General features: G+C 60.6%; 50 protein-coding genes, 2 tRNA genes, 2 rRNA genes and 4 pseudogenes (2 of these 58 running past the window's edge). 25 read left to right on the plus strand and 33 right to left on the minus strand.

The window, feature by feature from the left end; all coding sequences use genetic code 11:
• The 4 genes from JQ575_RS13450 to JQ575_RS13465 all read right to left on the minus strand — a co-directional run.
• Positions 1-570, minus strand: a 23S ribosomal RNA gene (locus JQ575_RS13450); it reaches 2,275 nt to the left of the window's first position.
• Positions 571-998: 428 nt separating this feature from the next.
• A tRNA-Ala gene (locus JQ575_RS13455) sits at positions 999-1,074 on the minus strand.
• A 55-nt stretch (positions 1,075-1,129) separates the two neighbouring features.
• Positions 1,130-1,206 (minus strand) — tRNA-Ile (locus JQ575_RS13460).
• Positions 1,207-1,428: 222 nt separating this feature from the next.
• Positions 1,429-2,919, minus strand: a 16S ribosomal RNA gene (locus tag JQ575_RS13465).
• The 16S and 23S rRNA genes sit together here with 2 tRNA genes alongside, the layout of an rRNA operon.
• Before the next feature lie 873 nt (positions 2,920-3,792).
• On the opposite strand from JQ575_RS13465, the gene JQ575_RS13470 reads away from it, so the two are divergent.
• The 7 genes and pseudogenes from JQ575_RS13470 to JQ575_RS13500 all read left to right on the plus strand — a co-directional run bounded on the left by JQ575_RS13470 (position 3,793) and on the right by JQ575_RS13500 (position 13,417).
• A complete protein-coding gene (locus JQ575_RS13470; protein ID WP_212033673.1) occupies positions 3,793-5,865 on the plus strand; it encodes a M23 family metallopeptidase in 2,073 nt (690 codons plus the stop codon).
• 210 nt (positions 5,866-6,075) lie between these two features.
• Positions 6,076-7,032, plus strand: a complete 957-nt coding sequence (locus JQ575_RS13475; RefSeq protein WP_211994099.1) for an ABC transporter permease — start codon at positions 6,076-6,078, stop codon at positions 7,030-7,032.
• Positions 7,032-7,928, plus strand: a complete 897-nt coding sequence (locus JQ575_RS13480) for an ABC transporter permease (protein WP_212033674.1) — start codon at positions 7,032-7,034, stop codon at positions 7,926-7,928. Before JQ575_RS13475 ends, JQ575_RS13480 begins: the two co-directional genes overlap by 1 nt.
• A 30-nt stretch (positions 7,929-7,958) precedes the next feature.
• Positions 7,959-9,665 carry an ABC transporter substrate-binding protein gene (locus tag JQ575_RS13485; protein WP_212033675.1) on the plus strand — a complete coding sequence of 569 codons (1,707 nt, stop codon included), beginning with the start codon at positions 7,959-7,961 and terminating at the stop codon, positions 9,663-9,665.
• Positions 9,666-9,679: 14 nt separating this feature from the next.
• Positions 9,680-10,651 (plus strand): ABC transporter ATP-binding protein, encoded by a 972-nt coding sequence (locus JQ575_RS13490; RefSeq protein ID WP_212033676.1) that lies wholly within the window; start codon positions 9,680-9,682, stop codon positions 10,649-10,651.
• Complete coding sequence (locus tag JQ575_RS13495; RefSeq protein ID WP_210337426.1) at positions 10,644-11,651, plus strand: ABC transporter ATP-binding protein; 1,008 nt, start codon at positions 10,644-10,646, stop codon at positions 11,649-11,651. The genes JQ575_RS13490 and JQ575_RS13495 overlap by 8 nt, the downstream gene beginning before the upstream one ends.
• Positions 11,652-11,797: 146 nt before the next feature.
• Positions 11,798-13,417, plus strand: a pseudogene (locus JQ575_RS13500) (hypothetical protein).
• A 137-nt stretch (positions 13,418-13,554) separates the two neighbouring features.
• Here the strand turns inward: JQ575_RS13500 and clpB are convergent.
• Positions 13,555-16,194 carry an ATP-dependent chaperone ClpB gene (clpB, locus tag JQ575_RS13505; protein ID WP_212033677.1) on the minus strand — a complete coding sequence of 880 codons (2,640 nt, stop codon included), beginning with the start codon at positions 16,192-16,194 and terminating at the stop codon, positions 13,555-13,557.
• Positions 16,195-16,414: 220 nt separating this feature from the next.
• Between clpB and JQ575_RS13510 the strand changes: the two genes are divergently transcribed.
• On the plus strand, positions 16,415-17,200 hold the full coding sequence (locus tag JQ575_RS13510; protein WP_212033678.1) for an MOSC domain-containing protein: 786 nt from the start codon (positions 16,415-16,417) through the stop codon (positions 17,198-17,200).
• Between the two features lie 803 nt (positions 17,201-18,003).
• Here the strand turns inward: JQ575_RS13510 and JQ575_RS13515 are convergent.
• From JQ575_RS13515 to JQ575_RS13530, 4 genes are all read right to left on the minus strand, one after another.
• Positions 18,004-18,978 (minus strand): ABC transporter substrate-binding protein, encoded by a 975-nt coding sequence (locus JQ575_RS13515; protein ID WP_212033679.1) that lies wholly within the window; start codon positions 18,976-18,978, stop codon positions 18,004-18,006.
• 183 nt (positions 18,979-19,161) lie between these two features.
• On the minus strand, positions 19,162-19,524 hold the full coding sequence (locus tag JQ575_RS13520; RefSeq protein WP_212033680.1) for a hypothetical protein: 363 nt from the start codon (positions 19,522-19,524) through the stop codon (positions 19,162-19,164).
• Between the two features lie 350 nt (positions 19,525-19,874).
• On the minus strand, positions 19,875-20,855 hold the full coding sequence (locus tag JQ575_RS13525) for an ABC transporter substrate-binding protein (RefSeq protein ID WP_212033681.1): 981 nt from the start codon (positions 20,853-20,855) through the stop codon (positions 19,875-19,877).
• Between the two features lie 734 nt (positions 20,856-21,589).
• Entirely contained in the window at positions 21,590-21,937 is a 348-nt protein-coding gene (locus JQ575_RS13530; RefSeq protein WP_212033682.1) for an integration host factor subunit alpha, read from the minus strand.
• A 280-nt stretch (positions 21,938-22,217) separates the two neighbouring features.
• Between JQ575_RS13530 and JQ575_RS13535 the strand changes: the two genes are divergently transcribed.
• Positions 22,218-22,916, plus strand: a complete 699-nt coding sequence (locus JQ575_RS13535; RefSeq protein ID WP_212033683.1) for a hypothetical protein — start codon at positions 22,218-22,220, stop codon at positions 22,914-22,916.
• A gap of 208 nt (positions 22,917-23,124) precedes the next feature.
• On the opposite strand, the gene JQ575_RS44585 is transcribed toward JQ575_RS13535, so the two are convergent.
• From JQ575_RS44585 to JQ575_RS13555, 4 genes are all read right to left on the minus strand, one after another.
• Positions 23,125-23,460, minus strand: a complete 336-nt coding sequence (locus JQ575_RS44585) for a GGDEF domain-containing protein (RefSeq protein WP_249166638.1) — start codon at positions 23,458-23,460, stop codon at positions 23,125-23,127.
• Between the two features lie 179 nt (positions 23,461-23,639).
• Complete coding sequence (locus JQ575_RS13545) at positions 23,640-23,870, minus strand: hypothetical protein (protein WP_212033684.1); 231 nt, start codon at positions 23,868-23,870, stop codon at positions 23,640-23,642.
• A 78-nt stretch (positions 23,871-23,948) separates the two neighbouring features.
• The gene (locus JQ575_RS13550; RefSeq protein ID WP_212033685.1) at positions 23,949-24,101 is read right to left on the minus strand and encodes a hypothetical protein; all 153 of its coding nucleotides are present in this window, start codon (positions 24,099-24,101) and stop codon (positions 23,949-23,951) included.
• Positions 24,102-24,130: 29 nt separating this feature from the next.
• A complete protein-coding gene (locus JQ575_RS13555; RefSeq protein WP_212033686.1) occupies positions 24,131-24,445 on the minus strand; it encodes a bacteriocin class II family protein in 315 nt (104 codons plus the stop codon).
• A gap of 473 nt (positions 24,446-24,918) precedes the next feature.
• Between JQ575_RS13555 and JQ575_RS44590 the strand changes: the two are divergent.
• A pseudogene (locus tag JQ575_RS44590) lies at positions 24,919-25,054 on the plus strand (SOS response-associated peptidase); the annotation flags it as partial.
• Between the two features lie 14 nt (positions 25,055-25,068).
• Here JQ575_RS44590 and JQ575_RS13560 read toward each other — a convergent pair.
• Positions 25,069-25,236, minus strand: a complete 168-nt coding sequence (locus JQ575_RS13560; RefSeq protein WP_212033687.1) for a hypothetical protein — start codon at positions 25,234-25,236, stop codon at positions 25,069-25,071.
• Positions 25,237-25,736: 500 nt separating this feature from the next.
• Positions 25,737-25,949, minus strand: coding sequence for a hypothetical protein (locus tag JQ575_RS13565; RefSeq protein ID WP_212033688.1), 213 nt, complete (start codon positions 25,947-25,949; stop codon positions 25,737-25,739).
• 73 nt (positions 25,950-26,022) lie between these two features.
• Here JQ575_RS13565 and JQ575_RS13570 point away from each other — a divergent pair, with 73 nt between their 5' ends.
• The 3 genes from JQ575_RS13570 (at position 26,023) to nhaA (ending at position 28,041) form a co-directional block, all read left to right on the plus strand.
• On the plus strand, positions 26,023-26,199 hold the full coding sequence (locus JQ575_RS13570; RefSeq protein WP_212033689.1) for a hypothetical protein: 177 nt from the start codon (positions 26,023-26,025) through the stop codon (positions 26,197-26,199).
• Between the two features lie 85 nt (positions 26,200-26,284).
• Positions 26,285-26,455 (plus strand): hypothetical protein, encoded by a 171-nt coding sequence (locus JQ575_RS13575; RefSeq protein ID WP_212033690.1) that lies wholly within the window; start codon positions 26,285-26,287, stop codon positions 26,453-26,455.
• A 221-nt stretch (positions 26,456-26,676) separates the two neighbouring features.
• The gene (nhaA, locus tag JQ575_RS13580) at positions 26,677-28,041 is read left to right on the plus strand and encodes a Na+/H+ antiporter NhaA (protein WP_212033691.1); all 1,365 of its coding nucleotides are present in this window, start codon (positions 26,677-26,679) and stop codon (positions 28,039-28,041) included.
• Positions 28,042-28,250: 209 nt separating this feature from the next.
• On the opposite strand, the gene JQ575_RS13585 is transcribed toward nhaA, so the two are convergent.
• The 14 genes from JQ575_RS13585 to JQ575_RS13650 form a co-directional block, all read right to left on the minus strand.
• Complete coding sequence (locus JQ575_RS13585) at positions 28,251-28,781, minus strand: DUF1003 domain-containing protein (protein WP_212033692.1); 531 nt, start codon at positions 28,779-28,781, stop codon at positions 28,251-28,253.
• Between the two features lie 310 nt (positions 28,782-29,091).
• Positions 29,092-29,643: a hemerythrin domain-containing protein gene (locus tag JQ575_RS13590; protein WP_212033693.1), complete on the minus strand. Its 552-nt coding sequence runs from the start codon at positions 29,641-29,643 to the stop codon at positions 29,092-29,094.
• A gap of 348 nt (positions 29,644-29,991) precedes the next feature.
• Complete coding sequence (gene ccoS / locus JQ575_RS13595; RefSeq protein WP_212033694.1) at positions 29,992-30,156, minus strand: cbb3-type cytochrome oxidase assembly protein CcoS; 165 nt, start codon at positions 30,154-30,156, stop codon at positions 29,992-29,994.
• On the minus strand, positions 30,156-32,348 hold the full coding sequence (locus JQ575_RS13600) for a heavy metal translocating P-type ATPase (RefSeq protein WP_212033695.1): 2,193 nt from the start codon (positions 32,346-32,348) through the stop codon (positions 30,156-30,158). Before JQ575_RS13600 ends, ccoS begins: the two co-directional genes overlap by 1 nt.
• Before the next feature lie 12 nt (positions 32,349-32,360).
• Complete coding sequence (locus JQ575_RS13605) at positions 32,361-32,858, minus strand: FixH family protein (protein WP_212033696.1); 498 nt, start codon at positions 32,856-32,858, stop codon at positions 32,361-32,363.
• Positions 32,859-32,894: 36 nt separating this feature from the next.
• Positions 32,895-34,358 (minus strand): cytochrome c oxidase accessory protein CcoG, encoded by a 1,464-nt coding sequence (ccoG, locus tag JQ575_RS13610; RefSeq protein WP_212033761.1) that lies wholly within the window; start codon positions 34,356-34,358, stop codon positions 32,895-32,897.
• A 98-nt stretch (positions 34,359-34,456) separates the two neighbouring features.
• Complete coding sequence (gene ccoP / locus JQ575_RS13615) at positions 34,457-35,329, minus strand: cytochrome-c oxidase, cbb3-type subunit III (protein ID WP_212033697.1); 873 nt, start codon at positions 35,327-35,329, stop codon at positions 34,457-34,459.
• A gap of 7 nt (positions 35,330-35,336) precedes the next feature.
• On the minus strand, positions 35,337-35,501 hold the full coding sequence (locus JQ575_RS13620) for a cbb3-type cytochrome c oxidase subunit 3 (protein WP_212033698.1): 165 nt from the start codon (positions 35,499-35,501) through the stop codon (positions 35,337-35,339).
• 27 nt (positions 35,502-35,528) lie between these two features.
• A complete protein-coding gene (ccoO, locus tag JQ575_RS13625; protein ID WP_212033699.1) occupies positions 35,529-36,263 on the minus strand; it encodes a cytochrome-c oxidase, cbb3-type subunit II in 735 nt (244 codons plus the stop codon).
• An 11-nt stretch (positions 36,264-36,274) separates the two neighbouring features.
• A complete protein-coding gene (gene ccoN, locus JQ575_RS13630) occupies positions 36,275-37,897 on the minus strand; it encodes a cytochrome-c oxidase, cbb3-type subunit I (protein ID WP_409364787.1) in 1,623 nt (540 codons plus the stop codon).
• Between the two features lie 146 nt (positions 37,898-38,043).
• Positions 38,044-38,448, minus strand: a complete 405-nt coding sequence (locus JQ575_RS13635) for a hypothetical protein (protein ID WP_212033701.1) — start codon at positions 38,446-38,448, stop codon at positions 38,044-38,046.
• 14 nt (positions 38,449-38,462) lie between these two features.
• On the minus strand, positions 38,463-39,767 hold the full coding sequence (gene hemN / locus JQ575_RS13640) for an oxygen-independent coproporphyrinogen III oxidase (protein WP_212033762.1): 1,305 nt from the start codon (positions 39,765-39,767) through the stop codon (positions 38,463-38,465).
• 82 nt (positions 39,768-39,849) lie between these two features.
• The gene (locus tag JQ575_RS13645) at positions 39,850-39,990 is read right to left on the minus strand and encodes a hypothetical protein (RefSeq protein ID WP_212033702.1); all 141 of its coding nucleotides are present in this window, start codon (positions 39,988-39,990) and stop codon (positions 39,850-39,852) included.
• 94 nt (positions 39,991-40,084) lie between these two features.
• Complete coding sequence (locus JQ575_RS13650) at positions 40,085-40,804, minus strand: Crp/Fnr family transcriptional regulator (protein ID WP_212033703.1); 720 nt, start codon at positions 40,802-40,804, stop codon at positions 40,085-40,087.
• A gap of 198 nt (positions 40,805-41,002) precedes the next feature.
• Between JQ575_RS13650 and JQ575_RS13655 the strand changes: the two genes are divergently transcribed.
• Together JQ575_RS13655 and JQ575_RS13660 are read left to right on the plus strand one after the other, a co-directional pair.
• Positions 41,003-41,320: a cytochrome c gene (locus JQ575_RS13655; RefSeq protein WP_212033704.1), complete on the plus strand. Its 318-nt coding sequence runs from the start codon at positions 41,003-41,005 to the stop codon at positions 41,318-41,320.
• Positions 41,321-41,553: 233 nt separating this feature from the next.
• On the plus strand, positions 41,554-42,822 hold the full coding sequence (locus tag JQ575_RS13660; RefSeq protein WP_212033705.1) for a DUF4010 domain-containing protein: 1,269 nt from the start codon (positions 41,554-41,556) through the stop codon (positions 42,820-42,822).
• A gap of 285 nt (positions 42,823-43,107) precedes the next feature.
• Here the strand turns inward: JQ575_RS13660 and JQ575_RS13665 are convergent, their stop codons facing one another.
• Genes JQ575_RS13665 through JQ575_RS13675 form a run of 3 tightly spaced genes read right to left on the minus strand, consistent with a single transcriptional unit; the run spans position 43,108 to position 46,133 of the window.
• Positions 43,108-44,211, minus strand: coding sequence for an ABC-type transport auxiliary lipoprotein family protein (locus tag JQ575_RS13665; protein WP_212033706.1), 1,104 nt, complete (start codon positions 44,209-44,211; stop codon positions 43,108-43,110).
• 3 nt (positions 44,212-44,214) lie between these two features.
• On the minus strand, positions 44,215-44,994 hold the full coding sequence (locus tag JQ575_RS13670; protein WP_212033707.1) for an ABC transporter ATP-binding protein: 780 nt from the start codon (positions 44,992-44,994) through the stop codon (positions 44,215-44,217).
• Between the two features lie 2 nt (positions 44,995-44,996).
• Positions 44,997-46,133, minus strand: coding sequence for an MlaE family lipid ABC transporter permease subunit (locus JQ575_RS13675; protein WP_212033708.1), 1,137 nt, complete (start codon positions 46,131-46,133; stop codon positions 44,997-44,999).
• A 165-nt stretch (positions 46,134-46,298) separates the two neighbouring features.
• On the opposite strand from JQ575_RS13675, the gene JQ575_RS13680 reads away from it, so the two are divergent.
• The 10 genes and pseudogenes from JQ575_RS13680 to JQ575_RS13725 all read left to right on the plus strand — a co-directional run bounded on the left by JQ575_RS13680 (position 46,299) and on the right by JQ575_RS13725 (position 56,028).
• Positions 46,299-46,505: a DUF6894 family protein gene (locus JQ575_RS13680; protein WP_212033709.1), complete on the plus strand. Its 207-nt coding sequence runs from the start codon at positions 46,299-46,301 to the stop codon at positions 46,503-46,505.
• A 34-nt stretch (positions 46,506-46,539) separates the two neighbouring features.
• A complete protein-coding gene (locus JQ575_RS13685; protein WP_212033710.1) occupies positions 46,540-46,815 on the plus strand; it encodes a hypothetical protein in 276 nt (91 codons plus the stop codon).
• A gap of 1 nt (position 46,816) precedes the next feature.
• A complete protein-coding gene (locus JQ575_RS13690; RefSeq protein WP_212033711.1) occupies positions 46,817-47,299 on the plus strand; it encodes a phage holin family protein in 483 nt (160 codons plus the stop codon).
• Positions 47,300-47,346: 47 nt separating this feature from the next.
• A pseudogene (locus JQ575_RS13695) lies at positions 47,347-47,749 on the plus strand (hypothetical protein).
• 90 nt (positions 47,750-47,839) lie between these two features.
• Positions 47,840-48,451 (plus strand): hypothetical protein, encoded by a 612-nt coding sequence (locus tag JQ575_RS13700; protein WP_212033712.1) that lies wholly within the window; start codon positions 47,840-47,842, stop codon positions 48,449-48,451.
• Positions 48,451-51,008 (plus strand): annotated as a pseudogene (locus tag JQ575_RS13705) (cation-translocating P-type ATPase). The gene JQ575_RS13700 and the pseudogene JQ575_RS13705 overlap by 1 nt, the downstream one beginning before the upstream one ends.
• 94 nt (positions 51,009-51,102) lie before the next feature.
• On the plus strand, positions 51,103-51,942 hold the full coding sequence (locus JQ575_RS13710) for a universal stress protein (RefSeq protein ID WP_212033713.1): 840 nt from the start codon (positions 51,103-51,105) through the stop codon (positions 51,940-51,942).
• A gap of 28 nt (positions 51,943-51,970) precedes the next feature.
• Positions 51,971-53,524 carry a thymidine phosphorylase family protein gene (locus JQ575_RS13715; RefSeq protein ID WP_212033714.1) on the plus strand — a complete coding sequence of 518 codons (1,554 nt, stop codon included), beginning with the start codon at positions 51,971-51,973 and terminating at the stop codon, positions 53,522-53,524.
• The gene (locus tag JQ575_RS13720) at positions 53,521-54,402 is read left to right on the plus strand and encodes a ribose-phosphate diphosphokinase (RefSeq protein ID WP_212033715.1); all 882 of its coding nucleotides are present in this window, start codon (positions 53,521-53,523) and stop codon (positions 54,400-54,402) included. The genes JQ575_RS13715 and JQ575_RS13720 overlap by 4 nt, the downstream gene beginning before the upstream one ends.
• A gap of 33 nt (positions 54,403-54,435) precedes the next feature.
• Positions 54,436-56,028, plus strand: a complete 1,593-nt coding sequence (locus JQ575_RS13725) for an MBL fold metallo-hydrolase RNA specificity domain-containing protein (protein ID WP_212033716.1) — start codon at positions 54,436-54,438, stop codon at positions 56,026-56,028.
• Positions 56,029-56,171: 143 nt separating this feature from the next.
• Here the strand turns inward: JQ575_RS13725 and JQ575_RS13730 are convergent, their stop codons facing one another.
• Positions 56,172-57,671, minus strand: the 3' portion of a protein-coding gene (locus JQ575_RS13730; protein ID WP_312015935.1) for an AAA family ATPase. Its footprint extends 117 nt past the window's final position; the window shows 1,500 of its 1,617 coding nt (coding positions 118-1,617); its start codon lies beyond the right edge, outside the window; it ends in the stop codon at positions 56,172-56,174.

Raw genomic sequence — 57,671 nt, forward strand, 5'->3', positions numbered from 1 at the left:
CTCGTCGGGGTGCTTTTCACCTTTCCCTCACGGTACTGGTTCACTATCGGTCGCTGAGGAGTACTTAGGCTTGGAGGGTGGTCCCCCCGTGTTCAGACAGAATTTCACGTGTTCCGCCTTACTCAAGGATACATCATCGCATTACCCGTACGGGGCTATCACCCTCTAAGGCCCTGCTTTCCTGACAGGTTCCGGTTGTCTTTGATGTATCACTGGCCTGATCCGCGTTCGCTCGCCACTACTAACGGAGTCTCGTTTGATGTCCTTTCCTCCGGGTACTTAGATGTTTCAGTTCCCCGGGTTCGCTTAAAACCTCCTATGTATTCAGAGATTTCATACCTTCACTTGATAACTGGAAATCCAAAACCTCACGGCTTGGTCTCAAACATTGCTGTTCAAACCCCAAGATACGAGATCTTGGAGTTCCAGCTATCGAAGGTGGGTTTCCCCATTCGGAAATCCATGGATCAAAGCTTCTTCGCAGCTCCCCATGGCTTATCGCAGCGTAGCACGTCCTTCATCGCCTCTCAGCGCCAAGGCATCCACCGAACACCCTTAAGGCACTTGATTGCTCTCATTATCAATGTCCACACACTCGGCAGAATGTAGTCCGTACAATTGCCTTGAGGTCGAAACCCCAAAACGCGCACCCTCGATGAATGCTATGCACGGCCGGACAATGATTAGAAAGACCAGCTTGCTTCGTAAGATCAACCCGATAGCGAGGCGGTCAAGCTTCGCTAAAAAGATCATTTACAACTCACTCATCTCACTCATCTTGCGATGAATTACGATGCGCGAGCGCCGAAATGATCTGGAGATTATGAATTGGGCTCCGCAAATTGCTTTGCAGACCCAAAACTCGGATCAATCTCCTCTTTACGATGTCAGAAATCACGCACGCGTATCCCGTAGGACACGACATGCGAAGTGATGCTTCGCGGACGATTTGAATTGCGCTTTGTTAGCAGGCCACTTTGTCGATCTTCAATTCCATCTGGTGGAGCCAGACGGGATCGAACCGACGACCTCATGCTTGCAAAGCACGCGCTCTCCCAGCTGAGCTATGGCCCCGTACCAGAAGACGAATGCTTACGTCGGTCATGAGACGTGATGCGCTCGATCAAAGTGGTGGGCCTGGGAAGACTTGAACTTCCGACCTCACGCTTATCAAGCGCGCGCTCTAACCAACTGAGCTACAAGCCCCTAACACGAGAGGCCGCAGTGGCGCGCACCGGCTTGACGCCAGATGCATCGCACAAGCGCTAAGCCCCTGGCGCGTGTTCGTCCGCGAAGAAAGAGAAACGTAGACGGCGAAATCCCGCCAATGCAGCTCAACGATCCTGACGATCGTTGGCCACTGATGTTTCTAAAACGGTTCGATATCCGCAAGCTACAAGTAGCAAGCTTCTGAAGAACCATCCTTAGAAAGGAGGTGATCCAGCCGCAGGTTCCCCTACGGCTACCTTGTTACGACTTCACCCCAGTCGCTGACCCTACCGTGGCCGGCTGCCTCCCTTGCGGGTTAGCGCACCGTCTTCAGGTAAAACCAACTCCCATGGTGTGACGGGCGGTGTGTACAAGGCCCGGGAACGTATTCACCGTGGCGTGCTGATCCACGATTACTAGCGATTCCAACTTCATGGGCTCGAGTTGCAGAGCCCAATCCGAACTGAGACGGCTTTTTGAGATTTGCGAAGGGTTGCCCCTTAGCGTCCCATTGTCACCGCCATTGTAGCACGTGTGTAGCCCAGCCCGTAAGGGCCATGAGGACTTGACGTCATCCCCACCTTCCTCGCGGCTTATCACCGGCAGTCTCCTTAGAGTGCTCAACTAAATGGTAGCAACTAAGGACGGGGGTTGCGCTCGTTGCGGGACTTAACCCAACATCTCACGACACGAGCTGACGACAGCCATGCAGCACCTGTCTCCGGTCCAGCCGAACTGAAGAACTCCGTCTCTGGAGTCCGCGACCGGGATGTCAAGGGCTGGTAAGGTTCTGCGCGTTGCGTCGAATTAAACCACATGCTCCACCGCTTGTGCGGGCCCCCGTCAATTCCTTTGAGTTTTAATCTTGCGACCGTACTCCCCAGGCGGAATGCTTAAAGCGTTAGCTGCGCCACTAGTGAGTAAACCCACTAACGGCTGGCATTCATCGTTTACGGCGTGGACTACCAGGGTATCTAATCCTGTTTGCTCCCCACGCTTTCGTGCCTCAGCGTCAGTATCGGGCCAGTGAGCCGCCTTCGCCACTGGTGTTCTTGCGAATATCTACGAATTTCACCTCTACACTCGCAGTTCCACTCACCTCTCCCGAACTCAAGATCTTCAGTATCAAAGGCAGTTCTGGAGTTGAGCTCCAGGATTTCACCCCTGACTTAAAGACCCGCCTACGCACCCTTTACGCCCAGTGATTCCGAGCAACGCTAGCCCCCTTCGTATTACCGCGGCTGCTGGCACGAAGTTAGCCGGGGCTTATTCTTGCGGTACCGTCATTATCTTCCCGCACAAAAGAGCTTTACAACCCTAGGGCCTTCATCACTCACGCGGCATGGCTGGATCAGGCTTGCGCCCATTGTCCAATATTCCCCACTGCTGCCTCCCGTAGGAGTTTGGGCCGTGTCTCAGTCCCAATGTGGCTGATCATCCTCTCAGACCAGCTACTGATCGTCGCCTTGGTGAGCCGTTACCTCACCAACTAGCTAATCAGACGCGGGCCAATCTTTCGGCGATAAATCTTTCCCCGTAAGGGCTTATCCGGTATTAGCACAAGTTTCCCTGTGTTGTTCCGAACCAAAAGGTATGTTCCCACGCGTTACTCACCCGTCTGCCGCTGACGTATTGCTACGCCCGCTCGACTTGCATGTGTTAAGCCTGCCGCCAGCGTTCGCTCTGAGCCAGGATCAAACTCTCAAGTTGGACTTGAAACTTCAAACCGGCTGATCACAACGTTTGACGAGGTCCCACCATTTTTTGCCGGCCGAAGCCGACAAGCTGCCTACGATTCACATCATGGGCAACGATGGTGTAACCTATGTAAACGTGTACCGCCGAAGTCTTTCGTCCGGCCCCAACACTTCAATACTTGTGTATTCAAGTAATCGAGGCCCGCAAGGACTCCGCCGTCCACGTTTCTCTTTCTTCATCTTCACTTGTCAAACAGCCCGGGACCCGAAGGACCCATCTCCCAAGGTTGGGAGCTTCCCACTACTGGGAGTTCCGGAAGCAACTTCACCGGACGGCAAATAACAACCGATTGGTATCGGCTGTTGATTCACTCATCATAATGAGGAGCTTCACGGGCGCGACAACTTGCCTTGGCCTCAGGGCCAAAGCAGCGCCGCGCTCAGTGGTCGGGTTATAGGCCCACCCGATCGGACCTGTCAACGCCCTTCGTCAACAAAATGTCGCACGATGTGGAAGAAATTTTGGACCCCAAGAAGTCTATATATTTGGGGGCCTTGCGCCGTACTTGAGCCACAATCCTGCGACGTTCTGACTATAACGTATGCATTGAACCGCCGGATGCCAGTGGGGGCTGCCGGTGTTCATCTACCAGGGATCGGCGATTTCAATGAACCCGTCGCCTTTCCCCACGCGGCCGAGAAACATCGAGAGATCTGCACATCATTGACGTTCGAGATTCCGGCCGGTCTTCTGGCCTCTGATTCCCGAATATCGATTCGTGTGGCGCGCGGTGCACCGGGATCCTCCTTAATTGGAGGGCAAAACCGGATCTGGATCGAGCGAAGGTCTAGTCGAATGTTGATGGAATTTGGGGGGGACACCGGGTTGAATCAGAAGGCGTCACGCGGAAGCGGCTATGGACGCGAGACCGGGATCATTGATCTCGGTCACGAGCCGCCGCTTTCCGTCGATGGCACCGAGGCCGCGGTGATCGACCGCCGCCGTGTCTCCGTACAATGGTTTAGCGGCACTATCCTGACTGGTCTGTGCGGCGCAGCTCTCATCGGCGGCGCCGTTTTCGCGTCGCTCGACGGCGAAATGACCTTTGCCAAGGTGCCGGAGCGCGTCGAAGGCGCGTTGCGCGGCGCTTTCGGCGCCAACGATCGTACCGCCAGCCTGCACAAGAGCGACCGCCTGCCGCCGCCAGGCGAATCGACAGCCGCGCGTAACGTCTTGCGGGTCTCGACCGTCACCCGGGTCGGCAACCGCGACGTGATGCGGGTTCGGCCGTTCATCCGGATCTCCGGCAATTTGTCGATGACGACGAGCGACCTTTCCGCCAAAATCCCGCCATTCAACGCCCAGCGCATGCTGACCGATGTCGGCGCCCCCACCCCCGCCGCCGCCGACGATCCGAACAACCCCGATGCCGTCGAACCCGATGCCGAGGTCTCCTTCGTCACCAAGGACCTGGCATCGGTGCTGCCGAAGGCGAAACTCGCCGCCGTGGTCGCCCTCGACGAAGTCCTGATGCGGGTGCGGGACGCCGCCAACTGGCGCGGCAACACCGGCGGCGTACGCTATACGGCGCTGGCGAACGCCGCCGCCGATGCCAGCGGCGTCCAGTCCGACATGAAACTGGCCTACGCCACCGAGGGCACCGTCTCCGATCCCTATGCCGGCTTTGAAACCCGCGTGGTGCCGGAAAACGTCACGCTGCTGCCGAAGACCAAAGACCAAATCACCGGCGGCAACCCTTCCAACGAGCGCATTCACGTCGTGAAGAAGGGCGATACGGTCACCTCGATCCTGCGCGATCAGGGGGCAACGCCGGACGAGGCCAAGGCGATCGCCGCAACGCTGGGCGCCCGCGGCCGCGACGGCGGCCTGAAGGAAGGCCAGAAACTCCGCATTCTGATGGCCCCTGCCGCCCCCGGCCCGGGCGTGCGGCTGCAGCCCTACCGGGTGGTCGTCGCCAACGAAACCACCATCGAGGCCGTTGCCGCGCTGTCCGACGTCGGCAAATACGTCGCCGTCGACGTGCAGAGCATGAACACCGTCGCCGAGGCGGCCGCCGGTAAAGATGACGACGACGATGAGGATGACGGCACCGGCGTCCGGCTCTACCAGAGCATTTACGAGACCGCGTTGCGCAACAAGGTGCCGGCCACCGTCATCGAGGACATGGTCAAGATCTATTCCTACGACGTCGACTTCCAGCGCAAGGTACAGCCCGGCGATTCCTTCGACGTGTTCTTCGCCGGCGAGGACGACGGCGCGACCATCACCGAAAAGACCGAGGTGCTGTTCGCTTCGCTCACGGTCGGCGGCGAAACCAAGAAATATTACCGCTTCCAGACCCCCGACGACGCGGTCGTCGACTACTACGACGAGACCGGCAAGAGCGCGAAGAAGTTCCTGGTGCGCAAACCGGTCAACAACGCGATCATGCGCTCGGGCTTCGGCGGACGCCGCCATCCGATCCTCGGCTACACCAAGATGCACACCGGCGTCGACTGGGCCACGCCTTACGGCACGCCGATCTTCGCTTCCGGCAACGGCGTCGTCGAGAAAGTCGGCTGGGAAGGCGGCTACGGCAAATACGTCAAGCTGAAGCACAACAACGGTTACGAGACCGCCTACGGCCACATGTCGGCATTCGCCAAGGGCATGGAGCCCGGCAAGCGGGTGCGTCAGGGCCAGGTGATCGGCTTCGTCGGATCGACGGGCATGTCGACCGGCGCGCACGTGCATTACGAAATCCTGGTCAACGGCCGCTTCGTCGATCCGATGCGCGTGAAGCTGCCGCGTGGCCGCTCGCTCGAAGGCCCGGTCATGGCGGGCTTCGAGAAGGAACGCGATCGTCTCGATCTCCAGATGAACAATCGCGGCGCCGCGCGTGTCTCCGATGCCGCCGGCAGCACCGCTGCGCCATCGGTGCGGCAAGTCAGCCGCTGAGCGTTTAACTTCCCGGCTTTTCACCTCGTATGTTCGTTAGCGTGAAGTTGCACGCGTTACTGTTCCGCGACGCGGAATGTTTTGCGCGCACACGTACTTCACTCAAGTTCCTCCGCGACAAAATCGCATCGCGCGCGTCGCGATAATGCTTGCGAGCATTTCGGACGCAGTCCACTCTTGTTGCAAGAAGACGATGGGGGGCGGCGAAGGATGCAGGCATATCTCGCACGGCGATTGTTGGCGCTTGTCCCGGCGCTGTTCTTTGCCAGCCTGATTGTCTTCGTCATCGTGCGGCTGGTGCCGGGCAACGTCATCGACATGATGCTCGCCCAGAACGACGTCGGCGCCGACAAGCTCTCGCGTGACCAGCTGATCGCAACGCTCGGCCTCGATCGCCCGATGTGGCTGCAATATTTTCACTGGATCGGCGGCATCCTTTTTCACGGCGATTTCGGCCGCTCGCTCTGGCAGAATACGCCGGTGCGCGAGCTGCTCGGCGCACGGCTGCCGGTCACGTTCCAGCTCGGCTTCATGGCGCTGATCATCGCGCTGATCATCGCGCTGCCGATCGGCATCTATTCTGCGATCCGGCAGGACACCGCCGGTGACTATCTCACCCGTTCGTTCTCGATCCTGATGCTGGCGGTGCCGAGCTTCTGGATGGGCACCATGGTGATGGTGTTCCCGTCGATCTGGTGGGGCTGGTCGCCGCAGGTGAACTTCGTCGCGTTCACCGACAATCCCCTGCAGAATCTCAAGCAGATGATTCTGCCGGCGATTATTCTGGGCACCGCGCTGTCGGCCATCACCATGCGCCTGACCCGCACCATGATGCTGGAGGTGCTGCGCCAGGACTATATCCGCACCGCCTGGGCCAAGGGCCTGTCGGAACGGCTGGTCGTCATCCGGCATGCACTGCGCAACGCGCTGATCCCGGTGGTCACGCTGATCGGCCTGCAGGCGCCGATCCTGATCGGCGGCGCCGTCATCGTCGAGCAGATCTTCGTCATTCCCGGCATGGGCCTGTTGCTGCTCGACGCCATCAGCCAGCGCGACTACCCGATCATTACCGGCGTCAGCCTCGTGATCGGTCTTTGCGTGATGCTGATCAATCTCGCCGTCGACCTGAGCTACGGCCTGCTGGATCCCAAGGTGAGATACCGCTGATGACGCTGGCGATCGATATTCCGGCCACGAACGGCAAGACCGAGCGCAACGGCGTCCTCCGCTTTGTGATTCGCCTGTTCCGCGAGAAGCCGCTCGGCGCCGCCGGCGGCGTCGTCTTCATCCTGTTCCTGCTGTGCGGAATCTTCGCCGATGTTCTGGCGCCCTATGGCATGAACCAGATCAGCCCGCGCAACCGCCTGATGGCGCCGTCATGGGCCTATCCGTTCGGAACCGACAATCTCGGCCGCGACATGCTCTCGCGCTGTCTCTATGGCGCCCAGATTTCCGTCATCATCGCCTTTGCCGCCGCGTCGCTGGCCACCGTCATCTCCATCGTGATCGGCATCATCACCGGCTATCTCGGCGGCAAGATCGATCTCATCACGCAGCGTTTCGTCGATGCCTGGATGAGCTTTCCCGATCTGATCATCCTCCTGGTCGTGGTCTCGGTGCTCGGTCCCGGCCTGCCGCAGATCATCGGTACGCTCGGCCTGCTGCTCGGCATCGCCGGCTCGCGAATCATTCGTTCCGCCGTGGTGTCGGTGCGCGAGAACATGTATGTGCACGCCGCCCAATCGATCGGCGCCTCGACCGGCCGCATCCTGTGGCGGCACATCCTGCCCAACATCATGCCGCCGATCATCGTGCTGTTCACGACGCGCGTCGGCACCGTGATCCTCGCCGAGTCGGGCCTGTCGTTTCTCGGCCTTGGCGTGCCGCCGCCGACGCCGACCTGGGGCGGCATGCTGTCGGGCTCGGGCCGCACCTTCATGTTCCAGGGACCCTGGCTGGCGCTGGCGCCGGGCCTTTGTCTGACGATCGTCGTTTACGCCACCAACGTGTTCGGAGATGCCTTGCGGGACCTGCTCGACCCACGCATGCGCGGATCAAGATAAGTCGCTGAATTAAGAATAAAGGAGGAAACAATGAGTGTTATTCGCAACGCCTGGCGCCTGGCCGCCGGGTCGGCCGCGATCCTGTTGGCGCTGGCCATGCCGGCATCGGCGCAAACCGAAGCAAAACCGCAATATGGCGGCACGCTCGAGATCGGCACCGTCTATGTGACGCTGTCGGCCTTGTCGTTCGACCCGGCCGACTGGAACTGGAAGCTCAACCACGACACCGGCAACTATCTCGAGCAATTGTTCGCCGCCGACCTCTCGAAGTCGAAGAAAAACGGCGGCAAGCATCCATTCTACGCCGACGCCTACCTGCCTTCCGACGCCATCCGTGGCGAACTGGCGGAAAGCTGGGAGTGGAAAAAGGATCCGTTGCGCGTCGAGATCCGCCTGCGCAAGGGCATCATGTTCCCGGACAAGCCGGGTGTGATGCAATCGCGCGAGTTGACCGCCGAAGACGTCGTGTTCAGCTATAATCGCCTCGCCAAGAGCCCGAAAGCGCAGGCCGGGTACTTCTCCTATGTCGACAAGGTAGAGGCTACCGACCGCCACACCGTGGTGTTCACCTTCAACTCGTTCCACGCCGAATGGGACTACCGCTTCGGCTGGGGTTACTACTCGCCGATCTACCCGAAGGAAATGGCCGACGCCGGCGCCACCAACTGGAAGAACGGCAACGGCACCGGGCCGTTCATGCTGACCGACTTCGTGCAGGGCAACTCCAACACCTACTCCAAGAATCCGATCTACTGGGACAAGGAGAAGATCGGGGGCGCCGAATACAAGCTGCCCTTCGTCGACAAGGTGGTCTATCGCACCATCAAGGACGAGGCGACGTTCCTCACCGCACTGAGAACCGGAAAGCTCGACATCCTCGAGACGATCAGGTGGTCGGCGGTCGATGAACTGAAGAAGAGCGCGCCGCAATTGCAGTGGTCGAAATGGCTCAACATGAGCGGCACGTTCCTTGCGATGCGCGTCGATACCAAACCGTTCGACGACATCAGGGTCCGCCGCGCGCTCAACCTCGCCGTCAACAAGCAGGAAATCGTCAAGGAATTTTACGGCGGCAACGCCGAGCTGTTCGCCTATCCGCAGCATCCCGATTACGGCGGATACTTCGAACCGCTGTCGGCCATGCCTGACTCGGTCAAAGAACTGTTCACTTACAATCCCGAGAAGGCGAAGAAGCTGCTGGCCGAAGCCGGCGTGCCGAAGGGATTTACCTTCAAGGTGCAGGTCTGCTCGTGCAGTCCCGATCACATCGACCTGATTCCGCTGCTGGCGGCCTATCTCGAGCAGGTCGGCGTCAAGATCGAAATCCAGACCATGGAATATGGCGCGTTTCTTTCCGCCATGACCACCAAGACCAACGCGGCCGGTTATTTAATGAACAACGGCCACACCAACCCGACGCGCTCGCTGCACAAGAGCTTCTTCACCAAGGAGGTCTGGAACCCGTCGCAATGGTCCGATCCGAAGCTGGACGCCAAGCTCGACGAAATGTACCGCACGTCGGACGAGGAAAAACGCGTCGAGATAATCCGCGATATCACCCGCGAGATCGTCGACAAGGCGCCATACATTTGGCTTCCCACCCCCTATATCTTCACGGCCTGGTGGCCCTGGGTGAAGAACTATGCCGGCGAACTTCGCGCCGGCGCCGTTCGTCCCGGGCCGATCTACGCCCGGATCTGGGTCGATCAGGAACTCAAGAAGAAGATGGGCCATTGAGCGGACGAGCGGCGATGACGCGCCCACTGCTGGAAGTCAAAAACCTGACGACGCGGTTCCGCACCGAGCGCGGAACCGTGACCGCGGTCGATGGCGTCTCGTTTCATGTCGATCCCGGCGAGACGCTCGCGATCGTCGGCGAGTCCGGATCCGGCAAGAGCGTGACCGCGCTCTCGGTGTTGCGCCTGATCCCGAATCCGCCCGGCCGGATCGAGAGCGGCGAGATCCTGTTCGACGGCACGGATCTGTTGAAGCTCGACGATCCCGGCATCCGCGCGGTCCGCGGCAACAAGATCGCGATGATTTTCCAGGAACCGATGTCCTCGCTCAATCCGGCGCTGACCGTCGGCCTCCAGGTCGCCGAGCCGATCAACGTGCATCGGGGCACGCCGTGGGACAAAGCCTATGAGGCTGCGACCGAACTGATCGGCCGCGTCCGCATCGGCGATGCCGCGAGCCGGCTCGGCTCCTATCCGCACCAGTATTCCGGCGGCATGCGCCAGCGCGTGATGATCGCAATGGCGCTGGCCTGCGCGCCGCGCCTGATCATCGCGGATGAGCCGACCACGGCGCTCGACGTCACGGTTCAGGCGCAGATCCTCGACCTCCTGAAGGAAGTCACGCGTGAGACCGGCTCCTCGCTGATCCTGATCACCCATGATCTCGGCGTCGTCGCCCGCTACGCCGACCGCGTCGCGGTCATGTATGGCGGCCGCATCGTCGAGGTCGCGCCGGCGCGCGAGCTCTACGCCCGGCCACGGCATCCCTATACGTCAGGCCTGATGGCTTCCGTCCCGCGCCTCGATGGCGGCGGCGGGCGGCGCCTGATGCCGATCGAGGGCCAGCCGCCTGATCTGGCCAGCCTGCCGCCCGGCTGTTCCTTCGCGCCGCGCTGCCGCTCGGTCCTGGAACAATGCCGAACCGCGAAGCCTGAACTGGTTCAGGTCGCCGACCGTCACGCCAAAGCGTGTTTCGCCCATGTCTGACGCGCTGCCCGAGCCATCCGTCGATACCATCCTCCGGGTCGAAGATCTGAAGGTTCATTTCCCGGTCACCAAGGGAATCATCCTTCAGCGCCAGGTCGCGACCGTCAAAGCGGTCGACGGCGTTTCGTTCACCATCCGGCGCGGCGAGACGCTGGGCCTCGTCGGCGAAAGCGGCTCCGGCAAATCGACTACCGGACTAGCAGTACTGCGGATGCTGACGCCGACCGCCGGGAGGATCGTGTTCGAGGGACAGGACATCGCCCCGCACCGCGGCGCCGAACTATTGGGTGTGCGGCGCCGGATGCAGATGGTCTATCAGGACCCTTATGGGTCGCTCAATCCGCGCATGACGATCCGCAACATCGTCGGCGAGCCGCTGGCCGTTCATGGCCTCGATGGCGACAAGGCGGCGACCCGCGACAAGATCGCGTCCCTGATCGCCTCCGTCGGCCTGTTGCCCGACATGGCCGATCGCTATCCGCATGAATTCTCCGGCGGCCAGCGCCAGCGCATCGGCATCGCCCGCGCGCTGGCGCTGGAGCCGAGCCTCTTGATCGCCGACGAGCCGGTGTCCGCGCTCGACGTCTCGATCCAGGCGCAGGTCATCAACCTGTTCATGGACCTGCAGGAGCGGCTGGGGCTGACCTATCTGTTCATCGCGCATGACCTGGCTGTCGTCCGCCACATCTCGACGCGCATCGCGGTGATGTATCTCGGCCGCCTCGTCGAAATCGCCGACCGCGACGATCTCTATCGCAATCCGCTGCACCCCTACACCGAAGCCCTGATGGCGGCGGTGCCCGTCGCCGATCCCGAGGTGGAGGCGCGCCGGCCGCGTGCGGTGATCTCAGGTGAAGTGCCGAGCGCGCTGCGGCCGCCGCCCGGATGCAGCTTCCACACCCGTTGCCCGCGCGCCATGGCGGTGTGCAAGACCGATCAGCCGCCGCTCCGCGAACTCGGTCCGGGACGCGCGGTCGCCTGTCATCTCCATGCAGGCTGAACTTTCGTAAAATTCGCAACGGTCGGGTTCTTAGCGCGTTGTCATTTTTGTGGCAGCCAGGCCCGGCCGCAACGACAAGTTTTGTTTGCCAAACCGCACGGGCGAACGAATACTCACCTCCATAATAAAAAACGGGAGGTAGCGTCATGACGAGCAGGCTTGCATTCGGTGCGACTGTGGCTGCGGCAGTGTTTCTTGCCACCGGCGCCTTGGCGCAGACATATGAAGTTACCAAACTCGTTCCAGGCTCGGCGTTTCACGGTGTCCATGGGCTCGGCATCGACAAGGCCGGGCGGCTGTTCGCCGGCAGCGTCGCGGGTGCGGCGCTCTACGAAGTCGATCGCGCGAACGGCACCGCCAAGATCGCGGTTGCCTCGCCCGAAGGCATGGCCGACGACATCGCCTTTGCTCCCGACGGCACCATGGCGTGGACCGCATTTCTGACCGGCGACCTCTATTCGCGCAAGGGCGACGGCCCGGTCAAGAAGCTGGCCTCCGGCCTGCCCGGCATCAACTCGCTCGCGTTCCGCAAGGATGGACGGCTGTACGCGACGCAGGTGTTCCTCGGCGACGCGCTCTATGAGATCGATGTCGAGGGCGCCAAGCCGCCGCGCAAGATCATGGAGAAGATGGGCGGCCTCAACGGCTTCGAGTTCGGGCCGGACGACAAGCTTTACGGCCCGCTCTGGTTCAAGGGCCAGGTCGCCAGGGTCGACGTCGACAAGGCGGAATTGACTGTGGTCGCGGACGGTTTCAAGATTCCGGCGGCGGTCAATTTCGATTCCAAGGGCAATCTCTGGGTCGTGGACACCGCGCTCGTTGGTGCGGGTCGATCCGAAGTCCGGCGCCAAGAAAATGGTGGCGCAGCTCAAGCCCTCGCTCGACAACCTCGCAATCGATGACAAGGACCGAATCTTCGTTTCCAACATGGCCGATAACGGCATCCAGGAGGTCGATCCGGAAACCGGTGCTGCCAAGCAAGTCATCATCGGCAAACTGGCGCTGCCCGGCGGCATCGGCGTCGTGTCCGACGGCGGCAAGGACACCCTCTATGTCGCCGCGTGTTCGCCTACCGCACCGTCGACGGCGCCACCGGCGAGGTCTCCGAGCCTGCGCGCATGCATGCCGACGGCGTGACGCTGGAATATCCGATGAGCGCCACCGCGAGGGGCGACGACGTGATCCTGTCGAGCTGGTTCACCGGCACCGTGCAATTGATCGACCGCAAGACCGGCAAGACCAGGGAGATGCTCCACGACTTCAAGGCACCGCACGACGCCGTCAAACTCGGTGACGGCTCCATTCTGGTCAACGAACTCGGCACTAAATCGCTGGTCCGCGCCAGCGGCGAGCACGGCAAGGACCGCACGGTTCTGATCGGCGACCTCGAGGGACCGGTCGGCATGGCCGCCACCGCATCCGGCGACGCGGTCTATGTCACGGAAGCCTTCGCCGGCCGCGTGTCGAAGATCGGTACCAATGGCGAGAAGACAATCATTGCCAAGGATCTGAAAATGCCCGAAGGCATCGCGCTCGGGCCGGACGGCATGCTGGTCGTCGCCGAAGTCGGCGCCAGGCGCATTGTCGGAATCAATCCGAAAGACGGGACCGTCACCGAGATCGCCGGCAACCTGCCGATCGGCCTCGCCCCTGCCCCCGGCGGATTGCCGTCCAACATCCCGACCGGCGTCGGCGTCGGCGCATCCGGAGTGATCTACTTCTCGTCGGACCTGGAGAATGCGATTTACAAGGTGGTGAGGAAGTAACGGCACGGCTCGCCGGCATCGACGCCGTCATGGCCGGGCTTGACCCGGCCATCCACGTCTTCTTTCATTTGCGGCCAGGACGTGGATGCCCGGGACAAGCCCGGGCATGACGACATCGTTGAGTTATCGCGGACCACTCAGTTCAGCTTACGCTTCGGGATCGGCGCCTCGAAGGTCGCGATCTCGGCGGTCTGCGGCGCCTTGCCGTTGAAGGTCAGCACGTTGCCTTCGCTGGAGATCACCACACGGTCGCCGTCGGCGACCGAGCCTTCGAGGATCATCTCGGCCAGCGGATCCTGCAAATTGCGCTGGATCACCCGCTTCAGCGGACGCGCGCCATAGGCGGGATCCCAGCCCTTGGCGGCGAGCCAGTCGCGCGCCGCGGCATCCAGCGTAAGCGTGATCTTGCGCTCTTCCAGGAGCTTCTGCAGCCGCGCGAACTGGATCTCGACGATCCGGCCCATCTCGCTCTTCTGCAAGCGGTGGAACAGGATGATCTCGTCGACCCGGTTGAGGAACTCGGGGCGGAAATGTGCCCGCACCATCCCCATCACCTGATCGCGCACTTCAGACGTGTCCTCGCCTTCCGGCTGGTTCACCAGGAACTCCGAACCAAGATTCGAGGTCATGATGATCAGCGTGTTGCGGAAGTCGACGGTGCGGCCCTGACCGTCGGTCAGCCGGCCGTCGTCGAGCACCTGCAGCAGCACGTTGAAGACGTCAGGATGCGCCTTTTCGATCTCGTCGAACAGCACCACCTGATAGGGCCGCCGCCGCACCGCCTCGGTCAGCGCGCCGCCCTCATCATAGCCGACATAGCCCGGAGGCGCGCCGATCAGCCGCGAGACCGAGTGTTTTTCCATGTACTCGGACATGTCGAGGCGGACCATCGCGGTTTCGTCGTTGAACAGATATTCCGCAAGCGCCTTGGTCAGTTCGGTCTTGCCGACGCCGGTCGGCCCTAAGAACATGAACGAGCCCATCGGGCGGTTCGGGTCCTGCAGGCCGGCGCGCGAACGGCGGACGGCGGTCGCGACCGCACGCACGGCTTCGGCTTGACCGACCACCCGCTGGCCGAGACTGCCCTCCATCTTCAGCAGCTTGTCCTTTTCGCCCTCCAGCATCTTGTCGACGGGCACACCGGTCCAGCGCGATACCACCTGCGCGATGTGGTCGGCGGTCACCGCCTCTTCCATCATCTCGCCGGGGTTCTCCTTGGCTTCGATGTCGGCAAGCTTCTTCTCCAGCTCGGGAATCCGGCCATAGGCCAGTTCGCCCGCGCGCTGGAATTCGCCGCGGCGCTGCGCGTTGGCGAGTTCGATGCGCAAGGCATCGAGTTCGCTCTTCAGCTTCTGGGCGTCGGAGAGCTTGTTCTTCTCCGCGCTCCAGCGCGCCGTCAGTGCCGCCGATTTCTCCTCGAGCTCGGCGAGTTCCTTTTCCAGCGTCTGCAGGCGGCTCTTGGAACCGGCATCGCTTTCCTTCCTCAGCGCCTCCTGCTCGATCTTCAGCCGGATGATCTCCCGATCCATCGTATCGAGTTCTTCCGGCTTGGAATCGACCTGCATCTTGAGCCGCGCCGAGGCCTCGTCCATCAGGTCGATGGCCTTGTCGGGCAGGAAACGGTCGGTGATGTAGCGGTTCGACAGCGTGGTGGCGGCCACCAGCGCGGAATCGGTGATGCGCACGCCGTGGTGCTGTTCGTATTTGTCCTTCAGGCCGCGCAGAATCGAAATCGTGTCCTCGACCGTCGGCTCAGAAACGAAGATCGGCTGGAACCGGCGCGCCAGCGCGGCATCCTTTTCGACATGCTTGCGGTATTCGTCGAGCGTGGTGGCGCCGATGCAATGCAGTTCGCCGCGCGCCAGCGCCGGCTTCAACAGGTTGGACGCGTCCATCGCGCCGTCGGCCTTGCCGGCGCCGATCAGCGTGTGCATCTCGTCGATGAACAGGATGATGCTGCCTTCGGCCGAGGTGACTTCGGCCAGCACGGCCTTCAGCCGCTCCTCGAACTCGCCGCGGTATTTGGCGCCCGCAATCAGCGAGCCGAGGTCAAGCACCAGCAGCTTCTTGTCTTTCAGGCTCTCGGGAACGTCGCCGTTCAGAATCCGCAGCGCCAGACCCTCGACGATCGCGGTCTTGCCGACGCCGGGTTCGCCGATCAGCACGGGATTGTTCTTGGTGCGGCGGGAGAGCACCTGAATGGTGCGGCGGATTTCCTCGTCGCGGCCGATCACCGGATCGAGCTTGCCGTCGCGCGCGGCCTGGGTGAGGTCGCGGGCATACTTTTTCAATGCGTCATAGGCATTTTCCGCCGTGGCGCTGTCAGCGGTACGGCCCTTGCGCAGGCTTTCGATCGCCGCGTTGAGGTTCTGCGGCGTGACGCCACCCTTGCTCAGGATGGTCGCGGCCTCGCTGCCTTTCTCGAGCGTGAGGCCCAGCAGTAACCGCTCCACGGTGACAAAGCTGTCGCCGGCCTTTTCAGCGGCCTTTTCCGACGCGTCGAAGGCGCGCGCCAGTTCGGGGGCGAGATAGACCTGCCCGGCACCGCTGCCGGATACTTTCGGGAGTTTGCCCAGCGCATCCTCGGTGGCTTTGAGGATGGCGCGGGAGTTGCCGCCGGCGCGGTCGATCAGACCGCCGGCAAGGCCCTCGCTGTCGTCCAGCAGCACCTTGAGTAGGTGCAGCGGGGAGAATTGCTGATGGCCGTCGCGCACGGCCAGCGATTGCGCAGACTGGATGAAACCGCGCGCCCGCTCGGTGTATTTCTCAATATTCATTCTTCACTTCCCTCGGCCTGCCACCCCTACCCCGAAGGCATAGACGCGGCATCTTCATTGGGTTTCCGCGCGGCCGCGTTGACATTCCTCAACCAGCCGGCGGTCGTCGCCGCTATTTCAGGCTTGACGCAAATGTGGGCATGTCAGGCCAGAAACGGAAGAGCCGATTTTGCAATTTCAGCGTAGTGGCAGGCTGCAAAAGAATCTCTTAAAAGGCCGGATGACCGCACCAAAACCCCCTGAGATCACCGGTATCTACCGCTATCCCGTCAAGGGCTTGACCCCTGAACCGCTGCCGCGTGCGGCCTTGACCGCTGGCGAGACCCTGCTGTTCGACCGCCGCTACGCCATCGAAAACGGCCCCTCCGGCTTCGATCCGGCCGAGCCGAAATGGCTGCCAAAACCGCATTTCCTGATGCTGCAGCGGGACGGCTGGCTGGCGGCGCTGCAGACCCATTTCGACGATGCCAGCCACGTGCTGACCATCCGCCACAACGGCGCCGTCGCGGCCCAGGGCAACCTCGAAACCGCCGAGGGCCGGGCCGCGATCGAGCAGTTCTTCGCCACCAGCTATGCCGGCCAGATCAAGGGGCCGCCAAAAGTCCTGACCAGCCCCGGCCACAGTTTCTCCGACGTCGCCCGCAAGGTGGTCTCGATCATCAATCTCGCCAGCGTCCGCGCCATCGAAAACATGGTCGACCACCCCGTCCATCCCCTGCGCTTCCGCGCCAACCTCTATGTCGAGGGCTGGCCGGCCTGGCACGAGTTCGACCTGCTCGACCGCACGATCGCGATCGGCGATGTCAGGCTCAAGGTGGTGAAGCGGATCGTCCGCTGCGCCGCCGTTAACGTCGACCCTGATACCGCGGAGCGCGACCTCGCCATCCCGCAGGCGCTGCAGCGCAGGCTCGGTCACGGCGATTGCGGCATCTATGCCGAAGTAACGACGGGCGGCAGCATCGCCGTCGGTGATGCCATCATGGCGGAACAGCCGGAATTGTTGTGAGTTGCTGTCGTCCCGGCGAACTCAGATGCGCAATTGCGCATCGGGGGACCCATACCGCGTGATCTGTCGATAAGGCTTAGTAAAGAGATCGTTCGCAAAACTTCTCCCTGTGGTTATGGGTCCCGGATCGCGCTTCGCTTGTCCGGGACGACGGGGATGTGTGGCCGCATTCTCGCGGCGCATCGCGCCCGAGCTTTGCTGGAAACTTCCCGCCCTCGAAAACAGAGGGCGCAGGGAAGACCGGGTGCGCGCTGCACCCGCGGTCCCGTGTGTGGTTTGCACTAAAAAGGCTGCACACGAGCATACAGGGCAGCGGAGAACACCCGGCCTTCCCTGCGCAAGGAATAGCATGGACATAAAAAGCATAGTTAAATCAATACAGTATGGCCGATGTGTCCTCGTTTGTGTCCCGATCCGCTGGAGCTGTAAATTGTTGTGAAAAATCTGCGGGATGCGCGCTGTACGGCCTTCCCGCGGGCGCCCCTGACGCCTGTCCGTCGGCACGTGCTGGTTTTTCCAGCGCCGTTTGGCGGCGCTAAGCTCCAAAACCTCGGAAGAGGGTTGGGGACTTTCCCGATGGGCAACAACGCCAGATGCAGTTGCGGTGCGGTCACGCTCTCGTTTCCAGAAGAACATCCAAGAAAATCGTTGCTTGTCACTGCATCGACTGCCCGCGCCGAACCGGCGCGCCGATGATGCCGTCGTCATTGATCGTGGTGATGAGCGCGCGGGGCTTCCGATGTTCGCATCACGCCAGAAGGACATCGGGGCTGGTTTCAAACAGCGGAAGTTTTAACTTTCATTCATTCGATTACCTGGTCCGCCCGCGCGAGGACCATCGGAGATATTTCGATACCCAAAGCTATTGCCACCCGAAGGTTGATCCTGAGATCAAATTTGGTGGGACGTTCAAAGGGTAAGTCGCTTGGCTTCTTGCCTTTCAGAACGCGATCAAGCTGTGACATCAAGTGACGCGAAGCATCTGCAAAATCGGGCCCAAAAGACATAAAGCCGCCATTGGCAACCCAGTCGGGTGAAGGAAAAATCGCAGCCTTGCCACCCAAGCTTACCAATTTGATGACTTCAGCCATGTGAGCGCTGACTATTGCATCTGGGACAAACACAAGTGCGTCAAACCCGGACAAAACTTCCGTACTTAAGTCCGTTGCAAGATTGGCGGGGTCATCAAGGTGGATTGGTTGAACCGTAAAACCGAGCTTGCGGCCGGTTTCCAGAACTGGTGCAAGGCTCTGTGGGCCATTAGTAAGCTTTGTAGTCACCGTCCCAAGACGAACCGCGCGAGGCAAAACCTCCCGCATCAGCTCGACGCGCTTGATAGTAGTTTCCTCAGAAAAAACCGCGATGCCGGTTACGTTGCGACCGGGATGAGCAAGGCTCTCCGCCAGCCCCGACCCGACCGGATCAACGGCGACGAGGGCGACAATCGGAATGGTCTCAGTTGCCCTGTAGGCGGCCAGCGCAGCTGGCGTACTAATCGCAATAATGGCGTCTACACCACCCTCACGCACCACCTCTTCCGCCATCGTCAGGAGTGCATCAGCATTTCCTCCGGCGTTTCGAAACTCAATTTGAATATTGCGCCCTTCGACATAGCCGAGTTCGCGCAACAATTTGCGGGTTCCATCAGCTTGTGACGGATTGTCAGCCGGTGAGAGTTGGACGACGCGCGGTAGCGGCACCCCGAGCTGCTGCGCTCTCGCCATGATCGGCCACGCTGCCGCGCCGCCGAGAAGAGTTACGAACTCGCGTCGCCGCATGGTCAGTCCTCACTCTAAACACCCCGATGGTAAGCAATTTTTGACGCAGGTCCAAGGCGGTCCATGTCCGTGTCGGATCAAAAGCGGCAGTCGCGTCCTTGCGGTGGATGTCTGCGTTGTCCGAGCAAGCGGACATCGTCTGCCTCTAACGTCGGATACTGGACAAGATCAATCCGTCCGGGATCAACTAATTAGTCCGGAAAGAACCCTGTCGGCGCAACGCTGGCAGATAGGCACACGGCCAAGCATGGGATGCGGGCGGGTGGTTACTGCGGGATTTTCGCACTTGGCGAACCATGCACAGACCTCTTTGGTCGCGGGGCGATCAGCAATCCGCTCGGGCACCGGCTTGCCCGACAGGTCCGACCATTCGCCAAGCCACTCCTTAACCGACAGCCGGTCGGCGCTGAAGACCGCCACGGACGATGAGAGCCAGTTCGATGCTTCGCCGTCGCGGAAGTAGTACTGGCCTTTGCCACGTGCCAGCTTCTCGGCGATGCCGCGCAACCGCAGTTCGCGGTTCACCTCTGCGACGCGATTGGCCATCGTTCAAACCCCCGCCTTGGGTGCCCGGTTTCCTGCCCGCTGGTTAGAATGCCGTGTGTTTCGATGCTTGCCAACCCATGCGTGTGCGCATGGCGGTGGCCGGCGGTCCCCCCTTCATCAGCATCCCGGGTCTTTGGGGACGTATGGAAAACGGGGGACCGCGCGACCGCACCCATCGACCATATCTGGCGCGAGAAAATCCGTGGTTGCAGCTTCAGGGAAGGCAACACGGTTCCCATAAGTGGAGATTGCGGTGCGGCCTACTCAATGTCCGCTATGCGCCGAAAGCGACCTAATTCCGCAGCGCTACGCCATGTCCTCTTTGTGCCAGTCGCGACAGTGTTAGCCGTTCAGTCGATTACCTGATTGGCGCGGGCGACTAGAGTTAGCGGAACGGTGACATCGAGTGTCTTGGCGGTCTTCTGGTTCACTATGAACTCGAATTTCACGGCCCGCTCAATGGGCAAACTTCCCGGCGGCGTGCCCTTCAAAATCTTGTCTACGAAAGCCGCCGAACGATAAAATAGGTCTCTAACATCCGGTCCATACTCCATCAGCGCGCCCGCTTCCGCAAAAGGCTTGAACCCAATCAGCGGCAATCTGTTCTTCAAAGCGAAGCCCGCGATTTGTTTGACATTGGAAATAATCAGCGGGTCATCGATAGCTACGAGCGCCGAAGCTGGCCGTGCCGCCAAGGAGGTAATCGCAGCAGCAATGTCGTCGCGCGCCTTCACTTCAATGGGGACATACTCTAGTCCCAACGCACTGGCAGCGCGCTGGGCGGCCGCTAGAGCCATCAGATGCGAGGGATTGGCAGGATTGACGAGAATGGCAGCCCGGATCAGCGTCGGAATGGCTTCCCTGATCAACTCGACCCGTTTGGTGGCGATCTCGGGAAGAAAAATGTCAAGGCCTGTCAGATTCCCACCCGGACGGGCGAGGCTGACCACGAGTCCGGTGTCCACTGGGTCGCTGACAGCAGCCATCACAATTGGAACAGTCGAGGTCGCTTGTTTGGCCGCTCGTGAGCCGGGTGTGCTATGCGTTACGATTACATCGACGTTGAGTTTCACCAGCTCGGCCGCGAGTTCGGGAAGGCGGTCGTATCTGGCCTCGGCCCACCGATACTCGATGACAATGTGCTTGCCCTCCTCGTATCCGAGTTGGCGAAGGCCCACTCGCAGTGGCTCGACGAAGCGTGCGTATTCTGCTTGCGAGGTCACGCCGAGGAAGCCGATCCGGTAAACCTTCCCGGATGGTTGCGCGCGCGCCGCAAGCGGCCATGTAACAGCCGCGCCGCCGACAATCTTGATAAACGTCCGCCGCCTCATGCTAACCACCAAGGGCTCAGGGACGAGGCATTGTAGCGGCTAAGCCAAGCATTCTGGAAGAGGCCGATGCCCGCTTCGGTCATTCTCGACCAAAGGTCGAGCCAGCAGCCAGCCCCCCCATGACCGTTATGCTGCCGAAAGCGGAAGTGAGCTATCCTGCCGCGACGCAACAGGAACGGACACGACGACTGACGCCGCCCCCATTGATCGCCCGCCGCACCCGGACCTACAATCGGCAAGCTTGAAGCTGAAGGCGTGATCAAGCGGCAAGGCGGTGGCTTCCCGCTCGACCAGAGCCGCGTTGCCTACCTGCGTTAGCGGCACCGCTAAAACTTTGATCAATCGGACGGGCCTCGGCTGGTCGGGTGATGGCGGTACGATCGCGCTTCCCGGTCGTGGACTTCGCGCTGGAAAAACGCCGAATCAAGGTCCATTATTGGAGGATGAGGAACGACGCCCGGCTGATCGTCCATTTCTCCTGTCCGCACTGCGCGACGGTCTACACGGCGAGCCAGCAAGAGCAGCCGGCGCAGTGCTCCGGTGACTTTCATTGCGGCAGGTGCGCCGCGCTGGTCCACGAATGGACCGGGCCTTATCATTTCTTAGATTGGAAACTTGTGACGACGAGACGCGAAGGGAACGGTGCCCGCCGACGACTTTAACACCTTAAGCGCTTACAACCGCAGCGTCCGATGTCCGCTTCGGTTTCAATAGCGGTCATCCGGAGCGCGGTCTCAGCGGGCCGGCGCTGACGAGCGCAACTGGGCGACTGGCGCCTCGCTACCGGATCGCTTTCCGTTGATCTGCTGTTTCAGGATCGCCGACGGTTTAAATACGATCACGCGTCGCGGCGAAATTGGCACCTCGGTGCCGGTCTTCGGGTTGCGGCCGACGCGCTGCTTCTTCTTGCGTACCAAGAACGATCCGAACGACGAGAGCTTAACGGTCTCGCCCCGCTCCAAGCTGGCGATGATCTCCTTCAAGACGAGTTCGACCATAGCCTGAGACTGTGATCGGGAAAGTCCTACCTCTCGGTAGACGGCTTCGTAGAGATCGACGCGCGAGACGCTATTACTTGTCATCTGCTGCCCCCAAGCTCGACCCAAATAATAGGCGGCCAGGTATTCCGGTCAACCGTCCAGCGCTACAGTCTGGGATCGGACGATGAGCCTGAGATCACCGTCCCCGATAAGCGGACATCCTTATTGTCGTGTTTAGCACTTAAGTGAGCACCAAAAAATGCACGTAGACTACCTTTGACATAAATCAAGATGCCGCGGCGGCCCGGGCCGATCATGGTTTCGGAGCTAGGGAGACACGATCATTGATTAGGGGCCCGGGAGACAAATGTCGGACTCCTCGATGATGCTCAAAGCGAGAGTAATACTCAAGCTGGCCGCGCTTCTAGTGCTGGTCGCGCTTGGCCATCCAGCCAGCGCTTTTCAGATAAAGAGCGTTGCGACGGACGCGGGGGTCGTCCTCAGACTGCGCGGTGACGTAAGAGTAGGAGACTACGGCCGATTGAAAGCGATCCTGCAAAACGGAGCAGTTGTGGGGTTGGAGATCAGGTCCGGAGGCGGCTCGCTCGAAGACGGCATCGACATCGCGCGGGTCGTTCGAGACAGGGGCCTCATCGTGTACGCGTCTAAGGAATGCGACTCGGTGTGTGCCTTCATCTTCTTCGCCGCGAAAGAAAGGTACATGTGCCGCGGCTGCAGGATCGGAGTACATTCTGTTTCCAACGATCGCGGGAAGGAAGACGCAGACAGCGCCCGGGCTACCGTTCAGATGTCGCGGTTTTTAGTCGGACTCGGAATACCGCATTCTATTATCGGCAAGCTAGTTGCGACGCCTCCAGCGAAGATCGCCTTTCTGACCAATCGCGATCTGGCCGCGTTGAGCGTGCACCGAACTAATCCCTTCCCGAGGAACGACGGTACCGCGAGCGCGACCCGAAGCCAGGAGGTTCCAGCTTGGAGCGACGGCCGCCCAAGCCGGACCGGGTCATCCGCCAAACGCCCAAGAATGAGACGACGGCTCCAAAAGAACAAGCAACGCTAACACTAACACCCAGTGCGTCACGGATAGCTCGCATCTGGCCTTTAGCGTTCGCTTGGGTCAAAACGTCGGCTTGACCGTGTACCACGCCTTCCGCTCTGCGCCTACTATCAGAACGCATCCTCGTTGAGCCGCACCAACCGACATGGTAACACTAAGGTCTTCCGAAATTGCATTCCTATCGAGAGCAGCGATTATGAGCCTAAGCCGATCAATAGCGGCGCTGGCCTGCTCTTTTGGTGCTGCCAGGCAAAATTAGAAGAAATTCCTCGCCGCCGTAGCACCCAAGCTTATCGATCCCTCGCAAATTTGCAGTTCGCGCTATGGCGAAGCTTCGCAGAACCTCATCACCGGCCGGGTGGCCATACGCGTCGTTAATCCGCTTGAAGTAGTCTATATCGATGCTCGTGATCGAGCACACCGTCCCCGCACGTTGTGTTCGCGCTATTTCATCATTCAGTGCCTGAATAATATAGCAGCGGTTCAACGCGCCAGTCAGTTCGTCAATTTGTGCAAGCTCTTCAATTCGTGCATAGGCAGCCTTCAATTCGTTCCCGCGCTTGTAGAGCGCTTCACGAAGCGGGCGCCGTACAGTCCGATGAACGCGCATCTACCAAGTGCAGTTACAAAGCATAGTAGCGCGAGGTATCGCTCAATCAATGTGACCATAGCCCTATGCTAGCGGCGCGCTATCATCACTTCTCAGTTTTTACGTCGTCCCTGCGGTTACTTCCGACCTTCAAAAGGATTTGTGTAGAGCCATTTAAAATAATTGGTAACAGCTGAGGCAGCGCCCTCGGGCACCAAGTGGCTACCTATTGTGGTCGAACCGGCAGCGGTTGCCACCGCTATAAGTCCTATAAGTCCGCCCGCCACTTCTTCGAGTTCTGCCGTTGAAAACTCGTCGCTCTTCAGTTCGCGAATTGCGCTATCCGTCTGCTCGTAAGTCCGTTCCATGTCACTTCTCCCGTTTCTGTCACCGATGCAATGGCGGGCAAGCCCGCCAATGGTCACCGGTTGCACGTCGTTTTCAGGTCACCGTTTCGTGCCGAGTCCGCCATCGATGCTCACGTCTCCCCTCCGAAGGTCGATGCGTACGTATAACCACCAACCGCCGCTCACCTCGTCCAAGTCCTCGACCCGCAGTTCGTCGGTCTTTTTGGTCAACTTCTCATTCGTGCGTTCCATGTTACGTCTCCCGTTGCTGTCCTGTGGGATCATCCGGCGATCAGCCAATAAAGGGCTGCGGCTTTGCTTCCTCCTTGCGCCGCGTTCAAGGCAACGCCAAGCTTGCCGAAACCGGAACCGAAGTTGATTGCTCCGCCGTTCACAGCTTCCAGTTCCTCATCCTTCAGTTCGGTTGTCTCAATCTGATATTCCCGTTCCATGTCGTTCTCCCGTTTCTCGTCCCCGATGGCACCATTGCCTCGGCTGATTGCGACGATGACCGATAAGCTCTGGCGGCGCTGTTCCCTGCGGAACAAGATAATTGTGAAAAATCCCACATGGTGACGATGCAGCCGTGATGGCATCGCGGCGGCTGCGATGAGGACTGATCTACAAGCGGGGCATTGGCTTGTTTGGTTTGCACTCCTGCGGCGACAGAAAGCTTCATCTGCGTAGCCGATCAAGCTGTCGGGTTCTCGTGGAATAGCGGTCGCTGGACGCAAACCACTTTCGATGTCAACAAAACGAAATATCTAGTCGAAGAAAGCGCCATTGCCTTTCCAAGTAACCGGACAGGTGAAGCCTTCACTTACACCGTGAAGCTAATAGGCCGTGGCGTTGTTCATCCACTATGTACACCCACGAAGCATCTTTCGCGGTCCGATAGGATAGTTTGCGGAGGCATGGGCCTTGGCTTCGCCATGGACGCAATCAATCTCCGTTATCAAATGCTCGCTGGTCAAGGAGGCTATCTAGATGGTGATGACACCACAAAAAACGCGCTGTCGCTAAGTATAGGTACATATCAACGATTGAATTAGCCTCGTCTTGAACGCAAATGTGCAACCTCTACTCCATCACCACGAACCAAGCGGCCATCGCGGCGCTGTTCCGGGTGGTCAACCGCTACGTCGGTAATCTCGCGCCGATGCCCGGCGTCTTCCCGGATTATTATCCGGGCCCGGTGATCCGCAACAGTACGTGGCTTTTACGCCGGTGGCTGCAACCCCTTAGAAGCCAGCCAGTTGTCCATTTTGGCGTAGGACCGATATTGTCGGGCTTTCTCAATCAAAACATCGAGCTCCGGGCTTGGTGGCAACGCGTCGGCTTGTCGAGAGCACTCTTCCGCCATGCGCGCATAATCAGCTGCTTTCATTTTGTCCCCCTGCTTTTGTTAGTACGAAAGTCTTGGCCAGAAATCCGGGCGGAACTTTGCCGAAAATAAAGCCACAGGTTGTGTTTTTGCCTCCACGTGCTTCGCGCCGCGTCGGGCGCCCGATGCCTTGGACCCGTCTCCTAGCGCCGACCAATGTTGTCCACCGCAACCCGTAGCGGCTAGCCGACACCACGCGACCCGGCGCATCGGCCCGATGGGTAGCAAGTCACGGCAGAGGATTTACGGATCTCGGATCGGCTCGCATGTGAAGTCTGGAACGAACGCATGCTTGGCTTTTAGGGACCGGCCAAATCCTCCCCTACCCCAGGGCGACGCTCAACGCTGGTTCCTTCTATCTTGAAGTCAAATGTCTCGCGTGCAACTTGCATCACACGGTGGGGCGAACCATCGTGCGCAGACCGCTGTCTGGCAGCGATCATAAGGCGCTCGCGGGTCTGACCAATGCTGGCTTAGCAAATCTTGTTTGCAACAAGCGACCGTCACCGCCGGGTGATGATTAAGCCGAGCAAGAATGCGATCGTCAGCGAATGAATGGGCGCCTCTCGCGTTAATGCACGCACCTGGTCGATCCAGTTTGGCCGCGGCACGACCTCGTCGGCGAGGTCCTGCGACATGCTACGGATTGCGTCCGTCGCATGCTCGATCCGGCGCTCGGCGCTTCCGATGGAGGAAGGAGGGTCTGCAGTCGTCATGGAGCTTCAACTCCTCATTGCCCACGCGGGTTCCCTTCCGACTCGCCCGATGCGCTCATGAGGGAATGTGATCATGACGAACTATCGCGAGGCCGGCATCTGCCAGCGCAGCAACGATGCACTTCGCCATGTGCTTGGCATCCTCGGGATCAATCTGATCTGGATGGTCCTTGCGACGTTCGCAGATGGCGGTGGCAATAATCGTGTTGACTTGGTGCTGATCGGCCATGAATTCCTCCGTTCTGATTGACTAACCGAATACCAGCTAAATGAAAGGTTCATCCGTCGTTCACTGTGATTGCCCTATCCCGCCGCGGGACCTAAGCGAGGTGGACATGGCACAGGGCCAAGGCGGCTTCGACGCGATCGGAATAGTCGTTGATTGGATCGACGCCTGTAAAGAGCGACGCCTTTCGGCGCTGTTCGATCTTTACGAGGCAACGGCAACCGTTGAATGCTGCGTGGGTGGAACTTTCCACGGGCGCTTCGAGGTTAAGCGGTACTGAGAATGTGTTGAAGCGATCGGTTGAACTCGCCGCCAGCACCAGACGTTCCCTCTGGGCCGTTTTTGACCCAACTCGGACATTTGTGAGTGCAGCACGTACACCTTCGAATAAGGTTGCCTTCCTCCCATTGCTGTGTAGAACGACCTTTCGGGTGTTCGCTGCTTGCAGCAGAGACAGGTCAAGCGATGGTCGGGCCGCCACGCGGAAAGCGTGCGCGCCCAATGGATCATCCTTCATCTGCAGACCTGCCGCGAGCCCAATTCCTCGCCGAACGCGCCTTCACCACCCTTCAGCGCTTCGTGCACGTCGAGGCCGTCAGCGGCGGCGTGCTCCTGATTGCCGCGGCCTCCGCACTGACCTGGGCGAATTCTCCCTTTTCCCACAGCTATCATGCCCTTTGGCACCTGCCACTTTCGATCGGGCTTGGCGAGTTCATCTTTTCCCAGTCTTTGCACTTCTGGATCAACGACGCGCTCATGACCGTTTTCTTCCTTGTCGTGGGAATGGAGATTCGGCGAGAAATTCATGAAGGCGCGCTAAGCAGGCTCGATCAGGCATCGCTCCCCATCGTCGCGGCAGCCGGGGGCGTTATCGCGCCTGCTCTTATTTACCTGAGCTTCAACATCGATCTAGTTCGAGGCCAGGGCTGGGCGATCCCAACCGCGACAGACATTGCCTTCGCCGTTGGTGTGCTTGCATTGCTGGGGCGATCCATTCCGGTCAATGTGAGAGTCTTTCTGTTGGCCTTAGCCATCATAGACGACGTCATGGCGGTGCTGATCATCGCCTTCTTTTACTCAGGCGGACTTCAATTCGGTGGTTTCGTCGTTGTGTCATTTGGCATCTTAATGGTTCTAGGATTTCAGCGGATCGGGATTGGTTTAGCGCTCGCGTATACTCTGCCCGCCGCGCTCGTATGGATCGGTTTTCTGATGACGGGTGCTCACCCAACCCTTGCCGGCGTAGTGCTCGGCTTGATGACCCCCGTGCTACCGATCCCCATGCAGGAGCATCCGTTGAAAGTGGTGTCGCGTATTGCCGACGCACTGCGAAGCAGTGATGCAGTCTCGAACAAAGATATGCATCGTCTCGAATCGCCATTGCGGCAGCTTCGCGTAGCCAATCGTGAAATGTTGCCGCCCGTGGTGCGCATACAGATAGCGCTGCATCCCTGGGTGGCCTACGGCATTATGCCTCTGTTCGCCCTAGCGAATGCTGGCGTTACCTTCACGGGCATTGATCTCTCTGCCGAGGGGCACCTCGTCATGCTGGGCGTGGGATTTGCTCTTGTTGCTGGGAAGCCTATCGGTGTAATCGGTGCGACTTGGCTTGCGGTGCGGCTGGGCTGGTGTCGGCTGGCACCGGGCGTTTCGTGGGGCGGCGTCTGCCTCGTAGGCCTGCTGGCCGGAATCGGCTTCACAATGTCCATCTTCATCGCAATGCTCGCCTTCTCCGACGAGAGGCTATTGGCTTCGGCGAAACTAGGCGTGCTTTCGGGCTCCCTCGTGGCTGCCATGCTCGGTCTGGGTTGGGGCGCGAGGTACGTACGGCGGGAGCGCCGAAAAACGGGAGCGCATCTCTCGTAGTGGTTTCCGCTTCTAGCACTTAGCCGTCGCCGCCCAAGTAGCGGACATTCGAGCTGAGTCAGCCTTTGACCCATTCCTGAAGTCGCGCCTTTTGACGAACATTCACTGTCATGTCGCGAGTATTGCACCAAACCGCTAGAAGCAGCGATGCGCTGGACAGCAAGTAACTAGCGTAGCTCAACTGACGGTCCAGCGATTAGCAAGGCCACCTAGGTCTTATGCGGCACCGTTTCGGCCTCGATAGCCGCGACAAGCTCGGGCGCAAGGTGCGCGGACAAACGTTGAATGATGTTGAGTAGCTGCAAGATTTCTTGCTCACGCAAGGCGTCAATCTTGTTGTGCAGCAATTCGATTTCGAGTTCAGCCTTCACATTTATTCGGTAGTCGTGTTCTGCGTGCCTGCGGTCAATCTCGGATTGACGGTTCTGGCTCATCATGATGATGGGCGCTGCATAAGCTGATTGGAAGGAAAGAACGAGGTTCAGCAGGATGAAGGGGTAAGGATCCCAATGGTTGATGAACGCCATCATGTTAAGAATGATCCAAATGCCAAGTAGGACGCTTTGGATGATAATGAAACGCCAAGAACCAACTGTTTCGGCAACGCTGTCGGCAAGCATCGCGCCCCGCGTCAGTGTGGGCTTGGGTGCGTTCCGGGCTGGCTTTTGCGTTCGAAGTTCCCGCAACCGCTCCTGGTCTTCGGGACTTAGATGCACTTTGTGACTTTGGTCGTTGGTCATTCGTCGCATCCACCGTTAAGGGAGGTCTCGGCCCACTCCGAAGCTCAGTATAAGCACTCCGCTCAGTGTCCCTACGGGGGTTACTTTTGTTGACCGTTTCAGTTGGGTTGATACCAAGCCCAGCCCACGATGCCGCTTATTGGCACAAACCGGCGGCGCGTGTCCGCTTTTGTGTACCAATGGTGTCGCGACTGTCTGATTGCGGTTCGGCGCCCAACTAGAAACCATCCAATGGAGAACGAAGCGATCCGAACAACTCAAAATCGCATCAGAGAGAGCCGTGCATCGCGAGCGCAATGTGGGAGCTCGACTAGTGTCGTTCGGCTTCGGCCTCTTGTTCCAACTGCAAGATACGCGCTCGTAGCGCGTCGAACGTTTCTTCGGCTGCCTCGCTGAACAGCGGATCCTCAGGATTGGTCAAGGCCGAAGCGATCTCCGTCCAATCTTGAGGCTCTAACGCCTTTAGGGCGGCAGGAAAAAAATCCCGATCTTCCATCATGATGTGGTACCGCTCGCACTCTATGAAATCGCGAACGATGGTTTGAAGGATTTCACGGCCCGCGAGAACACTGTCGACCGCATGAACTACCCGGCGTAAACGTTCGGCCCCTCTTTGGTGTTCGCGAGCGAGATCACCGACTTTCGCAGCCGCAGCCGGATCGCGCGTTCTTAGCTTGGCAAAGACGACGTCTTCCTGGGGATGGTGATAAACCTCCGGGTAAAGTTCGAAATAGCTAATAACTGCGCGAATAACCTTAAAGTCGGGACGGTCGCCGTGGTTGAAAACCTCAAGTTCCCGCTCAAGGATAGCGAGTAGCTTCTCAATATTGCGATGCTCCTGGCTTAAGCGCTCAATAATCATGGCAGCGCTCCGTATAGTGAACCCCAAGATAAATATTATCTCTCACGCGGTATCAGCTTTTGCGGCAGATCAAATCTAGGTCGGAATAAGGTGGGGATTTCAATTTCCGGAGCCTGCCGATATGAGATTGCGGCGAAGCCCCAACGTCGTGAATAAGCGTTGCTACAGCCGAAAGACGTCCGATTGGCACTTAGCGGAAGTCGGCATTTGGCGGGCTGTCCGCTTTGCGCAAAAGCGGCCCCCTGAAATGTCGTTTTGTCGCTTGATGCCAGGGCTCCACAGGCGACGAAGGGGCAGCACTCCTGACGCTTGTCGTGGTCGTCTCGGTTGGACGCCGACATCAGCAGTTCAAGGAGTCGGGTTTTGTCGAACGGGTTCATCATCGGCAATCGCTCGCCACCCTGCCCCTTCAAGATCATCGTACTGGCCGTTCTTAAGTGACCAGAGAAATCCCACCAGGCCGAGCAGGCCGAGCAACAACGCCAGCGGAACGAGGAATACCAGGACTTCCATCAGTTCAACTCCCGGACACCGCGATGCGCGCGCAGGGCGTTCAAAATCACCAGCAGGGACGAACCCGACATGGCTGCCGCCGCCACCAGCGGCGTTGCCAACCCTGCAATTGCCAAAGGCACAGCCAACAGATTGTATCCGGCCGCCAGCCACAGATTCTGTCGCATCAGCCGCAACGCTTTCCGCGAGAAGCCGATGGCAGCCACCACGGGCGCCAGGCGGTCGCCAAGGAACACCAGATCGGCCGTCGCCTGGCTCAAATGGGTGGCGCTCACCGGCGACATCGAAACATGCGCAGCCGCCAGCGCCGGCGCATCGTTCATGCCGTCGCCTACCATCATGACCTTAACGCCTTGCCGTTTCAGCTCATCGATGCGGGCAATTTTGTCGGCAGGGGTCAGACCCGCGCGCCACTCATGAATTCCGAGCGACTGGGCAGCGTGGCGCACCGCGGGCTCACGATCGCCGGAGAGAATCTCGACGGCGATACCACCTCGCACAAGGGCTGCGACGGCACTGCCTGCGTCCGGACGCAGCCGCTGGCGCACCGCAAAGACATGACGCACCTTGCCGTGGCGGAAAGCGACGACCGATGCCTCGGGATCCCTACACAGGATGGCGTTTGCGAGCTGATCCGCGCCGCAGAACGACGGCCTGCCAAGTCTGACTTCGAGTCCGTCAAGAAAGCCATGCACGCCCTGACCGGCTATCTCTTCGACACCGGCCAACGGTGCTTTTGCCTTAGCCGCGCGGGCTACCGCAGCGGCGACGGGATGATGGCTGGCAAGCGCAAGCCGGCCGGCCAGATCGAAGACCGCGTCCGGAATTTCAACGGCGTTCGCGACATCGAGTTCGGGCAAGGTCAATGTGCCCGTCTTGTCGAACACGACCCTGTCGACTTCGGCCAGCCGCTCGATCGCATCGCCGGAATTGAGCAGCACGCCGGAGCGGAACAAGGCGCCCGAAACCACGGTCTGCACCGCCGGTATCGCCAATCCCAGTGCACAGGGGCAGGTGATGATGAGAACCGCAATCGCCGTGACGATGGCATCGTGCCAACTCGCACCGAACGCCACCCAACCCAACATGGTCAGGAGTGCTGCCGCATGCACGACGGGGGCGTAGAGCCGCGACGCCCGGTCGGCGAGTTGCACGTATCGCGATCGCGCCTGCACGGCATTGTCGAGCAGCCGGCTGATCTCCGCCAACAGCGTGCCCTCGCATGCTGCCGCCACTCGCACTCGCAACGCACCAGATAGATTGAGCGTGCCCGCATAGACCGCTGTGCCCGGCCCGGCCTTCACGGGCAACGTTTCGCCGGTAATCAGGCTCTGGTCGATCTTGGACTGTCCCTCGATAACAGAGCCATCGACGGCCGAGCGCTCACCGGGCCGCAACAAGACGATGTCTCCCGCCTGCACCGCGGCGATCGGCACTTCGCTGATCTCGTCAGCGCCGATAAACTTCGTCGCCGTCTCGGCCTTCAGGGCGGCCAGGTTTCCGGCGACCGCGCGCGTCTTGCGGCGCATGCTCTGGTCCAGGTAGCGGCCGGCCAGCAAAAAGGCGAGCAGCATCAGCGCCGCGTCGAAATAGGCATGTTCGGCGTGGTGGATCGTTTCCATCACCGACATCGCGAGCGCCAGCACGATGCCGATGCTGATGGGAACGTCCATATTGGTGCTCCGCGCACGCAGCGCGCGGAAGGCAGACCTGAAGAACGGCTGTCCCGAATAGGCCACCGCCGGCAACGCAATCAGGGCGGACAGCCAGTGGAAGAAATCGCGCTGCTCCGGAATCATGTCGGTGACGTTGCCGGACCACACCGGGACCGACAGCATCATCACGTTCATCGCCCCAAAGGCGGCGACGCCGAGGCAGCGCAGCAGGAAGCTTGCCTGTTCGGTCTCCACGGCCTCGGCGCGAAACGGCTCGAACGGATAGGCCTTGTAACCAAGCTCCGCCAGCCGATCGATGAAACGGGCCGGATCAAGCGCGCCCTGCTTCCATTCCAGCGCTACACGACGGTCGGTCAGATTGACCCGTGCGAGCGTCACGTCCGGAAGCGCCGAAAGGCCGCGCTCGATCTTGGACATGCAGCCGGCGCAACTGACGCCCTCGACCGCAAGATCGATATGCGACACCCCGGAACCGAGGTCTCTGACATAGTGTGAAAAGTCTCGCATCGCCTGCATGATGTGCTCTTCCTAGTTCAACAGGACGCGGTTCTTCGACAGGAACAACCGCTGCCCTGCCGAAACACCCTCGAGCACCAGGTCCCATTGGCCCGGCGCAATCGCCAGCGCGCTGCCGCGATAGATGCCGATCCCCACCTCGGCGAGGACCACCAGCAGATCGGCACGCCGATCGGTCGGCCGCTCGAACCGCCCCTGAAACTTCAGCCCCGACATCGGCCGGCCGCTGCTATCGCGCGCCTCAATCTGAAGCGTCGCACCGCCCTGCTCGCTGCGTTCGACATGCGCGTCAACCTTCCAGTTGCGCGCGTTCTGATCGCGGGCCGCCAAAATCTGCTTCTCGTAGCCCAGGCTCGCGCTATAGGCGCTGTCGACCTCGGTGCCCGGCAGCGTCTGGATGGCAAACCGCATCATGACGAGGTTGACCCCGATCACGACGCCAAAGAACGCGACCAGCATGAAAAACACCATGCGTCCGGTCAAAGGTTTCGGGGCTTGCAATCTGTTCATCGCGACATTCCTTTCGAATCTCACGCCTTTCAAATCTCACGGCGTCACAAAATTATCGGTCGCGGATGCCACCTCGCCGAGGCCGATATCGGTGACGCGGAAATGCACCGGGATCGACTTCTTCGGATTGTTTGCGGCGGGTGCCGTCACCAGAAGCCGCAACTCGGTGGTCTGGTCACGCCCCAACACGATCATCGGTCGATCCGGGGGCACGGCATCAACGCCGACGACATGGACCGTAGCGTTGACCGGGCCGTCGATATCGATCGCGATGACGCGGTCAAAGCCGCGCTTGTTCAACAGGCGGACGGTATAGGCGTTGCGGATCGCTCCGTCGCTCAGCTTCACCGCGACCGGATTGCGGTCGTGCAGCACGCTGACGTCGAGCAACGTTCGCGTCAGCAGCGCATACAGCATGAGCGCGCCAACGCCGGCGATCATGGCTACGTAGACGACGGTACGCGGCCGCACGATGCGGTAGACCGGCGGCTTGCCGGCCTGACGGCGGTGAATATTGATATCATTGTCATATCCGATCAGGCGGGTTTCCCGGCCGATCTTGGTCATCACGGTGTCGCAGGCGTCGATGCACAGGCCGCACTGAATGCAATCGAGCTGCGCGCCGTCGCGGATATCTATGCCGGTCGGGCACACGGCGACGCATTGGCAGCAATCGATGCAGTCACCGACCGGCTCACCAAGGGCCCTCAGCTCGTTTGCCTTCTTCAGCGACGTTCGCTTTTCACCGCGGTCGTATTTGTAGGTGACGTTGAGCGCCCACTCGTCAGTGAGCGCGGCCTGAATACGCGGCCAGGGACACATATAAACGCAGACCTGCTCGCGCATGAAACCGGCGAGCACGTAGGTCGTCGCCGTCAGGATCGCGATCCAGATATAGGCCAGCATCGGCGCCTGGAACGTCACCAGCTGCTTCACCAGCGTCGGCGCATCATTGAAATAGAGCACCCAGGCGCCGCCGGTCCACCACGCGATCATCAGCCAGATCGAATGCTTCAGAAGGAGCTCGGAAAAGCGCTGAAGCTTCATGGTGCCGCGCGCGGCATCTTTTCGCATGCGCTCGCGGCGATCGCCCTCAACCAGCCGCTCGACAGCGTAGAACAGGTCCGTCCACACGGTTTGCGGACAGAGATATCCGCACCAGACGCGGCCGCCGACCGAATTCATCAGGAACAGGGTGATGGCGGCGACGATCAGCAGCCCGGTAAAATAATAGACCTCCTGCGGCCACAGTTCGATAAAGAAGAAATAGAAGCGGCTGTTCGGCAGATCGATCAGCACCGCCTGGTCGGGCGCACCGAGGCCGCGGTTCCAGCGCACGAATGGCAGCAAATAATAGACGCCGAGGCAGAACGCCATCAGGCCCCATTTGATCCGGCGATAGGTCCCGGAAACGCTCTGCGGAAAGACTTTCTTCTGGGCCACATAAAGCGGCCCGTCGTCTTCAAGCTGCAGGTCGGTGGGGTTCACGGGCTTGTTCATCGCTGCGGTTGATCTCATGTCCGGCATGGACTCTAGACCCGCCCCCGCAAGCGCGATTGATCCACCTCAAACAACGCGCAAACTTCCCCAGTCCGCGGTTACTTGCCGCCGCCGAGCGAATGGACGTAGACGGCCAGCGCCTTGATCGTCGGGGGATCGAGACGGCCGACCCAGGCAGGCATGACGCCGGCACGGCCATTGGTGATGGTCTCGACCAGCGTGGTCTCGTCCGAGCCGTAGAGCCAGATCTTGTCGGTGAGATCAGGTGCGCCGAGCTCCTGCTTCCCCTTGCCGGCGTCGCCATGGCACGAGGTACAATTATCCGCGAAGATTTTTGCACCCAGCGACTTGTCATATCCCACAGCTGTCGACAGGTCCGATAAGGACCGCACGTAATTGGCGACGGTGACGATTTGATCCTTCTTGAGAACGCCTTCCTTGCCAAACGCCAGCATGGCGCTCTCGTGGGCCTTTGCATGCCCGGAACGGACACCGAACTGGATCGACTGCATGATCTGGTCGAGCGAACCGCCCCACAGCCATTCGTCATCGTTCAGGTTGGGATAGCCTTTCGCGCCAGCGCCACCGCTGCCATGGCATGGTGCACAATTGTCGCCAAAGACCGTCTTGCCGCGGGCACGTGCCAGCGCCAGCAACGCCGGGTCTTTCTCGATTTCAGCCAGCGGCGCGGCGCCGAGCTTAACCATCTTGTCACCGCGGATCTTTTCCAGATTGGCAAGCTCGACGGCAACGTCCGCGCGCGACGAATAATTCAGCACGCCGGTGGTATGGCTCCACAGCATCGGCCACGCCGGATAGACGATCCAGTAGCCGACCGCCCACACGATGGTCAGATAAAACGTGATCACCCACCACCGCGGCAACGGCGTATTCAATTCCTTGATGCCGTCCCACTCGTGACCGGTGGTGGTCTCGCCGGAGACCTTGTCGAAATCGCTATGCTCGGTCATGATCCCGTCATTCCTCCCGCAGCGGCATTCTCGCCGCCTCGTCGAACGCCGCCTTGTTGCGCGGCCAGAGTGCGTAGGTCACGATCGCAATGAAGATTCCGACGAAGATCGGCGTCCAGAACGTCGTGACGAAATCGGATGTGATATTCTGGACTGTTAGGATGGCTTTCATCGTTCTGCTTTCTCGACGAAGGATTGCTCAGCGAAGATTGGCTTTTTCGTTGTAGAGCTTGAAATCGACCAGCGTGCCCAGCATCTGCAGGTACGCGACCAGCGCGTCCATCTCCGTCGGCGTACCCGGCTTACCGTCGAAGTTTCGGGCAACCGCTTTCGGATAACGTTTGGTGAACGCATCCACGCCGGCATTATCAGGATCCGCTTGCGCCTTTAGATCGTTGACTGCGTGCGCGATCTGGTCGTCCGAGTAGGGAACGCCAACTGTGCGGCTGGTGCGCAGATGATCTGCCATCCCCGCGACATCGACTTCGGTCTCGGCGAGGAACGCATAGCCAGGCATCACCGACTGCGGCACGATCGCGCGCGGATTGATCAGATGCGTGACATGCCATTCATCGGAATATTTGGCGCCGACGCGGGCGAGATCGGGGCCAGTACGCTTCGATCCCCACTGGAACGGATGGTCGTACATGCTCTCGGCCGCGAGCGAATAATGACCGTAACGCTCGACCTCGTCCCGCAGCGGGCGGACCATCTGTGAGTGGCAGAGATAGCAGCCCTCGCGAACGTAGACGTTGCGGCCGGTGAGTTCGAGCGGGGTATACGGCCTGACGCCGTCGACCGCTTCGATCGTGCTCTTGAGATAGAACAGCGGGGTGATCTCGACGAGACCACCGATCGCGATCACGACCAGTATCCCTCCGATAAGGACGATCGAATTCTTCTCGAAAATTTGATGCCGTGACCAGAATGACATTGAACCGCTCCTCATTCCGCCGGCTGAAGCGCGACGGGCGACGTCATTTCCGCCTCGCTGGCGTACACCGTCATCCAGAGATTGAAGGCCATGATCAGCGCGCCGATCAGGAACAGCGCGCCGCCCGCGGCGCGAATGATGTAGAAGGGATGCATCGCTTCCACGGATTCGATGAAGGAATATTCGAGGAAACCGAGCGAGGTGTAGGCCCGCCACATCAGGCCCTGCAGGATACCCGAGACCCACATCGACGAGATGTAGAGCACGATACCGATGGTCGCGATCCAGAAGTGCCAGTTGACGAGCTTGAGACTGTAAAGGCCCTTACGGTCCCACAACCAGGGAAACAGGCAGTACAGCGCGCCGAACGAGACGAAGCCGACCCAACCCAGCGCGCCGGAATGAACATGACCGATCGTCCAGTCAGTATAGTGGCTGAGTGAATTCACCACCTTGATCGACATCAGCGGGCCTTCGAACGTGGCCATGCCGTAGAAGGCGACGGACACGACCAGCATCCGGAGCACGGGATCGGTGCGCAGCTTGTCCCAGGCGCCCGACAGCGTCAACATGCCGTTGATCATGCCGCCCCAGGACGGCATCCACAGCATGATCGAGAACGTCATGCCGAGCGTCTGCGCCCAATCCGGCAGCGCCGTGTAATGCAGATGGTGCGGCCCGGCCCAGATGTAGAGGAAGATGATCGCCCAGAAGTGGATGATCGACAGCCGGCAGGAATAGACCGGCCGCTCGGCGCGCTTCGGAATGAAATAGTACATGATGGCAAGGAAGCCCGCGGTCAGGAAGAAGCCGACCGCGTTGTGGCCGTACCACCACTGAAACATGGCATCCTGAACACCGCCCCAGGCGATGTAGGATTTCGAGCCCCATACGGATACCGGCAGCGCCGGGTTATTTCCAAGGTGCAGCACGGCGATGGTGACGATGAAGGCGAGATAGAACCAGTTCGCAACGAAAATATGCGGTTCCTTGCGCTTGACGATGGTCATCAGGAAGACCAGCAGGTAGGCCACCCAGACGATCGTCAGCCAGAGGTCGGCGTACCATTCCGGTTCGGCATACTCCTTGGATTGGGTGACGCCGAGCAGATAGCCAGTGCCGGCGATCAGGATGAAGAAATTGTATCCGATCACGACGAACCACGGTGCCAGATCGCCGGCGAGCCGCGCGCGGCAGGTCTTCTGCACGACATAGAACGAGGTTGCGATCAGCACGTTGCCGCCGAAGGCGAAGATCACCGCGGACGTATGCAGCGGACGCAGGCGGCCAAAACTGGTCCAGGGCAGGTCGAAATTGAGCGCCGGCCATGCAAGCTGCGATGCGATCAGCAGCCCTACCGCAAATCCAGCGATTCCCCAGAACATCGCCATCACGGCCGAAAACTTGACCGGACCCATATTGTAGTTGGGCCGACCGTTGATCTCCTTTGGCGGCAATGCCGCTGGGCGGTCGTAATACCGGTTCACGATCGCAAAGGCGGCCCACAGGCTGGCGGCACACGCCAGCGACGCGTGGAAGGCAAACGCCGTATCAAGCGCCTGGGCTGCGGCGAGAAGGCAGAGAAACGCGGATGCGGCAAAAACTATTGCGAGACCGGCTTCGCCGTGCGTCATCGATTTTGCGGTTTGAGACTGGTTCATGCGCGGGCTTCTCTTCTGCAAAGGTCAGCCCGAATGATCACACCTTCGGCATCGCCGAATTGATCGAGGTCAAAGTCTGGCGAATTTGCCAAAGCTGGGGAAAACATGGCGCGGGACGTTCAGCAACAGGAGGGACCGATCGGCAGGGACGCGCGTATTCTGGCAGCGCGGTGCTGCCGTCCGATCGCACGCAGCCGCTTCGCGAGCTGCGGGGATGCTTCGAACTCCGCTGCCAGGCATTCTTCCAGAGATTCGGCAGAAAGACGGCGTCCGGTCAATAGCCCGTAAAGCTCCGGGGAAGAGAGATTGAGATCTTGCGCAATCTGCTCGAACTCCGCCCGCTTCACCCCGTGGAGCTTGTCCTTGCGCGCACGTCCGGTGAAGGCGGTTTTCAGCCATCGCACCAGGGCGACACCCGCCGGCCATCTTCCTGCAACGCCTAAAAAAATATGCACGTGTGAGTCTCGCGAGATGAAGCTGGCATCCAAGCAATATCCAGAGATATCCGCCTTGACCTGAATCAAGTTGAGAAGCTGCGCTAGACGGCCTTGCTGAATCGTGCCGGATCAGTACGCGTGTGGGGATCGAATGCCGCCGCAATCACCCGCACCACCTGACAGCCAGCATCGGTGGCGGTCACAACGCGGCCTTCGACACGCACCAAGCCGTCCTTGATCAAGGGCTGCAGCAAGGCCAGTTCTTCGGTAAGCTCCATATCCGGCGCGGTGACGTCGAGGTCGGCCCGAAACGCACACATCAGGCTCTCGATGGTACGGGCGCGCTGCTTTTCTGCGGCATCGAGCCGGCATCCGCGCGCCGCCGTCAGGCGGCCATCCGTAATTGCGCGAACATAGCTTGGAACGTCGGAGATGTTCTGGACGTATCCGTCCCTGAACCGCGAGATCGAAGACGCGCCAAAGCCGATCAGGGTCTCCCTGCTGTCGTCGGTATAGCCCTGGAAATTGCGATGCAGCCGTCCTGACATCGCGGCCCGCGTTAGCGCGTCGCCCGGCCTTGCAAAATGATCGATGCCGATCCTCAGAAAACCGTGGCGCTGGAATTCCTCGGCGATTGCCTCGGCCTGGTCTATACGCTCCTCCATGCCGGGGAGCGTCTTCTCATCGATAAGCCGCTGATTGGCCTTGAGGCGCGGCATATGTGCGTAACCGTAGCAGGCGATGCGGTCCGGCGAGAGCATCGCGACGATTTCGCAGGTCTTGCGCAGCGAAGCGACCGTCTGCAGCGGCAAGCCGTAGATCAGGTCGAAATTCAAATTGCCGATGCCGGCAGCCCGCAGCCGCAACACGGCCGCGGCAACATCTTGCATCGGCTGCCACCGGCCGATGGCCACCTGCACCCTTGGATTGACGTCCTGCACGCCCAGACTGACGCGGTTGACACCAAGCTCATTCAAGCTGGCCGCCAGCAACGACGTCACGTAGCGGGGGTCGAGCTCGATGGCGTGCTCGAAACCGGGTTCAAAAACGAAATATCGGCGCAGGACCGCCATCACGGACGCAAGTCCGTCGGCCCCCAGGATGCTGGGCGTCCCCCCACCCCAGTGCAGCCCAGCGATACGAAGCGATGCCGGCAGACTGTCGCTGACCAGCGCAATCTCGCGCTCCATCGCCGTTCGATAGGCGCCAATGACGTCGTCGCGTAGCGCTTTCTTGGTGTTGCAACCGCAATAGAGGCAGAGTTCGCGGCAATACGGCACATGCAGATAGACCGAGACGGCCTCGGCCATATCCAGATCGCGCAGCCACCGGCGCTGGTCGGCGCACCCCACCGCAGGCGTGAACTCGGCCGCCGTCGGATAGGACGTATATCGCGGCACCTGCATTTGGGCGTAACGGCGTACGATATCGTTCACGGCAGCGCTCCCTCAGGCTGGCAGACGAGTTTGAACGCGAAAATGCCTCGGATCAGAAAGGCCGGCGTTTTGCGTTCGCCTGTTGGGCCAAATGTTTCGTGCGGGTCTGCGCATCGCCCCACGCCAGGACGGCGGCAAAGACGACGAACATCATGACTACGCTTGTGGCAACGAGCATCGAATCGACGGGCATGGGTGACCTCCTAGTGATGGAGGAATGATGCCTGCTCCGAGGGAATCATCTTTGACCTGAATCAATCGAACAGGAGTTGCCGCGAAAAATGCCTTCACGCCGCGGCCATGGCCTCGGCGCGCGTCGAGTCGAGCAGGCGAACACCTCCGCTGACGATAACAAGCATTTTCTCGCGCTCGAACCGGGTCAATGTCCGGCTCACCGTCTCGATGGTCAGCCCGAGGTAATCCGCGATGTCCTGCCGGCTCATCGGTAAAGAGATGGTCTGCCGTTCGTCGCCAATATGGGCCAGTCGCGCTCGCCAGCCGACCAGAAAGGCCGCAACCTTCTCTTCTGCCGTACGCCGCCCCAGCAGCAACATTTGCTCCTGCGCCAGCATTAGCTCGCGCGCCGCGAACTCGTTGATCCGGAGCAGGAAGTGCGGCCGCTGCTCGATGAAGTGCCTAAAGACGTCCACGGGGAAACGACATATCGAAACGGCATCGATCGCGTCCGCCGAAAAACTGTAGCGATCGGACGGCATGGTGCCGAGAAAATCGCCCGGCAGCGCGAAGCCAATCACCTGCCGCCGCCCGTCGGGTAGCAGCTTGTACAGACGCGCAACACCCGCGGTCAGATTGTGAACCGAACTGGCGACCTGGCCTGCGGTGAAGAGCGCCTCATTGGGCGCCAGATGAATGTGGCGGGCGATTCGCTCGAACTCCACGAGATCGTTTTGGTCGAGCGCACCGCAGATGCTCAACGACCGGACATTACAGGCCGAGCAGCGGCCAAAAGTGCCGCGATTTGGATTCGGAGAGATGGTGCGTATCATTTGCCACTGCCCATTCGAGCGCCCGATCGACCTTCATATCTCCTTGGTCATGGCAGGTTGGACCAGGACTCGGAGATGTGATTCATTCTAGCGGATCCAGCGCCAGCTGATTGATCCAGATCAAATGCCTTGACGATTGATCCTTCATTGTGCGGCTCCGCACTGAGAAGCCGGATTCTCCATGGAGTGGATGCCGCAATGATCGGACGATTTTTGGTACCGCTGGCACTTACGCTCATCACCTTGACGCCGGCAGCGGCGGCTTCGCCTCAAGAACAGCGCGGTAGAACCTTCGCGCTGAACAATTGCGCGAGGTGTCATTCGATCGACAAGGTTTCGCCGAGCCCGCTCAAGATTGCGCCGCCATTCCGGACGCTGCACAAGCGTTATCCGATCGAGACCCTTGCAGAGGCGCTCGCCGAAGGTATCTCGACTGGCCATCCCACCATGCCCGCCTTCCAGCTCGATCCGGACCAGATCGGCGACCTGCTGACGTATCTGAAGACCCTCGAATAGACGAAGCTCGAGCCGGCTGTGGCTGGACGCCGATATATCCGCATCGAGGCTGCTGCCGATGACCGCGCCGGCTTCGCATGAGGGCCAAACGCTTCAAATATGCACTCGAATGCTCGACGAGAGCAGATCAGGAAGTCGAGACTTGTCCAAAATGCGCTTGCCCGGCGCGAACTGACAGATCGCAATGTTGATAAGGTCAACCGTATTCCGCATACGACCCGAAGAGTGGCTAAATGGAAGGCGACCTGACCAACACGCTATTGTTCCGTTTCCTCACGGCGCTCGCGATCGGGCTGTTGATTGGCATCGAGCGTGGCTGGCGCGAGCGCGACGCGCCGTCCGGCAGCCGGACCGCCGGCGTGCGCACCTACACACTGTCGGGATTGATCGGCGCGGTTGCCGCTGAGATCACCCGTGTTCTCGCGAGCCCGTGGCCGCTGTCCCTTTCGATGTTGACCTTTGTTGCGGTGTTCGCATGGTTCAAGATGCGCGAGATCGAGCATGACCGGGAATTCAGCGTCACGGGCGTACTCGCTGCGTTCGTCGTGTTTTCGCTCGGGGCGCTTTCGGTCCTCGGCGACCCGACATCGGCGGCGGCGGGCGGCGTGGCTACTGCCGGCGTGCTGGCCGCCCGCGAGCAGTTGCACGGCTGGCTCGCACGCCTGACGTGGAAAGAGCTGCGCTCGGCATTGTTACTGTTGGCAATGACCGTCGTGGTCCTGCCAATGCTGCCCAATCGCACCGTAGACCCATGGTCCAGCATCAACCCGCGGGAAATATGGCAGTTCATGATCCTGACTGCCGCTGTCTCATACGGTGGCTACATTGCCGTCAGGCTCGCAGGACCATCGCTTGGCGTACTTGTCGGCGGGCTGGTCGGATCCGTCGTCTCATCAACGGCAGTGACGATCACCTTCGCCAGACGCGCCAAGGAGGGCGGTTCGGCACACCTTTTTGCCGGCGGCGCGCTCATCGGTGGCATGGTCTCGATTGCCCGCGTCCTGACCATTGTCAGTCTCGTCGCGCCGCAACTCATCGCCGTCATTGCTGTTCCTGCGCTGGCTGCTGCTGCGGTGTTCGGCGCCGGTGGTTTCGTGTTGCTCTACACCAAGGGCGAGCAAGCGGATGGCGGCCTCGATATTGGCAATCCATTCGACCTCACGCCTCTCGTGCTGTTTGCAAGCGCCTATTCGGCGATCGCGTTGCTGAACGGCTGGTTTTCCCGATCTTTCGGCGCGAGCGCTTTGCTTCTCACCTCAAGCATATCCGGCCTGTTCGACGTCGACGTTGCCGTATTGTCGGCCGCGCGCCTGGCCACGACACCGGTGGCAGCCGATGTCGCCGCGCGGGCCATCCTGCTGGCGTTGGCCATGAATGCTGTGTCCCGCGCAGCGATTGCCGTCGCGGCGGGTTCGGCTAGATTCTCGATCATTTACGGCACGGTGACCGCTGCCGCTGCGCTGGCAGGAGGCACGTCATGGTTCTTTGGCTGTTACACCTGAAGTATTCAGATAGGACATAGATGCTGAGGGGTCCTCGGGAACGGAATCGAGACGCGCATTCGGGTTTTTGGAGCGGCCGCTACCGTCACTCCGGTCTTTGTCGCGCACAGCTCCTATCGAGTGACCCTCGACGCAACTTTGATCTTCAGACTCCCCCGCTCACCGGCGCAAGCGCCCGGACGCAACGCGGGATCCTTCGGAGCTGGCGTAGATGAAGACGCTCGAATAAACGCACCTCTAGCGGGCCGGCCCACCGCGCCGCCGAGGCACGGTGCCGCCTAGCACCTAGTATGCCTGCACCGTCCATGCGATCACGTCTTTCGCAATCCTACCGAAGGCCTCGCTGAAAGCGATTGCGGCTTCGGGTGGTGTGACGGATGCAAATTTCTCGCTCTCCTCAAACAACCGCGATGCGACGACCTTGCCGTTCTTGTCGACGATCCTCGCCGACAATGCGATTTCGGCAGCCGGCTTCGCATCGACCGCGACGCGGAACCGCCTGACGTCGATCACCAACTGGAATTCGGTCTGGCCCACCTCCGCCATTCGCAACGGCGCGTGCGCGAGGTCGTAATTCTCAAAGCTCTCGATCAATCTTGCCTGCAGTAGCTTCGGAAGCGAATCGGCCCACATTGCTTCCGAAAAGCCCGGATAGTCCTGCGCCGGCGAGAACAGGAAGCGCTGCGTATCCAGCATTGCCACAGCCGTGGGCTCCGGGATCGCCCATTGGACGTTGACGCTCTTCCCCGCCGGTCCCTGATTTTGCAGGGCGCGCAAATCATAGGTGATCTTGGCCGGCGGCGCGGTGACGCCGGTCATGCGTTCGAGGCCGGCGACGATGCCGTCGAGCTTGCCGGTATTGCGCGCCAAGCCTTCCGAGAAGACCTTGAAGTTGGCGATGGTGTCTTTCAGCGCGCCCGAATTCTCCGACAGCACCGAATCTACCTTGCGCAACGCGTCGCGAGCTGCCTGTGTCATACCCTGCCCCGCCCCGGGTTCGGCAATCAGCATCGGCACCTCGCCAGTCTTGGCAACCATTACACCGCCCTCCAGCGCGATCACGGGAACGCCGGTCAAACCCTGAAATTCCAGACCGACCTTGGTGTCGGTACGTATCGGTGTCGTCGAAGCGACCGAAATCGTCGCATTGACACCGCGCGGGCTATCAGGTGCGAGACCGAGTTCGGAGACTTCACCGACCCGGATGCCGTTGAACAGCACGGCGGCACCGACCAGAAGCCCCGGTACGGAACCCTCGAACTGCACGCGGTAGCTCGTACGCGGGCCAAGACCGCCGGTGTTTTGCAACCAGTAGACAAAGCCGAACACGGCAATGATGGCTGCCAGAACGAAGGCACCGACGATGACGAAGGGAGCGCGGGTTTCCATGGTCTAACTCGCCTTGGGTTGCAGCATCTGGGAGCGCTTGCCGTGAAAATAGGCTCGCACCCAGGGATGTTCGGATTGAAGCAGTTCGCGCATCGGCCCGATGGCGACAATCTTGCCGTCGGCGAGCGCCGCAACGCGGTCGCAAACGGTATTGAGGCTCGCGAGGTCGTGGGTGACCATGAACACCGTCAGCCCCAGTGTCTTTTGAAGTGTCTTGATCAGGGCGTCGAAATCTCCCGCCGCAATCGGATCGAGGCCCGAGGTCGGCTCGTCGAGAAACACGATCGCCGGATCGAGCGCGAGCGCGCGGGCGAGCGCCACCCGCTTGGTCATGCCGCCGGATAATTCGGAGGGAAACTTGTCACCGTCTTCTGGCTTCAGCCCGACCATTTCGAGTTTGGCGGTGGCGATCTCATCCATCAAAGCGGATGACAACACGAGATTCTCGCGCAGTGGAAACTGGATGTTTTGCCGCACGGTGAGCGACGAGAACAGCGCACCCTGCTGGAACAGGATGCCCCACCGCCCGGCGGCGTTCCTGGTGGTCCGATCGTGGTTGCCGCCGATCGGTGCCCCCATCACCTCGATCTCACCTTCCTGCCGCGGAATGAGGCCGATGATGGTCCGCATCAGAACTGATTTGCCGCCGCCGGAGGCGCCGACCAAGCCGAGGATCTCACCCCGTCGCACGTCAAGCGCAAGATGATGGATCACGACATGGCGGCGGAAGCCGACCACCAGGTCATGCACGCGTATCGCAAATTGTCCGGGCGCTGTCTGCATCGCTACATTCCAATCGATGCGAAGAACACTGCAAACAGCCCGTCGAGAACGATCACCAGGAAAATCGACTTCACGACCGAGGTGGTGGTCTGCTTGCCCAGCGACTCGGCACTTCCCTTCACCCGCAGGCCTTCGCTGCAGGCGACGATACCGATCACCAGCGCCATGAACGGCGCCTTGATGATGCCGACCTCGAAATGGGTGACGGACACGGCCTCATGCAGCCGCGCAATGAAGATTGCCGGCCCCATGCCGCCATAGAACCAGGCGACGAGGCCGCCGCCGTAAAGTGCGGCCATTGAGCCGATGAAGCTGAGGATCGGCAGCGCGCAGACCAGCGCGATGATCCGCGGCAGCATCAGAACCTCGATCGGGTCCAGCCCCATGGTCGACAACGCGTCGATTTCCTCGCGCATTTTCATCGAGCCGAGCTCGGCGGTGTAAGCGCTGCCTGAACGACCGGCGACCATGATGGCGACGATCAGGACGCCGAGTTCGCGCAGCACCAGGATGCCTACCATATCCACGACATACGAATCCGCGCCGAACTTGCGGAAATGGAAGATCCCCTGCTGCGCGATGATGGCGCCGATCAGGAAGGTGATCAGCACCACGATCGGGATCGCCTGCCAGCAAACCCGGTAAAACTGATAGACCAACGACGTCAACCGCAGAGATCGCGGCCGACGCAACACGCCGAGAATGGCAATGCAAAGCGAACCCAGCATTTGCAGGAACGCAGTAACGTCATCGCCCGCGCCAATGGTGGAGCGGCCGATGTCGCTGATCTTCGCCACGACCGGGTTAGGCGGCGGAACCGGTGCTGGCGTTCGCCGATTGACCTGACGCACCTCCTCGATCAACCCCGCATAATTGTCGGAAACCCCAACCACTTCGGCACGGTGTCCCGCCGACGTCGCGCGCCGCGACATCTTCTCGAGCAGCCAGGCCCCGAGCGTGTCGAGCTCGCGCACCTCGGCCATATCAAGCTTAACGGTACTGGACCGGTCGAGCTGCGGCGCAACAGCGTCGGAAAGACGCTCAAGCGTCGCCACATTGGCCGCAATCCAGGATCCGCCCGGACGCAACTCGAGGACGTCGCCCGTTGCCGTGGCCGTTAACAGAGGTGCAGTCGCCAAGATGATGTTCCCTCGATGGCATAACGCCTCTCCTTAGAGCTCATGGGCCTCAACCATGTTGACCTGCCTCAAGCCGGAAAATGACCGGCGTTGACCTGTTGACGCAAATCAATTGCCGAGCCGCGGCCTCGCATACAATCGAACCCGACGGAAAAGGAGAGGCCCATGCGTTTCTATTTCGACATAAGCGACAGACTTCCGATCCGCGATCAGGTTGGGCGTGACTTCAGGCTGGCTTCGGAGGCCGTCGTGTACGCAAAGCATCTGGCTGCCGACCTGCGGTGCCTGGAGCCCGATATCAGACCCCGGTTATCGATCCGCGTAATCGGGGAAGGCCGTGAGCCGATCCACGAGGAAGCCGTTTTCACTTAGATCACCACCGATCGAGGCGATGAGAGAAGCTGCGATGTTCAGTTCAAGCGAACTGAATGAAGAGCTGCAAGCGCTCAAACGTGAGATGTCGCGCCTCTTGAGCACGAACGGCGACGGTATACTCGACGACGCCAAAAACCGCGCCGACGCCATCGCAGACCAGATCAAGTCCGCCTTGAACGAACTCGGCGAAACTCTGAGCGAGCAGGAAGATCATGTCGAGACGCTGATCGCGGCGCGCCAGATCGCAACGATCGCGTCCGCCTTCGCACTCGGAATCGTCATCGGTTTCATGTTGAGGAGACACTAACGTGGACAGCCAGAATATCGTCAAGAACCTTCGTGCGCTCTGGCGAACCGACCGGATCATCGCCGAGATCAGGCTGCGGCAGATGCTTGTCGGTCTTGGCGTGCGCGCGTTTGCCGCCTTGATTGCAGGCTTCGGCCTCCTGATGCTGGAGCTGACGGCCTATTTCGCGCTGGTCCAGGTTTTGACTGCGATTTCAGCGGCCGCCATCCTTAGCGGTGTGAATTTCGCGATCGCAGCCACCCTGTTCATATTAGCCGGAAGGCCGCCTTCGGGACGCGAACTCGAACTTGCGAACGAGATACATGTCTCGGCGGTCGACGCACTGCAGCGCGAGGCCCTGGCCGTGCAGTCGCAGTTCGTTGGCATGGTCCATCACCCCCTGAACAGCGCCCTGCCTTTGCTGGTGCCGCTGATCACGATCATCGTTAGAAGCCTGAAGAGGTCCAGGGCCGCCGCGCCTGCCGCTGCCGCCGAGCAAACCTGAGCCCCAACGAGGCGTCGCCTCATGCTGCAATCCAAGGAGCTATCAACATGTCCAAGCCTCAGCTAAAGCCGATCCTCAATGCCTCCCTGCCCGCGCAGTTCCGGCAAATCCGCATCGTACTCGCCCGCGAACCCGGCCACCCCGAGGGCGACAACGAGGTTGCCTATATCTTCGTCGCACCTGTCGATGCCGAAGGCCGCATCGATCCGAAATTATGGCGATCACACCGCGAGGCTTGCCGGGTCTCTCGGCAGCGTCCAAACGAACAGGATCAGCTTGGTCACCTTGTTCATGGGTCGGGTGGCGGATGGGAATGACGGCGAAGCCAGTCTGCCGGACGATGTCGGCTTTCACTTCGCCGACGAACGCTTCGTCGTTGGCGAGTATGTCTCGGTCAACGAGCGCGGCAAGATGCACACCTACCGTGTGACGACGGTGTCGCACCTTTAGCGCGGCGCCATTTCGGCAATGTCTGCTTGGAGCCGACCGACCTTAACCAGGCTAACCGCGACGCCGACGCTCGATGCGAGGCCTCAACCAATGGTGACAGATCACGGCCCCGCTTCTGCGGTCACCGAAAACCTGATCGAAATTCGGGTGACCGACGTCGCGCAGCTTTTTCACACGCTTGATCCTTTTCCATTTCGGGAAAAGGATCTCGCTGACGAGGCCGAGGAATATATCGTCGGGTGGGCACGAGAAATGCCCGGTGACCGCCCGATCAGGATTGTGATACACATTCCGGATACCGAGTCACAGGGAAAGGCATCGAGCGACCTTCTCCAGGCATTCAACCGGTATTTTGCCGGCCGGGCCGTTGTGGTCCAACGAGACCTGAACGAATTGTTTCGAGTTGGCCGGCGTTCCCTGGCAATCGGCGCTACAATACTTGCGGCCTGTCTCCTCCTTGCGCATTTTGCCGCAGGCTATCTGATCGAGCCCGCATTCAGGCGATTGGTTGAAGAGAGCTTCCTGATCCTCGGCTGGGTTGCCAACTGGCGACCTCTTGAAATCTTTCTCTACGATTGGTGGCCGCTCGCGCACCGGCGCGATCTGTATCATCGTCTCGCGTTAGCCACCGTCGAAGCCAAGCCATACTCGGTCAATCCTCCCTTCACGCGCGCATCGACCAAAGCCGGTGAGGATATCTAGTGCGTTACTCCCCAAAATCCCAAGCCCCGCTCAGTGGCCTCAGTGAAGCGGAAGCTCGGGCAAGATTGAAAGTCGAGGGAAGCAACGAGCTTCCCCAGCCCAATCGGCGCACGCCGCTCCGCATAGCGATCGAAGTGCTGCGCGAACCGATGCTGTTGCTTCTTATCGTCGGGGGCGCAGTCTATCTGGCGCTCGGCGACCTGAAGGAAGCGATCATCCTAGTCGCCTTCGCTACCATGTCGGTCGTGATCACGGTAGTACAGGAGGCGCGCACCGAGCGCGTCCTGGATGCACTGCGCGATCTGACCAGTCCCCGCGCCTTGGTCATTCGCGACGGCGAACGCAAACGCATTGCCGGCCGGGACGTCGTGCGCGGCGACCTCCTCGTGCTTTCGGAAGGCGACCGAATACCTGCCGACGGCGTCCTGCTGCAATGTCATGATCTGCAGGCCGACGAGTCCATGCTGACAGGTGAATCCGTGCCTGTGCGAAAAATTGCGCGAAGCGGTCACACCGTATCCGAGCCGCACCGGCCGGGCGGCGACGACCTGCCCGAGATATTTTCCGGCGCGCTCATTGTGCGAGGCGCGGGATTGGCTGTAGTGACCGCCACCGGCGTGCTGAGCGAAATCGGCAGAATCGGCCAATCGCTGGTCGCCCTGGAAACCGAGCCGCCTCGTTTGCAGGCTCAAACCCGTCGCCTGGTACGGCTGTTTGCCGTTGTCGGCGGCGCGGTCAGCATACTTGCGGTGCTGCTCTACGGAATCATGCGCGGGGGATGGCTGGATGCCGTGCTGGCCGGGATTGCGCTCGGCATGTCAATGTTGCCAGAAGAGCTTCCCGTGGTGCTGACCGTCTTTATGGCGATGGGGGCTTGGCGGATATCACAGGCTCGGGTGCTGACGCGGCGCGCCGCGGCGATCGAAACCCTCGGCTCCGCAACCGTGCTGTGCACCGACAAGACGGGTACTCTGACCGAGAACCGGATGACAATCGTCGAGCTGCGGCTCGGCGACGGAGAAATCCATCGTCCACTTGACGCCACGAGAATGCCTGAACAATTTCACGCCCTGAGCGAATTCGGTCTGCTCGCCAGCGCGCCCGAACCGTTTGATCCGATGGAGCGCGCATTCCATAGTCTTGGCCGCGCCCAATTGCCCGACGCCGGACATTCCCATCCTGACTGGAAGCTTGTCCACGCCTACGGTCTTCGGCCCGATCTGCTCGCCGTAACCCACATCTGGCAGCCGAACGGCGCCGAGCAGGAATTCATCGTCGCCGCCAAGGGCGCCCCGAAGCGATCGCAGGCCTTTGCCGGCTTGGCGAGGCCGACCGCACCGCGCTGAAGCAATCGGTCGATGCGATGGCATCCGCCGGCCTGCGCGTCCTGGGTGTCGCACGGACCAGATACGCCGGACCGAAATGGCCGGCCTTGCCATGTGAATTTACATTCGAGTTCCTTGGACTGACCGGCCTTGCGGATCCGCTGCGGCCAAGCGTCATCGAGGCCATGCGTGAATGCCGCTCGGCCGGCATCAGGGCAGTGATGATCACGGGCGATTATCCGGCAACGGCCAATGCGATCGCCCGCCAGGCTGGCTTCAAGCCCGGCGAAGTCATCACCGGCGAGGAGCTTGCGAAACTGGATGACGCGGAAGTGGCCCGCCGGACAAAAACGACCAGCGTGTTCGCGCGGATCATGCCGGAACAGAAGCTGCGGATCGTCAACGCGCACAAGGGCAATGGCGAGATCGTGGCGATGACCGGCGACGGCGTCAACGACGCGCCGTCGCTCAGGGCGGCGCATATCGGCATTGCCATGGGCGGCCGCGGCACCGACGTGGCGCGGGAAGCGTCGGCAATCGTGCTGCTCGATGACGATTTTGGCTCGATCGTCAAGGCGATCCGGCTCGGGCGCCGCATCTACGATAATTTACGCAAAGCCATGAGCTTCATCTTTGCCGTTCACGTGCCGATTGCGGGCCTGGCGCTGCTGCCGCTGCTGTTCGGTCTACCGATTCTTTTCGGGCCCATCCATATCGCGTTTCTCGAGATGGTGATCGATCCCGTCTGTTCTCTCGTATTCGAGGCCGAGACCGAGGAGGACGACATCATGGAGCGCCCGCCCCGCGCTGCCGACACCCCGCTGTTTTCGGGCGCGCTGATCGCCTGGAGCCTGCTGCAGGGTGTGTTGGCATTCGCACTGGTTGCCGCCATCTTCGTCGTGGCGCTCAGGTCAGGCATGCCCGAACAGGAAGTGCGGGCATTGACCTTCTTCTCGCTGGTCGTGACGATCGTCGGCCTTATTCTGGTTAATCGCTCGTTTAGCGCCTCGCTGCTCACGGCGCTGCGACGACCGAACCCGACCTTGGTGGCTGTACTCGCGGCCGTTACCGCAATCCTGTCTCTGACCCTGCTTTGGCCGTCCGCGAGCAAGCTTTTTGCCTTTGGACCCCTGCACACTGACGACCTCGCTTTGACGCTTGGTGCGGGGATCATCGTGCTGGTCTGCCTTGAAATGCTCAAGCCGTTACTGCGTTCGCGGTTGCAGTCCTAGCTGGCAAATCCACACCTGCATTCTGCTCCTTGCGATGGATCAAAAGCCGCCGCCCCCGCCGCGCTAGATTGCCATCAGGACAAAGGAGAGACACATGGCCTTCAAAGACATTCTGCTGACACTGACAAGCTATCCCGAGCCAACCCCGAACTCTGTGGTCGAAACTGCGGTTTCAATTGCCGCCGTACTTGGCGCTCACCTTGCCGCAGTCTCCTGCGAGGTTCACGTTCAGGTACCCGGCAACATCCTGTCGGGCTCAATCCCAAGTATTTCCGGTATTATTGCGGGCGAAGCCGAAAAGAGCCGACAGAGCGCGGGAGGCCTGCTCGCTGCATTTGACGCAGCGGCAGAAAAGGCCGGCGTTCCACACGAGACGATCGTCGAAAAATGCCTGACCTTTGATGTTCCGGAGTTGCTGGTTGACTACGCCCGGCTTCACGATCTCACGATCGTGCCGGTGCCGGAATCTTATGACCAATGGTATGCGGAGTCCGTGATCTTCGGATCGGGCCGGCCGACCCTAGTATTGCCAGAGACTCCCAGCGCGCGCCCATTCGAACTGGGCACCGTTGTCGTGGCCTGGGATTTCAGCCGCGCGGCGGCCCGGGCGGTTTCCGATGCGCTTCCGCTGCTTGAGCGCGCCAAGAAGGTGCGCGTCCTCACCGTCGGCAACGAAAAGGTTTTCGACACCAAGCATTCCGCCGAAGAACTGGCAAAGAACCTGGCCCGCCATCGTATCGACGTGGTGCTGGACAAGGTCGATGCGGACGGCAGACAGATCGACGAGGTTCTCGAAGCCTACGTGCTTTCGCACAAGGCCGACGTCCTCGTGATGGGCGCCTACGGTCACGCGCGATGGCGCGAATTCATCCTGGGTGGCGCAACCAAGAGCCTGCTGTCCAAGCCGCCGCTCCCGATCCTGCTCTCGCATTGACGGAGTGCTGGTGCGCCTTGGAGATCGAATGGCCGACGATACGAAAAGGAATGGATCCGGTCCGCTCTTGAAGGCTCGCCGAATGAGCCTCGATACCGGACGGGAGAATGTGGTCGTGATCTCACGCCACTCCAGCGCCTTGCGACCGGATGTTTTCCGTGGATTCAGCCGGGTCGAATTGCGGGTTGGCACGAGAATTCTGCTCGCGACGCTGCTGATCACGGACGACGACGCGTTGGTCGGGCCCGATGAAATCGGCCTTTCCGAACCGGCGTTCCGGCGCTTTGCCCAACCTGTTGACAGCTTGATTACCGTGCGTCCCGCAGCCTCACCTGCAAGCTTCGATGCCGTCCGTGCCAAGATCCAGGGCCGGACCCTGAAACCGACCGAGATCGAGGCGATCATCGGCGACATCGCGCATTATCGCTACTCCGACATGGAGATCGCGGCATTTCTGATCGGCTCGGCCAGCTTCATGACCAGCGGCGAGCTTATTGCTTTGGTGCACGCGATGGCGCGGGCCGGCACGCAGCTGAAATGGCCTGACACCATCGTCGTCGACAAGCACTGCATCGGCGGCATTCCGGGCAACCGCACCTCCATGATCGTAGTTCCGATCGTGGCGGCGCACGGGTTGACCATCCCCAAGACATCCTCGCGCGCGATTACTTCGCCCGCTGGCACCGCCGACACCATGGAAGTGTTGACCCGGGTCGATGTCGGCGTCGAAGAGATGAAGGAAATCGTCGCCGCTTGTCGCGGCTGTCTGGTCTGGGGCGGCCACGTCAACCTGTCCCCGGCGGATGATATTCTGATCTCCGTCGAACGCCCGCTCAGCCTCGACACCAGCGAGCAGATGGTCGCTTCGATCATGTCGAAAAAGCTCGCAGCTGGCTCCACCCACCTGCTGGTCGACCTGCCGGTCGGTCCGACCGCGAAACTGGCCAACGCCAACCAAGCAATGCGCCTGCGCAAGCTCTTCGAATTCGTCGGCGACCATTTCGGCATTGCCGTCGAAGTGATCACAACCGATGGCCGTCAGCCGATCGGCAACGGCATCGGTCCGGTTTTGGAGGCCGAAGACATCATGGCCGTTCTGACCAACGACGCGTCGGCCCCCGCTGATTTGCGCGAAAAATCGCTGCGGCTTGCGGCGCATCTGCTGGAGTATGACCCGCAGTTGCGAGGCGGCAGCGGCTATGCTCGCGCCCGCGAATTGCTCGACAGCGGCGCGGCACTGAAGAAAATGCAGGAGATCATCGACGCACAGGGACCCTCCGCCTGCCGCAACGACGTCGGCAAGCTGACCGTCGATGTCGCCGCCGCCAATGACGGCACGATTTCCGAGATCAACTGTCTCCAGTTGAACCGCCTCGCGCGCACCGCAGGGGCGCCGATCGACAAGGGCGCCGGCATCCGGCTGTTCTGCAAGATCGGCGACCGCGTCGAGAAGGGCCAGCCGCTCTATCGAATCCATGCTTATGACCAGTCGGAACTCGACCTCGCCGCGGCTGGCGCAAAAGCGAATAGCGGTTACACCGTCGGCACCCGGCAACCAGCAACCGACGAGGCAGCACCGTGAACGCGGCCATCATTCAGAGCCTGCCGTCGTCGTCGCGCGAAGCCACCCGGCTCGCGGCGCGGCTCGGCATTCCCTTTCACGAGATTGCGATCCATGGGTTTCCCGACGGGGAACTTCGGGTGACGGCGACACCGGCGTCGCCTGTGACCATCATCTATGCGTCGCTCGACCGGCCGAACGAGAAACTGATCGCGCTAACCCTGGCCGCAGAAGCGTTGCGGCGCGGGGGTGCGAAACGCCTCATCCTGCTGGCGCCCTATCTCTGCTACATGCGCCAGGACACAGCTTTCCACGAAGGCCAAGCGATCAGCCAAAAGGTCATCGGCGCGCTGCTCGCTGGATGCTTCGACCGGGTGGTCACCGTCGATGCGCATCTGCACCGCACGCCCGACATCGCAGCGGTTTTTCCGGGGATCGCATCCGACAATCTGTCGGCAATGCCGGCAATAGCGGTCGCGCTGCGCAAAACCGGCCTTGATCCCGCAACCGTCGTGGTGGGACCGGATGCTGAATCGGAGCCTTGGGTCAGCGATCTCGCCAGCCGGCTTCGGCTTTGTCACGTCGTTGCGCAAAAAGTCCGCCGCGGTGACCGCTCCGTCGAGATCAGGGTCCCGGACCGGACATCCATTGCCGGGCGTCCTACTTTAATCGTCGACGATATCGTCTCCTCGGGCGGCACCCTGATCGCCTGCGCCAGGGCGCTGACGTCGGCCGGCGCGACAATGATCGATGCGGTCGTCACGCACGCACTGTTCCCGGAGCAACTCTGCCGCGACGTGATCCAGTCCGGCATTCGCTCGATCCGTTCGACCCACAGTGTGCCACACTCCACCAACGCCATCGTGCTCGACAATCTATTCATCGACGCTTCAAGATGAAATAACGTTCACAACCCTTCTGGAGGCACCCCGATGAGCATCACGGTCCGGTTCTTCGGCGCGGCCCGTACGGTGACGGGCTCCTGCTATCTGTTCGAGACCCGCTCCGGGCGCTTCCTGGTCGATTGCGGCCTGTTTCAGGGACCCAAAACCCTGAAGGAGCTGAACTATCGGCCGTTTCCCTTTCGCCCCGCCGACATCGACGCCGTCCTCCTGACCCATGCCCATATCGACCACAGCGGCCTATTGCCAAAGCTGGTGCGCAACGGCTTTCCCGGCCGCATCCTGGCGACGCGCGGCACCATCGATCTCTGTTCCTACATGCTGCCGGATGCCGGCAGCATCCAGGAGTCCGAGGTCGCCGCCTTGAACCGGCGCAACACGGCGCGCGGACGGGCCGAGGTCAGCCCGATCTATACGCAGGCCGATGCGATCGCCACGCTGCAGTCGTTCACGCCCGTCGACTACGAAAAGTGGGTCGATGTGATTTCCGGCGTTCGCGCCCGCTACTGGAACGCCGGACATCTGCTCGGCTCCGCCTCGATCGAGATCGAATTCGCCGATCAGAACCCTTCGCGTAGACCGCTGCGCCTACTTTGTTCCGGTGACGTCGGCCCCGACGCCAAGTTGCTGCAACCTGATCCCGAGGCCCCGGCGGGCTTCGACTATGTCATCTCGGAATCGACCTATGGCGACCGGGAGCGTGCACCGATCACGGCTGACGCGCGCCGCGCGCGTTTGGCAACGGAGGTCCGCGACGCGGCGACCCGCAAGGGCGCGCTGCTGATTCCGGCCTTCGCGGTGGAGCGCACCCAGGAACTGATCGTCGATCTGGTCGACCTGATGGAGCGTGGTGAGATACCGTCCGCCCCGATCTTCCTCGATTCTCCGCTCGCGATCCGCGCCACCGAAGTCTTTCGCAAACACGCTTCAAGCCTCGACCCCGCGGTGGACGTGGAAAGGCTTTTGAACTCGCCGCAACTTCGATTTACCGAAACGGTCGATGAGAGCAAGGCGATCGCCAAGCTGACCGGGTTTCATATCGTCATCGCCGCCAGCGGGATGTGCGATGCCGGGCGCATCCGCCACCATCTGAAGAACTGGCTGTGGAATGCACGGGCCACCGTACTGCTGGTCGGATTTCAGGCTCAGGGAACGCTCGGCCGGTTTCTCGCCGACGGCGCCAAGACCGTTCGGATCCAGGGCAATGAGATCAAGGTTGCGGCGCGGATTCGAAATATTGACGACTATTCCGGACATGCCGACGGATCAGAACTGACGCGCTGGATCGCCGAACGCCGACCTGTTCAACACGGCGTGTTCCTGGTTCATGGCGAGGAGCCGGCCATCACCGGCCTAGCGGAACGTATCTCCGAACGGATCATCCCGGCGGCTCGGGTCTCCCAGGCGCTTCTGGACGACGTCTACGAATTGTCCAGCGCAGCGCCAACGCTGCTCGATAGCTCCCATCGCCGCCGGCTGGCGCCCGAGGCCGTGGTCAGGCTCGACTGGCACAATGACATGTCGAAACTCATTCTCGACATCAGCGATCGCATCGAAGCCGCCGCAGACGATCGCGCGCGCGGAGTCATCGTTCGAAGACTACGACGTGCACTGGATGAATGAGCGCACCCCGTCTCGCGATCTTTCAGCCAAAAGTCGCAGATATCGCGTTTGGTCGGATCCGATTTACTTCGAAACCGGGCGCACATCGTCAGCATAACGCGCAGACTTTCAGTCAGCAGGTCGCCGGAGATGACGACGAGGCCTTACGCTGGCCGATTGCTTTGTGGCCCGCTCCATCTACTGTCGCCCAATGATCCGCCCGCATCGTGTAAACAGGTGAGACCCCGCTGCAGCGTGTCAGCGGGTGTTCCCGAAGCATCGACCATATGCCAGTTCACCGTACCGATCGCCATCGCCTCTTGCTGCTTGGCAACGTCCGGCGTTGCATCCGACGCATCGTGCTCGCGCCGCCCGATCCGCGAAAGCCGGGTCGTCAAATCGGCCTTCAGGAACAGGCCGACAAAGCGGGCGCGGTGCCGGCACGCCAAATCCGGAAGTCCGGCCCGCTGCGTTTCCTTGAGATAGGCCGCGTCGAGAATGACCGAACAGCCCTGGGCAAGAATCCGTAATGCGGTTCTCGAAAGTAGATCATAGACACGCCGGGAGGTCTCGAACTGATAGGCAGCTTCAGGCAGATGCGTCGTTTCGCTCACGCCGAACAGATGCTTGCGCATGACATCCGAGCGGAGAATGACCGCGCCGGGCGGAGGCTCGATCATGTCCGCAAGCCCGCATGCGAGAACCGACTTCCCTGTCCCCGACAGGCCGCCGATCGCGGTCAGCAGTGGCGGCTTGGGGTCGGCGAGGCGCTGGGCCAAATCGAAATATCGTGTGGCCTCCTGCCACGCGGCTTCGCCATCCACCATCTGCTCGCTCTTGGTAAACAGCACATGTGCGCGGATCGCCGCACGCATCGAGAGAAACAGGGGCAGGACGGCGAGGCCATCGAGATTGTTTTCCGACGCGCCGGCGAGATAGCGATTGAACATCGCGTTCGAGGCTGCCTTATTGTCAAAATGTATCAAGTCCATCAGCGTGAACGCGAGATCGTAGAGGACGTCCGTCGTCGCAATGGCCGGATCGAATTCAATGGCATCGAACAGCCGAGGCGCTCCGTCAATCAACGCAATATTGGCCAGATGAAGGTCGCCATGGCAGCGCCGAACGAACCCTTGCCCGGCACGCCGCTCAAGCAAGGTCTGAAGCGTCGCGACATGATCGTGGCTTCGAGCATCGAGCTGATCAATCGCGGAACCATCAAGCCCATGCACGGTACGGAATTTTGCGGTGTTGCGGTCGATGATGCCGGGAATGGAGGCGAGCCAGGTTTCGCCATCGGCGCGCGGCGCCTTGTCATGCGATTGCAGGATGGTATCTGCGACAGCAACTGCTAGGGACGGTTCGACCTGTTGCCTCGCGGCGATGCGATCCAGCGCCTGCTCCTCGTCGAAGCGCGCCATTTCGACCGCCCATTCGACCGGAACACCACTTCCTCCTATTTCAAGACCACCGTCGTCGGCGCGCGTGATCGACACGACCCGCCGGTAAAGCTCCGGAGCATTGCCGGCGTTGACCTTCAGTTCCTCTTCGCAGGCACGCTGGCGCTTCTCGAGCGTCGAATAGTCGAGAAACGGCAGCCTCACGGCCCGTTTGATCTTCAAGGCGCGATCCCTACCGAGAAACACCACCGAGGCATGGGTATC

The organism is Bradyrhizobium sp. JYMT SZCCT0428 (assembly GCF_018131075.1).
Classification (GTDB): domain Bacteria; phylum Pseudomonadota; class Alphaproteobacteria; order Rhizobiales; family Xanthobacteraceae; genus Bradyrhizobium.

Excerpts from the sequence above, each read along its gene's own strand:
- JQ575_RS13680 (WP_212033709.1), top strand. The coding sequence starts at position 46,299 with ATGCGTTTCTATTTCGACATAAGCGACAGACTTCCGATCCGCGATCAG.
- JQ575_RS13520 (WP_212033680.1), bottom strand. The coding sequence starts at position 19,524 with ATGGCCAATCGCGTCGCAGAGGTGAACCGCGAACTGCGGTTGCGCGGC.
- JQ575_RS13660 (WP_212033705.1), top strand. The coding sequence starts at position 41,554 with ATGGAAGGCGACCTGACCAACACGCTATTGTTCCGTTTCCTCACGGCG.
- JQ575_RS13485 (WP_212033675.1), top strand. The coding sequence starts at position 7,959 with ATGAGTGTTATTCGCAACGCCTGGCGCCTGGCCGCCGGGTCGGCCGCG.
- nhaA (WP_212033691.1), top strand. The coding sequence starts at position 26,677 with ATGGATCATCCTTCATCTGCAGACCTGCCGCGAGCCCAATTCCTCGCC.
- JQ575_RS13560 (WP_212033687.1), bottom strand. The coding sequence starts at position 25,236 with ATGAAAGCAGCTGATTATGCGCGCATGGCGGAAGAGTGCTCTCGACAA.
- JQ575_RS13585 (WP_212033692.1), bottom strand. The coding sequence starts at position 28,781 with ATGACCAACGACCAAAGTCACAAAGTGCATCTAAGTCCCGAAGACCAG.
- JQ575_RS13475 (WP_211994099.1), top strand. The coding sequence starts at position 6,076 with ATGCAGGCATATCTCGCACGGCGATTGTTGGCGCTTGTCCCGGCGCTG.
- JQ575_RS13545 (WP_212033684.1), bottom strand. The coding sequence starts at position 23,870 with ATGGAACGGACTTACGAGCAGACGGATAGCGCAATTCGCGAACTGAAG.
- JQ575_RS13495 (WP_210337426.1), top strand. The coding sequence starts at position 10,644 with ATGTCTGACGCGCTGCCCGAGCCATCCGTCGATACCATCCTCCGGGTC.
- ccoG (WP_212033761.1), bottom strand. The coding sequence starts at position 34,358 with ATGAACAAGCCCGTGAACCCCACCGACCTGCAGCTTGAAGACGACGGG.
- clpB (WP_212033677.1), bottom strand. The coding sequence starts at position 16,194 with ATGAATATTGAGAAATACACCGAGCGGGCGCGCGGTTTCATCCAGTCT.
- JQ575_RS13525 (WP_212033681.1), bottom strand. The coding sequence starts at position 20,855 with ATGAGGCGGCGGACGTTTATCAAGATTGTCGGCGGCGCGGCTGTTACA.
- JQ575_RS13645 (WP_212033702.1), bottom strand. The coding sequence starts at position 39,990 with ATGCCCGTCGATTCGATGCTCGTTGCCACAAGCGTAGTCATGATGTTC.
- JQ575_RS13570 (WP_212033689.1), top strand. The coding sequence starts at position 26,023 with ATGACGAACTATCGCGAGGCCGGCATCTGCCAGCGCAGCAACGATGCA.
- JQ575_RS13480 (WP_212033674.1), top strand. The coding sequence starts at position 7,032 with ATGACGCTGGCGATCGATATTCCGGCCACGAACGGCAAGACCGAGCGC.
- JQ575_RS13700 (WP_212033712.1), top strand. The coding sequence starts at position 47,840 with ATGGTGACAGATCACGGCCCCGCTTCTGCGGTCACCGAAAACCTGATC.
- JQ575_RS13550 (WP_212033685.1), bottom strand. The coding sequence starts at position 24,101 with ATGGAACGCACGAATGAGAAGTTGACCAAAAAGACCGACGAACTGCGG.
- JQ575_RS13490 (WP_212033676.1), top strand. The coding sequence starts at position 9,680 with ATGACGCGCCCACTGCTGGAAGTCAAAAACCTGACGACGCGGTTCCGC.
- JQ575_RS13655 (WP_212033704.1), top strand. The coding sequence starts at position 41,003 with ATGATCGGACGATTTTTGGTACCGCTGGCACTTACGCTCATCACCTTG.
- JQ575_RS13515 (WP_212033679.1), bottom strand. The coding sequence starts at position 18,978 with ATGCGGCGACGCGAGTTCGTAACTCTTCTCGGCGGCGCGGCAGCGTGG.
- JQ575_RS13710 (WP_212033713.1), top strand. The coding sequence starts at position 51,103 with ATGGCCTTCAAAGACATTCTGCTGACACTGACAAGCTATCCCGAGCCA.
- ccoN (WP_409364787.1), bottom strand. The coding sequence starts at position 37,897 with ATGACGCACGGCGAAGCCGGTCTCGCAATAGTTTTTGCCGCATCCGCG.
- JQ575_RS13665 (WP_212033706.1), bottom strand. The coding sequence starts at position 44,211 with ATGGAAACCCGCGCTCCCTTCGTCATCGTCGGTGCCTTCGTTCTGGCA.
- JQ575_RS13600 (WP_212033695.1), bottom strand. The coding sequence starts at position 32,348 with ATGCAGGCGATGCGAGACTTTTCACACTATGTCAGAGACCTCGGTTCC.
- JQ575_RS13565 (WP_212033688.1), bottom strand. The coding sequence starts at position 25,949 with ATGACGACTGCAGACCCTCCTTCCTCCATCGGAAGCGCCGAGCGCCGG.
- JQ575_RS13715 (WP_212033714.1), top strand. The coding sequence starts at position 51,971 with ATGGCCGACGATACGAAAAGGAATGGATCCGGTCCGCTCTTGAAGGCT.
- ccoP (WP_212033697.1), bottom strand. The coding sequence starts at position 35,329 with ATGACCGAGCATAGCGATTTCGACAAGGTCTCCGGCGAGACCACCACC.
- JQ575_RS13530 (WP_212033682.1), bottom strand. The coding sequence starts at position 21,937 with ATGACAAGTAATAGCGTCTCGCGCGTCGATCTCTACGAAGCCGTCTAC.
- JQ575_RS13510 (WP_212033678.1), top strand. The coding sequence starts at position 16,415 with ATGACCGCACCAAAACCCCCTGAGATCACCGGTATCTACCGCTATCCC.
- JQ575_RS13725 (WP_212033716.1), top strand. The coding sequence starts at position 54,436 with ATGAGCATCACGGTCCGGTTCTTCGGCGCGGCCCGTACGGTGACGGGC.
- JQ575_RS13620 (WP_212033698.1), bottom strand. The coding sequence starts at position 35,501 with ATGAAAGCCATCCTAACAGTCCAGAATATCACATCCGATTTCGTCACG.
- ccoO (WP_212033699.1), bottom strand. The coding sequence starts at position 36,263 with ATGTCATTCTGGTCACGGCATCAAATTTTCGAGAAGAATTCGATCGTC.
- JQ575_RS13590 (WP_212033693.1), bottom strand. The coding sequence starts at position 29,643 with ATGATTATTGAGCGCTTAAGCCAGGAGCATCGCAATATTGAGAAGCTA.
- JQ575_RS13605 (WP_212033696.1), bottom strand. The coding sequence starts at position 32,858 with ATGAACAGATTGCAAGCCCCGAAACCTTTGACCGGACGCATGGTGTTT.
- JQ575_RS13670 (WP_212033707.1), bottom strand. The coding sequence starts at position 44,994 with ATGCAGACAGCGCCCGGACAATTTGCGATACGCGTGCATGACCTGGTG.
- JQ575_RS13685 (WP_212033710.1), top strand. The coding sequence starts at position 46,540 with ATGTTCAGTTCAAGCGAACTGAATGAAGAGCTGCAAGCGCTCAAACGT.
- JQ575_RS13535 (WP_212033683.1), top strand. The coding sequence starts at position 22,218 with ATGATGCTCAAAGCGAGAGTAATACTCAAGCTGGCCGCGCTTCTAGTG.
- JQ575_RS13555 (WP_212033686.1), bottom strand. The coding sequence starts at position 24,445 with ATGCCATCACGGCTGCATCGTCACCATGTGGGATTTTTCACAATTATC.
- ccoS (WP_212033694.1), bottom strand. The coding sequence starts at position 30,156 with ATGGAAGTCCTGGTATTCCTCGTTCCGCTGGCGTTGTTGCTCGGCCTG.
- JQ575_RS13650 (WP_212033703.1), bottom strand. The coding sequence starts at position 40,804 with ATGATACGCACCATCTCTCCGAATCCAAATCGCGGCACTTTTGGCCGC.
- JQ575_RS13575 (WP_212033690.1), top strand. The coding sequence starts at position 26,285 with ATGGCACAGGGCCAAGGCGGCTTCGACGCGATCGGAATAGTCGTTGAT.
- hemN (WP_212033762.1), bottom strand. The coding sequence starts at position 39,767 with ATGCAGGTGCCGCGATATACGTCCTATCCGACGGCGGCCGAGTTCACG.